Origin of the sequence: Salinicola rhizosphaerae, from assembly GCF_014652715.1 — a bacterium.
GTDB classification, from domain to species: Bacteria; Pseudomonadota; Gammaproteobacteria; order Pseudomonadales; family Halomonadaceae; genus Salinicola; species Salinicola rhizosphaerae.
The window spans coordinates 157265-214935 of sequence record NZ_BMZI01000004.1 but is presented as its reverse complement, the minus strand read 5'-3'; the positions used below and the strand labels follow the sequence as shown (position 1 = coordinate 214935).

At 63.7% G+C, this 57671-nt stretch carries 47 protein-coding genes and 3 tRNA genes (2 of these 50 running past the window's edge); 23 read left to right on the top strand and 27 right to left on the bottom strand.

The features are described from left to right. Both IE125_RS09720 and IE125_RS09715 read left to right on the top strand, forming a co-directional pair. Window positions 1–510, top strand: partial view of a tripartite tricarboxylate transporter permease gene (locus IE125_RS09720; protein ID WP_229809029.1) — the 3' end only. 996 nt of this gene lie to the left of the window's left edge; only the last 510 of its 1506 coding nucleotides appear in the window; its start codon lies off the left edge, out of view; its stop codon occupies window positions 508–510. A 219-nt stretch (window positions 511–729) separates the two neighbouring features. Next, on the top strand, window positions 730–1740 hold the full coding sequence (locus IE125_RS09715) for a tRNA dihydrouridine synthase (protein ID WP_189444785.1): 1011 nt from the start codon (window positions 730–732) through the stop codon (window positions 1738–1740). A gap of 154 nt (window positions 1741–1894) precedes the next feature. Here the strand turns inward: IE125_RS09715 and IE125_RS09710 are convergent. The 10 genes from IE125_RS09710 to IE125_RS09665 all read right to left on the bottom strand — a co-directional run bounded on the left by IE125_RS09710 (window position 1895) and on the right by IE125_RS09665 (window position 9975). After that, window positions 1895–1971: transfer RNA gene (locus IE125_RS09710), tRNA-Arg, on the bottom strand. Between the two features lie 41 nt (window positions 1972–2012). Further along, window positions 2013–2089, bottom strand: a tRNA-Arg gene (locus tag IE125_RS09705). Window positions 2090–2145: 56 nt separating this feature from the next. Further along, a tRNA-Ser gene (locus tag IE125_RS09700) sits at window positions 2146–2238 on the bottom strand. A gap of 220 nt (window positions 2239–2458) precedes the next feature. After that, window positions 2459–2656, bottom strand: a complete 198-nt coding sequence (gene csrA / locus IE125_RS09695; protein WP_189444469.1) for a carbon storage regulator CsrA — start codon at window positions 2654–2656, stop codon at window positions 2459–2461. A gap of 232 nt (window positions 2657–2888) precedes the next feature. Continuing rightward, the gene (locus IE125_RS09690) at window positions 2889–4133 is read right to left on the bottom strand and encodes an aspartate kinase (protein WP_189444468.1); all 1245 of its coding nucleotides are present in this window, start codon (window positions 4131–4133) and stop codon (window positions 2889–2891) included. Between the two features lie 63 nt (window positions 4134–4196). Then, a complete protein-coding gene (gene alaS, locus IE125_RS09685; RefSeq protein WP_189444467.1) occupies window positions 4197–6800 on the bottom strand; it encodes an alanine--tRNA ligase in 2604 nt (867 codons plus the stop codon). A gap of 424 nt (window positions 6801–7224) precedes the next feature. After that, window positions 7225–7677, bottom strand: a complete 453-nt coding sequence (locus tag IE125_RS09680; protein WP_189444466.1) for a regulatory protein RecX — start codon at window positions 7675–7677, stop codon at window positions 7225–7227. 162 nt (window positions 7678–7839) lie between these two features. Further along, window positions 7840–8910 carry a recombinase RecA gene (gene recA, locus IE125_RS09675; RefSeq protein ID WP_189444465.1) on the bottom strand — a complete coding sequence of 357 codons (1071 nt, stop codon included), beginning with the start codon at window positions 8908–8910 and terminating at the stop codon, window positions 7840–7842. A 181-nt stretch (window positions 8911–9091) separates the two neighbouring features. Beyond that, complete coding sequence (locus IE125_RS09670; RefSeq protein WP_189444464.1) at window positions 9092–9610, bottom strand: CinA family protein; 519 nt, start codon at window positions 9608–9610, stop codon at window positions 9092–9094. Between the two features lie 179 nt (window positions 9611–9789). Beyond that, a complete protein-coding gene (locus tag IE125_RS09665) occupies window positions 9790–9975 on the bottom strand; it encodes a hypothetical protein (RefSeq protein ID WP_189444463.1) in 186 nt (61 codons plus the stop codon). A gap of 259 nt (window positions 9976–10234) precedes the next feature. On the opposite strand from IE125_RS09665, the gene IE125_RS09660 reads away from it, so the two are divergent. From IE125_RS09660 to fdxA, 3 genes are all read left to right on the top strand, one after another. After that, window positions 10235–10429 carry a hypothetical protein gene (locus IE125_RS09660; protein WP_189444462.1) on the top strand — a complete coding sequence of 65 codons (195 nt, stop codon included), beginning with the start codon at window positions 10235–10237 and terminating at the stop codon, window positions 10427–10429. A 125-nt stretch (window positions 10430–10554) separates the two neighbouring features. After that, window positions 10555–13134 (top strand): DNA mismatch repair protein MutS, encoded by a 2580-nt coding sequence (gene mutS / locus IE125_RS09655; protein WP_189444461.1) that lies wholly within the window; start codon window positions 10555–10557, stop codon window positions 13132–13134. 206 nt (window positions 13135–13340) lie between these two features. Continuing rightward, complete coding sequence (gene fdxA / locus IE125_RS09650) at window positions 13341–13664, top strand: ferredoxin FdxA (protein WP_189444460.1); 324 nt, start codon at window positions 13341–13343, stop codon at window positions 13662–13664. 237 nt (window positions 13665–13901) lie between these two features. On the opposite strand, the gene eno is transcribed toward fdxA, so the two are convergent. The 4 genes from eno to IE125_RS09630 form a co-directional block, all read right to left on the bottom strand. After that, on the bottom strand, window positions 13902–15194 hold the full coding sequence (eno, locus tag IE125_RS09645) for a phosphopyruvate hydratase (RefSeq protein WP_189444459.1): 1293 nt from the start codon (window positions 15192–15194) through the stop codon (window positions 13902–13904). Between the two features lie 183 nt (window positions 15195–15377). Then, window positions 15378–17036, bottom strand: a complete 1659-nt coding sequence (gene pyrG, locus IE125_RS09640) for a CTP synthase (protein ID WP_189444458.1) — start codon at window positions 17034–17036, stop codon at window positions 15378–15380. A gap of 140 nt (window positions 17037–17176) precedes the next feature. Beyond that, the gene (locus IE125_RS09635) at window positions 17177–17908 is read right to left on the bottom strand and encodes a gamma-glutamylcyclotransferase (protein WP_189444457.1); all 732 of its coding nucleotides are present in this window, start codon (window positions 17906–17908) and stop codon (window positions 17177–17179) included. Window positions 17909–18059: 151 nt separating this feature from the next. Continuing rightward, a complete protein-coding gene (locus tag IE125_RS09630; RefSeq protein WP_189444456.1) occupies window positions 18060–19364 on the bottom strand; it encodes a solute carrier family 23 protein in 1305 nt (434 codons plus the stop codon). 299 nt (window positions 19365–19663) lie between these two features. Here IE125_RS09630 and IE125_RS09625 point away from each other — a divergent pair, with 299 nt between their 5' ends. Next, window positions 19664–20851 carry an NAD(P)/FAD-dependent oxidoreductase gene (locus IE125_RS09625; RefSeq protein ID WP_189444455.1) on the top strand — a complete coding sequence of 396 codons (1188 nt, stop codon included), beginning with the start codon at window positions 19664–19666 and terminating at the stop codon, window positions 20849–20851. A 136-nt stretch (window positions 20852–20987) separates the two neighbouring features. On the opposite strand, the gene IE125_RS09620 is transcribed toward IE125_RS09625, so the two are convergent. The 10 genes from IE125_RS09620 to pilM all read right to left on the bottom strand — a co-directional run bounded on the left by IE125_RS09620 (window position 20988) and on the right by pilM (window position 34919). Continuing rightward, complete coding sequence (locus tag IE125_RS09620; protein ID WP_189444454.1) at window positions 20988–21230, bottom strand: hypothetical protein; 243 nt, start codon at window positions 21228–21230, stop codon at window positions 20988–20990. A 214-nt stretch (window positions 21231–21444) separates the two neighbouring features. Then, window positions 21445–22875: a glutamate synthase small subunit GltD family protein gene (locus IE125_RS09615; RefSeq protein WP_189444453.1), complete on the bottom strand. Its 1431-nt coding sequence runs from the start codon at window positions 22873–22875 to the stop codon at window positions 21445–21447. A gap of 28 nt (window positions 22876–22903) precedes the next feature. Next, window positions 22904–27355 carry a glutamate synthase large subunit gene (gltB, locus tag IE125_RS09610; protein ID WP_189444452.1) on the bottom strand — a complete coding sequence of 1484 codons (4452 nt, stop codon included), beginning with the start codon at window positions 27353–27355 and terminating at the stop codon, window positions 22904–22906. A gap of 741 nt (window positions 27356–28096) precedes the next feature. Continuing rightward, entirely contained in the window at window positions 28097–29209 is a 1113-nt protein-coding gene (gene aroB / locus IE125_RS09605; protein ID WP_189444451.1) for a 3-dehydroquinate synthase, read from the bottom strand. Between the two features lie 79 nt (window positions 29210–29288). Further along, window positions 29289–29849 (bottom strand): shikimate kinase AroK, encoded by a 561-nt coding sequence (aroK, locus tag IE125_RS09600; RefSeq protein WP_189444450.1) that lies wholly within the window; start codon window positions 29847–29849, stop codon window positions 29289–29291. Continuing rightward, window positions 29849–31987 carry a type IV pilus secretin PilQ gene (locus tag IE125_RS09595; protein ID WP_308430133.1) on the bottom strand — a complete coding sequence of 713 codons (2139 nt, stop codon included), beginning with the start codon at window positions 31985–31987 and terminating at the stop codon, window positions 29849–29851. The genes aroK and IE125_RS09595 overlap by 1 nt, the downstream gene beginning before the upstream one ends. An 85-nt stretch (window positions 31988–32072) precedes the next feature. Beyond that, complete coding sequence (locus tag IE125_RS09590; protein ID WP_189444449.1) at window positions 32073–32606, bottom strand: pilus assembly protein PilP; 534 nt, start codon at window positions 32604–32606, stop codon at window positions 32073–32075. A gap of 2 nt (window positions 32607–32608) precedes the next feature. Next, window positions 32609–33295 carry a type IV pilus inner membrane component PilO gene (locus IE125_RS09585; RefSeq protein WP_189444448.1) on the bottom strand — a complete coding sequence of 229 codons (687 nt, stop codon included), beginning with the start codon at window positions 33293–33295 and terminating at the stop codon, window positions 32609–32611. Further along, window positions 33292–33867 (bottom strand): PilN domain-containing protein, encoded by a 576-nt coding sequence (locus tag IE125_RS09580; protein WP_189444447.1) that lies wholly within the window; start codon window positions 33865–33867, stop codon window positions 33292–33294. Before IE125_RS09580 ends, IE125_RS09585 begins: the two co-directional genes overlap by 4 nt. Continuing rightward, complete coding sequence (pilM, locus tag IE125_RS09575; RefSeq protein ID WP_373297406.1) at window positions 33864–34919, bottom strand: type IV pilus assembly protein PilM; 1056 nt, start codon at window positions 34917–34919, stop codon at window positions 33864–33866. The genes IE125_RS09580 and pilM overlap by 4 nt, the downstream gene beginning before the upstream one ends. A gap of 400 nt (window positions 34920–35319) precedes the next feature. On the opposite strand from pilM, the gene IE125_RS09570 reads away from it, so the two are divergent. Both IE125_RS09570 and IE125_RS09565 read left to right on the top strand, forming a co-directional pair. After that, entirely contained in the window at window positions 35320–37842 is a 2523-nt protein-coding gene (locus IE125_RS09570; protein WP_189444445.1) for a penicillin-binding protein 1A, read from the top strand. Window positions 37843–37954: 112 nt separating this feature from the next. Beyond that, on the top strand, window positions 37955–38701 hold the full coding sequence (locus IE125_RS09565) for a DUF481 domain-containing protein (RefSeq protein ID WP_189444444.1): 747 nt from the start codon (window positions 37955–37957) through the stop codon (window positions 38699–38701). 109 nt (window positions 38702–38810) lie between these two features. Here IE125_RS09565 and IE125_RS09560 read toward each other — a convergent pair whose 3' ends face one another. Together IE125_RS09560 and rpmE are read right to left on the bottom strand one after the other, a co-directional pair. Next, on the bottom strand, window positions 38811–40079 hold the full coding sequence (locus IE125_RS09560) for a malic enzyme-like NAD(P)-binding protein (protein WP_189444443.1): 1269 nt from the start codon (window positions 40077–40079) through the stop codon (window positions 38811–38813). A gap of 602 nt (window positions 40080–40681) precedes the next feature. Next, window positions 40682–40897, bottom strand: coding sequence for a 50S ribosomal protein L31 (gene rpmE, locus IE125_RS09555; RefSeq protein WP_189444442.1), 216 nt, complete (start codon window positions 40895–40897; stop codon window positions 40682–40684). Between the two features lie 125 nt (window positions 40898–41022). On the opposite strand from rpmE, the gene IE125_RS09550 reads away from it, so the two are divergent. The 15 genes from IE125_RS09550 (at window position 41023) to ppk1 (ending at window position 57522) form a co-directional block, all read left to right on the top strand. Next, on the top strand, window positions 41023–43359 hold the full coding sequence (locus IE125_RS09550; RefSeq protein ID WP_189444441.1) for a primosomal protein N': 2337 nt from the start codon (window positions 41023–41025) through the stop codon (window positions 43357–43359). A 362-nt stretch (window positions 43360–43721) separates the two neighbouring features. Continuing rightward, window positions 43722–45407, top strand: coding sequence for an arginine--tRNA ligase (argS, locus tag IE125_RS09545; RefSeq protein WP_189444440.1), 1686 nt, complete (start codon window positions 43722–43724; stop codon window positions 45405–45407). Window positions 45408–45410: 3 nt separating this feature from the next. After that, window positions 45411–46112, top strand: coding sequence for an SPOR domain-containing protein (locus IE125_RS09540; protein ID WP_189444439.1), 702 nt, complete (start codon window positions 45411–45413; stop codon window positions 46110–46112). 285 nt (window positions 46113–46397) lie between these two features. Continuing rightward, the gene (hslV, locus tag IE125_RS09535) at window positions 46398–46916 is read left to right on the top strand and encodes an ATP-dependent protease subunit HslV (RefSeq protein ID WP_189444438.1); all 519 of its coding nucleotides are present in this window, start codon (window positions 46398–46400) and stop codon (window positions 46914–46916) included. 14 nt (window positions 46917–46930) lie between these two features. Continuing rightward, window positions 46931–48307, top strand: a complete 1377-nt coding sequence (hslU, locus tag IE125_RS09530; RefSeq protein WP_308430132.1) for an ATP-dependent protease ATPase subunit HslU — start codon at window positions 46931–46933, stop codon at window positions 48305–48307. Window positions 48308–48462: 155 nt separating this feature from the next. Beyond that, on the top strand, window positions 48463–48846 hold the full coding sequence (locus tag IE125_RS09525) for a gamma-butyrobetaine hydroxylase family protein (RefSeq protein WP_189444437.1): 384 nt from the start codon (window positions 48463–48465) through the stop codon (window positions 48844–48846). Between the two features lie 230 nt (window positions 48847–49076). Next, the gene (ubiE, locus tag IE125_RS09520) at window positions 49077–49823 is read left to right on the top strand and encodes a bifunctional demethylmenaquinone methyltransferase/2-methoxy-6-polyprenyl-1,4-benzoquinol methylase UbiE (protein ID WP_189444436.1); all 747 of its coding nucleotides are present in this window, start codon (window positions 49077–49079) and stop codon (window positions 49821–49823) included. Between the two features lie 13 nt (window positions 49824–49836). Next, window positions 49837–50469 (top strand): ubiquinone biosynthesis accessory factor UbiJ, encoded by a 633-nt coding sequence (locus tag IE125_RS09515; protein WP_189444435.1) that lies wholly within the window; start codon window positions 49837–49839, stop codon window positions 50467–50469. Beyond that, the gene (gene ubiB / locus IE125_RS09510; protein ID WP_189444434.1) at window positions 50466–52088 is read left to right on the top strand and encodes a ubiquinone biosynthesis regulatory protein kinase UbiB; all 1623 of its coding nucleotides are present in this window, start codon (window positions 50466–50468) and stop codon (window positions 52086–52088) included. Before IE125_RS09515 ends, ubiB begins: the two co-directional genes overlap by 4 nt. Window positions 52089–52172: 84 nt before the next feature. After that, complete coding sequence (locus IE125_RS09505; protein WP_189444433.1) at window positions 52173–52514, top strand: phosphoribosyl-ATP diphosphatase; 342 nt, start codon at window positions 52173–52175, stop codon at window positions 52512–52514. Between the two features lie 105 nt (window positions 52515–52619). Beyond that, complete coding sequence (tatA, locus tag IE125_RS09500) at window positions 52620–52889, top strand: Sec-independent protein translocase subunit TatA (protein WP_189444432.1); 270 nt, start codon at window positions 52620–52622, stop codon at window positions 52887–52889. Between the two features lie 6 nt (window positions 52890–52895). Beyond that, window positions 52896–53312, top strand: a complete 417-nt coding sequence (gene tatB / locus IE125_RS09495) for a Sec-independent protein translocase protein TatB (RefSeq protein WP_189444431.1) — start codon at window positions 52896–52898, stop codon at window positions 53310–53312. After that, entirely contained in the window at window positions 53309–54082 is a 774-nt protein-coding gene (tatC, locus tag IE125_RS09490) for a twin-arginine translocase subunit TatC (protein WP_189444430.1), read from the top strand. The genes tatB and tatC overlap by 4 nt, the downstream gene beginning before the upstream one ends. 144 nt (window positions 54083–54226) lie before the next feature. Further along, the gene (hemB, locus tag IE125_RS09485; RefSeq protein WP_189444429.1) at window positions 54227–55237 is read left to right on the top strand and encodes a porphobilinogen synthase; all 1011 of its coding nucleotides are present in this window, start codon (window positions 54227–54229) and stop codon (window positions 55235–55237) included. A 71-nt stretch (window positions 55238–55308) separates the two neighbouring features. Next, on the top strand, window positions 55309–57522 hold the full coding sequence (ppk1, locus tag IE125_RS09480) for a polyphosphate kinase 1 (protein ID WP_189444428.1): 2214 nt from the start codon (window positions 55309–55311) through the stop codon (window positions 57520–57522). 121 nt (window positions 57523–57643) lie between these two features. On the opposite strand, the gene IE125_RS09475 is transcribed toward ppk1, so the two are convergent. Then, a protein-coding gene (locus tag IE125_RS09475; RefSeq protein WP_189444427.1) for a PhoX family protein crosses the window boundary here: on the bottom strand, window positions 57644–57671 show its 3' end. Its footprint extends 2099 nt past the window's final position; only the last 28 of its 2127 coding nucleotides appear in the window; its start codon lies off the right edge, out of view — the gene reads right to left on this strand; the stop codon is at window positions 57644–57646.

Sequence of the window (57671 nt, the reverse complement as noted above, 5' to 3'; positions counted from 1 at the left end):
GTGGATGCGGTGCTGATGGCGGCGCTGATGGTGCAGGGCATCAGCGTCGGCCCGCGTCTGATCATGGACAACGCCGACCTCGCCTACGGCATGTTTCTGGCGATGTTCCTGGCGGCCGGCATGGTGCTGGTGTTCTGCCTGTTCAGCATGCGCTGGTTTCTCAAGATCACGGCGATTCCCAAATCGATTATCGTACCGGTGGTCCTGGTCTGCTGCGCGGTCGGGGCGCTGGCGCTCAACAACCGCATCACCGACCTTTATCTGCTGGTCGGCATCGGTCTGGTCGGTTACGTATTGGCGAAGCTCGACTACCCGCTGGCGCCACTGGTGCTCGGGGTGATTCTCGGTCCGATCGCCGAGACCAACCTGCGCCGAGCGCTGATGGCGGATGAACACTGGACGCTGTTCTTCACGCGGCCGATCTCGGCGGGCCTGCTGATTCTGGCCGTACTCTCGGTGGCCTTCACCGTACGCCGGGTCATCAAGCAGCGGGCCGCCGCCAGGTCCTGACGCTCCGCCATTCGGGCAGCGTCTCTTGCGACGCGGCCTCTCTTTTCGTTCCCGCCCCCTGTCGAATGTGCTAGCGTGGCCGCCGTTCGTCCGGAGGCACCCGTGTCCAATTCCGCACCCCTTTCTTCCCCTCTCGTCCACGGACGCCAGGATGGCGTCCGTTTCGCCGGCACGCCGGCTACGGTTCACTCGGCGCTCGGCCGTATCGGACTGGCGCCGATGGAGGGCGTAGTCGACGCCGAGACGCGCGCACTGCTCAGCGCCGACGGGGCGCTCGACTGGTGCGTGACCGAGTTCGTGCGCGTCGTCGACGCCCGTCTACCGCCTCGTGTCTTTCTGCGCCATTGTCCGGAGCTTGCCTCGACCGAAGCAGGTTCGGCTCACGGACCACGGACACCCAGCGGCGTACCCGTGACGCTCCAGCTGCTGGGCTCAGATCCGGTGGCGCTGGCAGCCAACGCCGAGCAGGCGATCTCGATGGGCGTGAGGCGACTCGATCTCAACTTCGGCTGCCCGGCCAAGACGGTCAATCGTCACGACGGTGGTGCCTCGCTCCTGCGAACCCCCGAGCGCGTCTATCGGGTCGTGTCCGCCGTGGCGGAGGCGGGAAAACGCCATGGGGTCAGCGTCAACGCCAAGCTGCGCCTCGGATTCGACGACAAGCAGCTGGCGCTTGCCTGCGCGCTGGCGGCGGAGTCAGGAGGCGCCGAGGAACTGGTGGTGCACGCGCGTACACGCCGCGAGGGCTATCGGCCACCGGCGCACTGGGAGTGGATCGCGCGAATCCGCACCGCCGTCGGCGTGCCTGTCGTCGCCAACGGTGATATCTGGACACTGGAGGATTACTGGAAGGCGCGCTCGCTGTCCGGCTGCCGGGACGTGATGCTGGGTCGCGGAATGCTGGCGGACCCCTGGCTGGCTCGCCGCATTCGCCACTGGCAGCAGACCGGCGAGCGGCTGGCACCGACGCCCTGGTCGACGCGGCGAGACGTACTATGCCGCTACGCCGAACAGAAGCACGCAGACGGCATGGCGGACAAGTTCATCGTGTCGCTACTCAAGCAGTGGCTCAACATCATGCGCGGGCGCGATGCCGAGTCCGCCGCCTGTTTCACGGCGGTTCGTCGTGAAACGGATCTAGCCATCTTTCTCCAGCGCCTCGACGCCTGGGCCACGACTCTCCCGGCCTGCAACGCTTCGCGCGCCGCGCTTTCTTGGCGTCCAGCTTGAGGCTCGAGTGAAGTCGGGCTCGGCGCCAAAACACCCCTCGCAGACGATGCGGCCGAACCAGCGAATCACGGCACAACCTCCGAGGTGTCAGGCTGGACTTCCATGAGCCACAAACGAAAACACCCGCACGCGATGCGTGCGGGTGTCGTCAATATGGCGCGCCCGGGAGGATTCGAACCTCCGACCACCTGATTCGTAGTCAGGTACTCTATCCAGCTGAGCTACGGGCGCTGATAACAGGGCAAGTCAGAGATCGATTCAATCATGCTTTGTGGCGCGCCCGGGAGGATTCGAACCTCCGACCACCTGATTCGTAGTCAGGTACTCTATCCAGCTGAGCTACGGGCGCTTATCACATCAATCTGCAAACCTTGCTGCGCTGATCGCGGTTTCCAATCTCGGAAATGGCGGAGAGGGAGGGATTCGAACCCTCGATAGGGCTATAAACCCTATACTCCCTTAGCAGGGGAGCGCCTTCAGCCACTCGGCCACCTCTCCCCGATCAACACGGCGCGTAGGTTACCGATTTAGCTGGGCTTTGTCCAGCCGAAAACCCAAACTTTTTTGCAGAAAAACCTTAGAGGAATAAAGAGTTACCGGAGGGCGGACACAAGAGGAGCGGAACCGAAGAAAAGCGGGCAGGAACGATCGAGGAGCCCGAGCCGATAAAGGGGACGACTTCACCAGCTCAGACGGTACCAAGGCGCCCATCGAACGTTTACGCGCCGGGACCGCCGTCTTCGTCTTCAGTCTTCTCGCGCTGAATGCGCTGATAGATCTCTTCACGATGGACGGCCACATCCCTTGGTGCATTGACGCCGATGCGCACCTGATTCCCTTTCACTCCCAACACGGTGACGGTGATTTCGTCGCCGATCATGAGAGTCTCTCCCACGCGACGGGTCAGGATGAGCATTTTCTGATCTCCTTCTCAGGGCCTTCTTCCATTCTCGGGTCTCGCTCTCGGGCCGCTGGTACCGCAGCCTGTTTGCCCGAGTAGCGATTATGCGTCATACAAGCCGGCAGGCCAATGACGCCGTCCTAGACAACCCGTGGCTACGTTGAAAAAAGCGCTCGATTCCTTTCACTTCGTTCCAACTCACCCTAAGCGTAGAACGCCTGAGACAATCTTGAAGGTGTTATTCGGATTATTCGCTTTGAATGCTGTCTTTATCGAGGCCAAAAGCGGTGTGCAACGCGCGCACGGCCAGCTCCATCGCCTTCTCGTCGATCACCACGGAGATCTTGATCTCGGATGTCGACACCATGCGGATGTTGATGTTCTCTTCGGCGAGCACCCGGAACATCTTGGACGCGACGCCAGCGTGCGAACGCATGCCCACACCCACGAGAGACACCTTGGCGATGTTGTCGTCACCGCGCAGATCGCCGCCGCCGAGCGCCGGAATCACGTCGTTCTGCAGAATCCGCATGGTCTGCTTGTAGTCGCCCTTGGCGACGGTGAACGTGAAATCGGTGTAGTCGCCTGCCGGCGCCACGTTCTGAACGATCATGTCGACTTCGATATTGGCGTCGGCGATCGGGCCGAGAATCCGCGACGCCACACCCGGCACGTCGGGCGTATTCAGCAGTGTCAGCTTGGCTTCACTCGCCGTGAAAGCGATACCGGAGATGAGCGGTTCTTCCATCGATTCGATTTCCTCGTCTGCCACGATCAGCGTGCCCGGTCCCTCCTCGAAGCTTGAGAGCACGCGTAGCGGTACATTGTATTTTCCGGCGAACTCCACCGAGCGAATCTGCAACACCTTCGAGCCCAGACTTGCCAGCTCGAGCATCTCCTCGACGGTGATCTTCTCCAGCCGCTGCGCCTTCGAGCAGACACGCGGGTCGGTGGTGTAAACGCCATCGACATCCGTGTAGATCTGACACTCGTCGGCATCGAGCGCCGCCGCCAGTGCGACACCGGTCGTATCGGAGCCGCCCCGACCCAGCGTGGTGATGTTGCCTTCGTCATCCACACCCTGGAAACCGGCGACGACGACGACCTGCCCTTCGGCCAGATCGTCCTTGAGCTCATCGGTCTCGATGCGCTGGATGCGTGCCTTGGTGTGCGCGCTATCGGTGCGGATGCCGACCTGAGCACCGGTGTATGAGGTCGCCGGCACGCCCAACTGATGCAATGCCATTGCCAGCAGCGAAATGGTGACCTGTTCACCGGTCGAGACCAGCATATCCATTTCGCGCGGCGTCGGATCTTCGTTGATCTGACTGGCCAGGTCGATGAGGCGATTGGTCTCACCACTCATCGCAGAGACCACCACGACGACCTGATGACCAGCGTCGCGGTCGCGCTTGACCTTCTCGGCAACCGCCTTGATCCGCTCGACCGTGCCGACGGAGGTGCCACCGAACTTCTGTACGTATAGCGCCATGAGTCTGTCTGTCGCTCCCTTGCGTTATCGACCGGAGCGCCTTACGCGCCAGTCGGAATGCATTTAGCCGAGCCGCTGCGCGACCCAGTCCGGGACGCTCTCCAGCGCCGCCGGTACCGCCGCGGGATCACTGCCTCCCGCCTGCGCCATGTCGGCGCGGCCGCCGCCCTTGCCGCCGACCTGGGCGGCAACGTGATTCACCAGCTCACCGGCTTTCAGTCTAGCCGTTAGATCATCGGTCACGCCGGCAATCAGACTGACCTTGCCTTCCTGGACGGCAGCCAGCACTAGAGCGCCGGATTTGAGCTTCTGCTTGAGCTGGTCGTGAAGGCCGCGCAGCTCCTTGCCGGAAATCCCCTCGACCCGCGTCGCCAGCACGCGAATACCGGCCACGTCCTGAGCCTGGGACAGCAGGTCGTCACCGGCAGCGCTGGCCAGCTTCGACTTGAGACGCTCGAGTTCCTTCTCCAGGCCGCGCTGACGCTCGAGCAGGCCATCCAGGCGCTCGACAATCTGGTCCGGCTTGGCTTTCAGGCGTTCGCCGACCGCATTGAGCTCCTGCTCCTGGGCATGGAACCAAGCCAGCGCGCCCTCGCCGGTGACCGCCTCGATCCGCCGAATACCCGCGGCCGTGCCGGATTCACCGACAATGTGGAACGGACCGATATCGCCACTGCGAGCCACATGCGTGCCGCCGCAGAGCTCGATCGAGAAGTCGTCGCTGCCGATCGTCAACACGCGGACGCTATCGGCATACTTCGCCTCGAACAGGGCGCGGGCGCCTCGTGCCTTGGCCTGCTCCAGCGTCATCTCCTCGACCTGGGTCGGCGCATTGGCCAGGACCTGAGCATTGACGATGCACTCGATCTTCGCCAGTTGATCAGGCGTCACCGCCTCGTAATGGCTGAAATCGAAACGCAGTCGCTCCGCGCTGACCAGGGATCCTTTCTGCTGGACGTGATCGCCCAGCGTCTGACGCAGCGCCTCGTGCAGCAGGTGCGTTGCGGAGTGGTTGCGCATGGTCGCCAGGCGCAGCGCCGGGTCGACCTGCGGCGTCACCGAATCACCGACCGAAAGAGCCCCCTCGAGCATCACGCCTTCGTGGAGATGGTGGCCAGCCTGCTTGCGCGTATCGGTCACCTGAAAACGACCACCCGCCACGAGCAGATAGCCGGAGTCGCCGACCTGGCCGCCGGATTCACCGTAAAACGGCGTCCGGTCGAGCACGACCACGCCTTTTCTGTCGGCTTCCAACGAAGCCAGCGGATTGCCTTCACTGTCGACGATCGCCGTGACGGTCGCGCTGTCCTCGAGACGATCGTAGCCGGTAAACGTGGTCGCCCCTTCGAGCTCGAGCGCCGCGCCGTAGTCACCGCCGAACTGACTGGCGGCCCGAGCCCGCTCACGCTGCGCCTGTAGTTCGCGCTCGAAGCCAGCCTCGTCCAGCGTCACGCCGCGTTCACGGCAGACATCGGCCGTCAGATCATAAGGAAACCCGTAGGTATCGTAGAGCTTGAAGATCGTTTCGCCGGCCAGCACGTCGCCCTTAAGCGACGAGAGCGCCTCCTCGAGCAGGCCCATGCCATGATCCAGCGTCCGCGCGAACTGCTGTTCCTCTTTCAGCAGCACCCGCTCGATCTGCTCGCGCATCTGGCGCAGTTCCGGATAGGCCTCGCCCATTTCGGCATCCAGCGCGGCGACCAGCTTGTGGAAGAAAGGCTCGGTCGCGCCGAACTTGTGGCCATGACGAATCGCACGGCGAATGATGCGTCGTAGCACATAGCCCCGCCCTTCGTTGGACGGCAGAACACCATCCACGATCAGAAACGCGCAGGAACGAATATGGTCGGCGATGACGCGCAGCGACGGCGTCGAGATGTCGGCGTGGCCGGTCAGCTCGGCCGCTGCCTTCAAGAGGTTCTGGAACAGATCGATCTCGTAGTTGGAGTGCACCCCCTGCATGACGGCGGCCATGCGCTCCAGCCCCATGCCGGTGTCGATCGACGGCTTGGGCAGCGGATTCATCTTGCCGGAAGCATCGCGATCGAACTGCATGAAGACGAGGTTCCACACCTCGATATAGCGATCGCCGTCCTCTTCCGGGCTTCCCGGCGGGCCGCCCCAGACTTCGGGCCCGTGGTCGTAGAAGATCTCGGAGCACGGACCGCAAGGGCCGGTATCGCCCATCTGCCAGAAGTTGTCCTCGTCCAGACGTGACATCCGCGCCGGGTCGACACCGATATCGTCGGTCCAGATCTTCGCGGCCTCGTCGTCGCTGATGTGCACCGTGACCCAGAGACGGTCTTTCGGCAGGCCGAGCACTTCGGTGATGAACGTCCAGGCAAAGCGAATCGCATCGGTCTTGAAGTAGTCACCGAAGCTGAAATTGCCCATCATCTCGAAGAAGGTGTGATGACGCGCGGTGTAGCCGACATTGTCCAGATCATTGTGCTTGCCACCGGCTCGCACGCAGCGCTGGGCCGATGTCGCCCGAACGTAGGGCCTTGGGTCACGCCCGAGGAACACATCCTTGAACGGCACCATGCCGGCGTTGGTGAACAGGAGGGTCGGGTCGTTCTCCGGTACCAGAGAGGCGGAAGGCACGATGGTGTGTCCGCGCTCCTCGAAGTAACTCAGGAAAGCCTGTCTGATATCTGCACTTTTCATGACAAATCCGTGGCAGTAGGCGTGCCCACGGCGGCGAACGGACCTCGTGGCGACGCAAAAACCGGGCAACGAAGCCGCATTGACTGCGGCTCCGGGCCATCGCAAAGCGCGTTAGTATAACGTAGGCGGCGGCCAGTCTGTCGAGTGCGACACCCAGTGTCGCCAGGATTCGCCGTGAATGCGATGGCGACTGCTCGTCTCGGTTAAAGGCGGGCCGGCTGCCGACGGCTTGAGTGGCAGGCGCCGCTGCAGGACGTCATGGCGGCAGGATCGAGAGAGAGCTCGGCGGAAAGAGGGAGTTCAGCGGAGAGAAAGTCTGGTCGAGAGAAAGCTTGGTCTAGAAAAAACCTGATCGAGAAAAGGCTCGGTGGAGAGAGCCAGCGGGTAAGCCGACTGGAAAATAGCGCCTCGCGGCGGCAGACGTTCACCCCCAGGCGTATTTCATGGCGTGACGAACGTGATCGAATTCAAAGCCCCGCCCGGCGAGGAAACGCTCCCGCCTGGCTCGCTCACGCGGCGTCGCCCCGGGCCCATCGAAGCGCTTGGCCAGCGCATGACACGCCAGCTCTTGCCAGTCGGGCGCTTCGGCCTCCAGCGCCAGGCCGACCAGCGCATCGTCGATGCCACGGGTGCGTATGTCGGCGCGCACCTTGACCGGCCCCTGCCCACGCGCGATGCGTGAGCGCACGAAAACTTCGGCAAAGCGTTCATCCGACTGCAGCCCATCGGCGGACAGCGCATCGAGCGCTGGCGCGACCGCTTCTGCGGCTACGCCCTTGTCGCTCAGTCGCTGCGCGAGTTCGGCTCGAGAGTACTCTCGCCGTGCCAGAAATTGAATGGCGATCTCGCGCGGGTCGGGTTCGGCGTTCTGCGTCATCAGTTTTCCATCATGGCCAGCGGCGCGCCCACTGACGGTTCGCCGCGTGTCAGCTCGTTCTATGGTTCACGTTCTGTGGCTCACATCCTCTGGCTCAGGCTTTCAGGTTCGGGCTTCCAGGTTCGGGCTTCCAGGTTCTTGCTCTCGAAGTCATGCTTCTGACTACAGCAGCGAGTCACCGGCATCGTCGCCCTCGGCGACGGCCGCGTCGGCAGCCTTCTCTTTCTCCTTCGGCGCCGGTACGGCAAGCAGCTGCGCGCGAATCTGATCCTCGATCTCTTTCATGATCTCCGGATGCTCTTCCAGATACTGTGCGGCGTTGGCCTTGCCCTGGCCGATCTTGCTGCCCTGGTAGCTGTACCAGGCACCGGCCTTATCGACCAGATTGCACTGCACGCCGAGATCGATCACCTCACCGGCATGGTAGATCCCCTTGCCATAGAGAATCTGAAACTCGGATTGGCGGAACGGCGGCGCGACCTTGTTCTTGACCACCTTGACGCGCGTTTCGTTGCCGGTCACTTCATCGCCCTGCTTGACCGAGCCGATACGGCGAATGTCGAGACGAACACTGGAGTAGAACTTGAGCGCGTTACCGCCGGTGGTCGTTTCGGGACTGCCGAACATCACGCCGATCTTCATGCGGATCTGGTTGATGAAGACCACCATGCAGTTGGCGTTCTTGATGTTGCCGGTGATCTTGCGCAGTGCCTGCGACATCAGACGCGCCTGCAGGCCGACGTGGGAGTCGCCCATCTCGCCTTCGATCTCGGCGCGCGGCGTCAGCGCCGCCACGGAGTCGATGATGATCACGTCGACGCCGCCGGAGCGAACCAGCATGTCGCAGATCTCGAGCGCCTGCTCGCCGGTATCCGGCTGCGAAACCAGCAACTCGTCGAGATCGACGCCTAGTTTCTCGGCATAGCTCGGGTCGAGCGCGTGCTCGGCATCGACGAAGGCGCAGGTCTTGCCATCCTTCTGCGCCTGCGCGATCACGGAGAGCGTCAGCGTGGTTTTACCGGAAGATTCCGGCCCGAAGATTTCGACGACGCGCCCATAAGGCAGACCGCCCACGCCAAGCGCAATATCCAGCCCCAGCGACCCCGTCGACACGACCGGTACCGCGGTTCGCGGCGTATCTCCCAGACGCATCACGGTGCCTTTGCCGAATTGGCGGTCGATCTGTGACAAAGCCGCATTGAGTGCCTTGCTGCGGTTTTCGTCCTGTGCCATGAAGGTCTCCTATGAGTGCGCAGGGATGAGAAGAAACGCTCGCCCTGCCGATATCGGCTCATGGGCGCACGCTCCGCATACTGTATGGCTAGCCAGTAGTATGGCGAATAATTGCCTGCCCGACTATCCCCGTACCGCGATTTTCTATCTCCGAGCTCACCGTCCTCACCGCACGCGGGAATCAGCCAGCATCGAGTTGTTCCAATAGACCGTGGAGCGCCAGCGCAACGGCGACCTCTCTGACCTGCTGCCGATTACCGGACAGTCGATAGCAGCGAGTCGTCTGCGATCGCTCGTCACCCCAGGCGAACCAGACCGTGCCGACCGGTTTTTCCGCGCTGCCGCCGCCCGGGCCGGCGACACCACTGATCGCGACCCCCAGCCCAGCACCGCTATCCCGGCAAGCACCGGCGACCATTTCGCGGACCGTCTCGGCGCTGACCGCACCGCAAAGACTCAGCGTTTCATCGCCGACGCCGAGCAGGCGCTGTTTGGCCGCGTTGGAATAAGTCACGTAGCCCGTCTCGAAATAGGCAGAGCTACCGGCGACATCAGTGATCGCACTGGCAACCCCGCCTCCGGTGCAGGACTCCGCGGTGGTGAGCTGGACGCCCCGAGCTCGACACGCCTCACCGAGCCGAACCGAGAGGATGTCGCTGCCCACCGAGATGGCATCGGGCAAAGTCGTTATAGCGCTCATGGGATGCACCCTGGATATCTGCCATTCGGTTACGGGGCGATGACGTCCCCGTGTCGGAGCCACCGCGGAAAACGGGCAACGATGGCTATTCATTGGATCCGCGGAACAGATTACCAGCGGGTTCTGGATCGGCAAGGATCACCGAAGCAGGCAGTGCGAATCGAGAAAGACGCGGTCAGTCAATTCGACTCGTCAGGGCCAGTGCCGAACGAAGACGGCTCGGCATGACGCGCAGCCAGATCAGCCACGGCAATCTCCAGCAGCACGACAGCCAGTTCGCTCACATTGACGTTGCGCTTGTTGGCTTCGATAGCGAGCAGGCGAAAGGTCGAATCGCTTAAGTGGTTAAGCACCAAACGAGCCATGAACCAGGTCTCCAGATGCTGATTTAGCACACTGTAACCCGCCGGTAGCCAAAGCCCAGGCTGAAATCCCTGCGACTTTAGGCATGAGACCTGGAGCCGAAGCGCCCTCGGGAGATCGAAGCCGGAAATTCACCGAAACGAATAAATGCAATAACAAAACAAATATTCACACGGAATATTCTTGTTTTCTTATTTAATTGCGCCGTTAGTGCCAGTATCTATCTTGAAACATCGTTTACATTGGCCAGGAGATCGACCCATGCCTTGCTGTACTCGCTGTGGCAGCTATGCCTCTCAGCGTCTCAAGCGCCCCCTGCACGCCCGCATCCTTCGACTCAGGCGCCGCTATTTCTGTTTCGACTGTGAAACCGTCTTCGTCCCCGGAGCGCCGGAAGCCAATCGCCGAGCGCCCTTTCGGGACGCCAGCGCGGCGGGGGCGGTCAGCGATAGCTGAGCCACGCCGACCCGCGCTCGAGCGGTCGTGTCGGCCGGCGGAGCCCATGATAACCTACGCAGCGCCGCCGTCTTCCGGCGCGCCGATCATGACCTCCTCACCGTAACGGAGCAACACTTTCAGCCATGCAGGACGCGGCCGCCAGCAAGAAGTCTCAGCATACCCCGATGATGGCTCAGTACCTGAAGATCAAGCGCGAACATCCGGACGTGCTGCTCTTCTATCGCATGGGCGATTTCTACGAGCTGTTCTTTGACGATGCCAGACGCGCATCGCAGCTGCTCGACATCACGCTGACCGCCCGCGGGCAGTCTGCCGGCTCTCCGATTCCGATGGCCGGCGTTCCCTACCATAGTGCCGAGTCCTATCTGGCGCGCTTGGTCAAGTCCGGCGAGTCGGTGGCGATCTGCGAGCAGATCGGTGATCCGGCCACGAGCAAAGGTCCCGTGGAGCGGCGGGTGGTGCGTATCGTCACGCCCGGCACGTTGCATGACGAAGCACTGCTCGATGCCAGTCGCGACAATCTGCTGGTCGCACTGGCCAACGGCGGCGAACGCTGGGGACTGGCGTGGCTCGAACTTTCGAGCGGGCGTTTCAACGTTCTCGAGGTCGATGGCGAAGCTGACATGCTCGCCGAGGTCCATCGGCTGCAACCCGCGGAGCTACTGGCAGCAGAAAGCCTCGATCTGCCACCGATTCTCGCCGAGCGCACGGGGCTGCGCCGTCAGAATGACTGGCACTTCGATTTGGAGACCGCTCACCGCCTGCTCTGCGATCAATTTCAGGTGGCCGATCTGCGTGGTTTCGGCTGTACCCATCTCGAGACCGCGCTGGTCGCCGCCGGCGTGCTGATCGACTACGCCCGCGACACGCAGCGCTCACGCCTGCCTCACGTCACCGCGCTCGGCGTGGAGAGTCGCGACGAGGCCGTGGTCATCGACGCCGCCAGTCGACGCAACCTCGAGATCGACATCAACCTCGGCGGCAGCGGCGACAACACGCTGGCCAGCGTGCTGGACACGACCGTCACACCGATGGGCTCGCGCCTGCTCAAGCGCTGGCTCAACCGTCCGCTGCGAGATCGCGACCAGGTCGGTGCTCGCCAGGCCGCCATCCAGCTCCTGCTGGACGGCGATCAGCACGTGCCGATTCGCGACTCCCTCAATGAGGTGGGCGATGTCGAGCGCATTCTCGCCCGTGTGGCGCTGAGAAGCGCGCGACCGCGCGATCTGGCGCGTCTGCGCGATGCGCTCAACGTGCTGCCGGCACTTCAGGAGGCGCTGGCGCGAATCGAGGGCGAAAGCGCGCTCGATGATCTCTTGCGCCACATTCGGCCCTACCCGGCGCTGTCCGATACGCTGACGCGGGCGCTGCTCGACAATCCCCCGGTCGTGCTGAGAGATGGCGGCGTGATTCGCGAAGGTTTCGATGAAGAACTCGACGAGTATCGCGGCCTCGCCGAGCATGCCGGCGACTATCTGGTCCAGCTCGAGACGCGCGAGCGCGAGCGCACCGGACTGGCCGGACTCAAGGTCGGTTACAACCGCGTCCACGGCTACTTTATCGAGATTCCCCGCGCTCAGGCTCGGGAGGTGCCCGCCGACTATATTCGCCGACAGACGCTAAAGAATGCCGAACGCTTCATCATCCCCGAACTCAAGAAGTTCGAGGACAAGGCGCTGTCGGCCAAGTCCCGCGCACTGGCCCGGGAGAAACTGCTCTACGAGAGCCTGATCGACACGCTCAATGCCGAGCTGGATGCGCTGCAGGCCACGGGGCGCTCGCTGGCGGCGCTGGACGTACTCTGTGCCCTGGCCGAGCGCGCGCAGAGCCTGGACTTCGTGCGACCGCAGCTGCTCGAGACACCGGGCTTCAACATCGTCGGTGGTCGCCATCCGGTCGTCGAACAGGTCAGTCAGCATCCGTTCGTGCCCAACGACCTCGTGCTCGACGACAGTCGTCGCATGCTGGTCATCACCGGGCCCAACATGGGCGGCAAGTCGACCTACATGCGCCAGGCGGCGCTGATCGCCCTGCTCGCCCACACCGGCTCGTTCGTCCCGGCGGATAGCGCCGAAATCGGCCCGGTCGATCGCATCTTCACGCGCATCGGTTCGAGCGACGATCTCGCCGGCGGCCGCTCCACCTTCATGGTCGAGATGACCGAAACCGCCAGCATTCTGCATAACGCCACCGCCGAGAGCCTGGTGCTGATGGACGAGATCGGTCGCGGCACGAGCACGTTCGATGGCCTGTCGCTGGCCTGGGCCAGCGCCGAGCACCTGGCCGGCCAGCGCGCCTTTACGCTATTCGCGACCCACTACTTCGAGATGACGGCGCTGGCCGAACAGCAGGAGACGGTCGCCAACGTCCACCTGACGGCGGCCGAGCACAAGGATGGCATTGTCTTCATGCACCGGGTCGAGGAGGGACCGGCCAGTCAAAGCTACGGCCTGCAGGTCGCCCAGCTCGCCGGCGTGCCGCAAGGCGTCATCGCCCGCGCGCGCGAAAAACTCGCCACGCTCGAACAGCCGCCGGAACTGCCGTCGCCGGCCAGCGCGGACGCGAAAAACCAGCCTCAGCAGGCGGATCTCTTCGCGGCTGCGCCCCACCCGGTCATCGAAGCGCTGGGCTCGCTCGACATCGATTCGCTCACGCCGCGCGCGGCACTGGCGCTTCTTTACGAGTGGCGCGACAAGCGCTGACTCGGCAACACGCGCTGTGAGGCTATAACACCATTCCCAGACGTTCCCAGTCCCGGCTTGCCGGGGCTGGCGAGCGCCGCCTAGAATATGGCGCCAAAGAAGACCGCAAGGCGGCGCCGTCGCACACGGCGATTCCTATCGAGCGTTACCATTATCCGCCGCGACCGTGACCCGAGGGGCCAGCCCCGCAACAGGAGAGATCACCCATGACGTTCGTCGTCACCGAGAACTGCATCAAGTGCAAATACACCGACTGCGTCGAAGTCTGCCCGGTGGACTGCTTCTACGAAGGGCCCAACTTCCTCGTCATTCACCCGGACGAGTGTATCGACTGTGCGCTCTGCGAGCCGGAGTGCCCCGCCGAAGCGATCTTCTCGGAAGACGAGCTGCCGGAAAGCCAGCAGCAGTTCATCGAACTGAACGCCGAACTCGCCGAAGTGTGGCCTAACATCGCCGAGCAGAAAGATCCGCCGGAAGATGCCAAGGAGTGGGACGGCAAGCCGAACAAGATCGAGCTGCTCGAACGCTGATTGGCTACTGCCCTCATGGCGCCAATGGGACGCTCGCAGCCGAAGAACGCAAGAAGGCCGCTCATCGAGCGGCCTTCTTGCGTTTCAATACCATTGCGTGGCGCTTAATGACCTCTAGCGTTCTCGCGAGCTAGGATCAGACGAGGCAAAAGCAGCCTAAGAAGCGCAGTTTACGTGGTTGTAAATGAGCATTCTAAGGCTGCTTTTAACGCGGTCTGGCCGACGCGCAGCGGAACGCTACTGTCCCTTGATGGCCTTCAGGCCCGGATAAGCGACCTTACCCTCCAGCTCCTGCTCGATGACCAGCAGACGATTGTACTTCGCGACGCGGTCGGAGCGGCAGAGCGAACCGGTCTTGATCTGGCCGGCCGCGGTACCCACGGCGAGATCGGCAATGGTGGTGTCCTCGGTTTCACCGGAGCGGTGCGAAATGACGGCGGTGAAGCCGGCATCCTGCGCCATCTTGATCGCATCCAAGGTTTCGGAGAGCGAGCCGATCTGGTTGAACTTGATCAGGATGGAGTTGCCGATCTTCTCGTCGATGCCGCGCTTCAAGATCTTGGTATTGGTCACGAACAGATCGTCGCCGACCAGCTGCACCTTGTCGCCGATCTTGTCGGTCAGCGCCTTCCAGCCGTCCCAGTCCGACTCGTCCATCCCGTCCTCGACCGAGACGATGGGATACTGCTGGCAAAGATCGGCCAGATAGTCGGCAAAACCGGCAGCATCGTACTGCTTGCCTTCCCCGGAAAGATCGTAGGTGCCATCCTGGTAGAACTCGGACGAGGCGCAGTCGAGCGCGAGCGTGACATCCTTGCCCAGTGCATAGCCAGCGCTCTCGACCGCCTGCTGGATCACGGCCAGCGCTTCGGCGTTGGACGACAGGTTGGGCGCGAAGCCACCCTCGTCGCCAACCGACGTCGAGAGCCCCTTGGCGGAGAGGACTTTCTTCAGCGCGTGAAAAATTTCAGCCCCCATGCGCAGCGCCTCGCGGAAATTCGGCGCGCCCACCGGCTGGATCATGAACTCCTGAATATCGACGTTATTATCGGCGTGCTCACCGCCATTGAGGATATTCATCATCGGCACGGGCATCAGGTAGTTGCCCGGCTGACCATAAAGCGTGGCGATGTGCGCGTAGAGCGGCACGCCCTGCTCGATCGACGCGGCCTTCGCCGCCGCCAGAGACACCGCGAGGATGGCATTGGCGCCAAGATTGGCCTTGTTGTCGGTACCATCGAGTTCGAGCATGGCGTTGTCCAGCGCACGCTGGTCGCTGGCGTCCATGCCGACCAGGCGCTCGCGGATCTTGCCGTTGACGGCCTCGACCGCTTTTAACACGCCTTTGCCGAGATAGCGGCTCTTGTCGCCATCGCGCAGCTCGAGCGCTTCGCGCGAGCCGGTGGAGGCGCCGCTCGGGGCGCAGGCACTGCCGACGATGCCGCCGACCAGCGTCACCTGCGCCTGAACGGTCGGGTTGCCACGGGAATCCAGCACTTCGAGGGCGCGAATATCTACGATCTCAGCCATGTCATATCGTCCTGTCGAGGGATCACCGGAGTGATCCGAGCGTGAAACACCCGGTCCTTGGCGCGCTCGAGCCGGGCGGTAAAATTCGGTGATAGCGGATGTCGAGCTTAGTCAATCGAGGGCCTTGCGGTCTAGCTCCGCCACAACGACGCGGGGGATGACTTTCGCCATCCCCCGCTGCCTTCACTCCTGGTGCGCCAGGCCCTGTTGGCGTTGTCGCTGCGCCTTGTGTTCGAGCGCGGCGTTGACGAATCCGGTAAAGAGCGGATGTCCGTCACGCGGAGTCGAGGTGAATTCGGGGTGGAACTGACACGCCACGAACCAGGGGTGATCGGGCAGCTCGATCATCTCGACCAGCGATTGATCGCCGCTCTTGCCGGAGACGATAAGCCCAGCCGCTTCCAGATCGGCAACGAACTGGTCGTTGACCTCGAAGCGATGACGATGCCTTTCGGTGATGGTATCGAGCCCGTAAATCTCGCGCGCCCTGGAATCCGGCTTGAGCAGACACTCCTGACCGCCGAGGCGCATGGTGCCGCCGAGATCGGAAGCTTCGTCGCGCAGCTCGATCTGCCCCTCGGCGTTGATCCATTCGGTGATCAGACCGACCACCGGATGCTTGGTATCACGCGTGAACTCGGTGGAGTTGGCATCTTCCCAGCCTGCGACGTGGCGGGCGAACTCGATCACCGCCACCTGCATGCCGAGGCAGATGCCCAGGTAAGGAATACCGTTCTCGCGGGCGAAGCGCGCCGTCTGGATCTTGCCTTCGACACCGCGCTCACCGAAGCCGCCGGGTACCAGAATGGCATCCTTGCCGGCCAGACGTTCGATGCCGTGGCGCTCGATCAGCTCGGAATCGACATACTCGACATTGACCTTCACCCGAGTCTGGATGCCGGCGTGAATCAGCGCTTCGTTGAGCGACTTGTAGGCGTCGAGCAGCTCCATGTACTTGCCGACCATGGCGATATTGATCGTCTTGAGCGGGTTGAGCTTGGCATCGAGCACATGGATCCACTCGGCCAGATCGGCGGGCTCGGCTTCGAGGCGCAGCTTGTCGCAGACGATCTCGTCAAGGCCGTGCTCGTGGAGCATCAGCGGAATCCGGTAGATGGTATCGGCGTCCTGCAGCGGGATGACCGCGCGCTCCTCGACGTTGGTGAACAGCGCGATCTTGCGCCGCTCACTCTCCTCCAGCTCGACCTCGCTCCGACAGATCAGGATATCCGGCTGAATACCGATCGAGCGCAGCTCCTTGACGCTGTGCTGGGTCGGCTTGGTCTTGGTCTCGCCGGCAGTCTTGATGTAGGGCACCAGCGTCAGGTGCATGAACAGCGCCCGGCTGGCGCCAACCTCGCTGCGCAGCTGGCGGATCGATTCCAGGAACGGCAGCGATTCGATATCGCCGACAGTGCCGCCGATCTCGACCAGCGCCACGTCGTAACCCTCTCCCCCCTTGATCACGCGATGCTTGATCTCGTCGGTGATGTGCGGGATGACCTGCACCGTCCCGCCGAGATAGTCGCCGCGGCGCTCCTTGCGCAGCACGTGCTCGTAGACACGCCCGGTGGTGAAGTTGTTGCCCTGGGTCATCTTGGTGCGGATGAAACGCTCGTAATGGCCCAGATCGAGATCGGTCTCCGCGCCATCTTCGGTGACGAACACCTCGCCGTGCTGGAACGGACTCATGGTCCCCGGATCGACGTTGATGTACGGATCCAGCTTGAGGATGGTGACCTTGAGGCCACGCGCCTCGAGAATCGCCGCCAGCGAAGCCGACGCAATGCCCTTGCCGAGAGAGGACACAACGCCGCCGGTCACGAAGATATATCGTGTCATGGAAAACCTGTCGATATCGTGGTCGTAAAAGGCCTGGGGGAGAAAGTCAGGCCAGGATGGGACGCCAGATTACCAGAACCGGCTCGCCGGCTCAATTTGCGATACGCGCCGACCGGCAACGTCGCGACGCACTCGTGCCCTCAGTCGCCGACGGCGCGCTGCAGCCACTCCAGACGCCGGTCGCGAATGCCCAGCGAATGCAGGTCACCGACCGTATTGTCGAGATACTCGCGGCAGGAACCGAGCACCCCGCGACCGGTGCGCAGCAGATGGACGACGGTCTCGTTGGGCTGCCGGCCGATATAGCGTTCGTGATGCGGATTGATGACGAAGGCGATCCCCCACAGCGCGCCGACGTCGGTACGAAGCTTGACCCACTTCGGGCGGTAGGCCCCGGTCAGCATTTCGCGGCGCCACACCAGCATCAGTTCGCGCTCGAGATGCGCGGCCGGCACCCGAATCGCGACCCCGTGGCAGGACCCGCCCGGCGCCAGCGCCAGCATGAGTCCCGGCGTCTGCGGCGTGCCACGTCCGTGATCGAGCTTGAGGCAGAAATCGCGATGGAAACCATACAGGCGGCAAGTGTGGCGCTCGGCGACCTCCACGCAAGGGTTCCAGATCAGCGAGCCGTAGGCAAAGAGATAGACGCCGTCGATCTCGCTCGCCTCGGCGGGCGCCGTCTCCAGCATGTGGCGGATGGAGTCCTGAAGCTGCTGCTGGCTCTGCAGCGCTACCTCGGGATGTGCGCGCTCGAAATGCCGACGAATCAGATCCTGCTCCAGCACCTCGCGGGTCATCGTGATCGACTCCTCCTCGGGCACCAAGGCTTCGCTATCCTTATCACTGGCCTGATCGCTGGCTTGCTCGCTCATCTGCGCTCTCTATCGATATGGATGTTGGGAACGGGTCACCTCGTGGCGATTTGCCCTGACGATTAGACTAACGCGCTAACTTTCCAAAGCGAAGCGATTACCCGCCGCCTCGGGCAAAGCACTGAGCCCAAAGCGCTTGTCTCGAAGCAGATCACTCCCGTTCCAGGGCAGCGCGCCGCCCTCGACGCAGCAGCGCATGCAAAAGGATCGCACCGAAGGTCGCCGTGCCGATGCCGTCGAGCGTGAACTGACCCAACGACAGCGAGAAGTTGCCGGCGCCCAGCACCAGCGTCACCGCCACCACGATGAGATTGACGTTGTCGGAGAGGTCGACCTGGTTCTGAATCCAGATACGCGCGCCGGCCACGGCAATGAGACCGAAGACCACGATCGACGCGCCGGCCAGCACCGGTCCGGGAATGGTCTGAATCAGTGCACCAAATCGCGGCGAGAAACCGAGCAAGATGGCAAAACCGGCCGCCGCGACGAAGATCAGTGTCGAGTAGACCTTGGTCACCGCCATCACGCCGATGTTCTCGGCGTAAGTGGTCACGCCGGTTCCCCCGGCCGAGCCGGACAGCATCGTCGCCAGGCCATCACCTAGAAACGCCCGCCCGATGTAGGGGTCGAGATCACGCCCGGTCATCGCACCCACCGCCTTGATGTGACCCAGATTCTCGGCCACCAGGATCACCGCAACGGGCGCGATCAGCACGGCGGCGTGCGCCGTGAACGTCGGTGCGCTGAAACTCGGCATCCCGAACCAGGGCGCCGCGGCAATGATCGAGAAATCGATCGGTTTGCCCCATCCGAGGCCATTGGTGACCAGCGCATAGATCAGATAGGCGGCAATCAGCCCGACCAGGATCAGCAGCCGCTGCAGCATGCCCCGAGTCAGCACAGCAGCCAGTCCGATGCAAAGAATCGTCACCAGCGCCATGATGGCATCGAAATTGGCGCCGGACACGCTCGACACCGCCACCGGCGCCAGATTGAGCCCGATCGTCATGACGATCGCCCCCGTCACGACCGGCGGCAGAAGCGATTCGATCCAGCGCGTGCCCGCCGCCATCACCACCACGCCGATAGCCGCGTAGATCGCGCCGCACATGATGATCCCGCCCAGCGCGAGACCGATCGACGGGTTAGTACCGCTACCACCATACCCGGTCGCCGCGATGACTACGCCGATGAACGCGAAGCTCGAGCCCAGGTAGCTGGGAACGCGTCCACCAACGATCAGAAAGAAAAGCAGCGTGCCGACACCGGACATCAGGATCGCGAGATTGGGGTCGAAGCCCATCAGCAGCGGCGCCAGCACGGTCGAGCCGAACATCGCCACGGCGTGCTGTACGCCCATCGCCAGCGTCTGCAGCGGCGCCAATGCTTCGTCAGGCGCGACCACGCCCTGACTGTCGGGGGCGACGCGGCGCCAACGGGGAAACCAGGATGCCATTGCTTTGCTCTCCAGCTGTCGATCGGTGACGGTGGCCGGTCATTGGACCGGCCGCGGCGCATTCTACCGCCAGCGTTCCGACTCGCCCAATGCCCGTCGCGGCCGAGCTTGTGACGCCTTTCAAGCCGGCCCGCATCCGGCGGCGCCCGATACGGCATTCGCGGCTATCGCCGAGGCTGTCTATGGTGAAACGTGGCAGGCGGTTGCGCCCGCTATCGAGCGTCGACTTCAGGAAGAAGCCGCCGCTTTCGCTTTTCGTCAACCACGAGTAGAGCGCGTACGCACCCCAGGGAGAGAACATGCAACGCTACGACTATCTCATCGTCGGCGGCGGTATGGTTGCCGCCAATGCCGTACAAGGTATCCGCGACAGAGACACCGAGGGCACCATCGGCATTCTCGGCGCCGAAGCCAACGGCCCCGTCACTCGGCCGGCGCTATCCAAGAAGCTCTGGACCGATCCCGAGTTCGGCTACGACAAGATCTGGATGCAGCCGGAGAGCGACGCCGGCACGACACTGCACACCGGCACCCGCGTCACCGCGATCGACCGCAGCGCCAAAACGGTCACTACCGCAGCCGGCGAGACGTTCGGCTACGGCAAGCTGCTGCTCGCTACCGGCGGCAAGCCGATCCGACTGGATCTGCCCGAGAGCCCGCGCGTGCGTTACTTCCGCACCGTCGAGGATTACGACCGGCTGCGCGAGCTGTCCGGGAAGGATCTGCACATCGCCGTCGTTGGCGGCAGCTACATCGGCACCGAACTGGCGGCCGCACTGATCCAGAATGGCTGCCGCGTCACGCTCATCTACCCCGAAGAGGTCCTCGGCAGCACGCGGCTGCCGCCATCACTGGCCAACCGCTTCCACCAGACCTACGTCGACAACGGCGTCCAACTACTGGGCGGGCGCAAGGTCACCGCCGGTGAAGAGGCTGACGGCAAGGTGACGCTGACCCTCGACGATGAATCGAGCCTGATCGCCGACGCCGTCGTTTTCGGCATCGGCGTCAAACCGAGCGTTGAGCTGGCAGCGAAGGCCGGGCTCGAGGTGGACGGCGGTATCGTCGTCGACGAGCATCTCAAGACGGCGGATGACGCCATCTTCGCGGCCGGCGATGTCGCCACCTATCCGGATCGTCTTCTCGGCCGCTGGCACGCAGAGCACGTCGACAACGCCAACCAGATGGGCGCCACGGTGGGCCACAATCTGGCAGGGGCGATGGAAGTCTACGAGCACACGCCGTATTTTTACTCCAACGTCTTCGATATCGCTTGGAAAGCGATCGGCGTCACGGATAGCTCGCTGGAGATCATCGAAGACGTGGCCGACGGCAAAGGCGCTTACTTCTACCTCGAGGACGAGCGCGTCAAAGGCGTGTTGCTGCTCGACCTCGATGCCCAGCGACTCGACGACGCCCGCCAGGTCCTCGCGGAAACCGGTCCTCAGAATGCCGCCAGTCTGGTGGGCCGTATTCCCAAGACGTGATGGGTCCACGATTCACGCACCCGACGCACAAGCGCGTCAGCCTCGGGAGAGGCTGACGCGCTGTGGATATCTCTGCCGGCCATCCCCCCCCCGTCGACGTCATCGCGGGACGGCGCAGCAGGCACCGCGCGGCGGTTTACGCTTTTTCGAGACGCGCCGCCACGATCTTGGCACGGCGCTCGATCTCCTCGAGCATGCCGGCGCACTCGTCGGACATCCCGCTGTCCTTCAGCTTGGCCAGCGAAAACAGTGTCTCCAGACGGCCGTATACCGTCTTCGCTTCGGCACCTTCGACGTTCTCCGGCGCCAGCACGTGCTCTTCCAGCTCGCGAAGATTGACGTTCGCTTGATCCAGAATGTTGCGTTCCAGTCTGATCATGTCGTTTTCCCCTGAGATACCCGCCTGTCGAGCGAGCGTGGTCGGTCGATGAAGCGCGCCACTGTAACGACTCGCTCGCAGCGATACCACCGTGAATCCTGACCGCGACCGCGATGCGTGGCGAGCGCGCCAGCGCGATCCCATAAAAAGGGCGCCGGCGAGACCGCCGGCGCCCGATGACGTTGCCGTGTGACGCGTGGCGTCTGGAGGTGGGTCAAACCTTGAGATAGTCCAAAATTCCCTCGGCTGCCTGCCGACCTTCGTAGACCGCCGTCACGACGAGGTCCGATCCGCGCACCATATCGCCCCCGGCAAACACTTTTTCATTGCTGGTCTGGTAGGCGAAACGCTCCATCTGCGCCGGAATTTCCGGTGCCAGCACGCGACCCCGCTCGTCGATCTCGATCTGGTGCGTATTGAACCACTCGATCTCGCTGGGCTGGAATCCGAACGCGATGACCACGGCGTCGCAGGCGAGAATCTCCTCGGAGCCGGGCACCACTTCCGCACTGCGGCGGCCCTTCTCGTCGGGTTCGCCCATACGTGTACGCACCAGCTTGACGCCCTCTACCTTGTCTTCACCGACAATCGCCACCGGCTGTCGATTGAACAGGAACTCGACGCCCTCTTCCCGCGCGTTGGCCACCTCGCGCTTGGAGCCGGGCATGTTCTCCTCGTCCCGGCGATAGGCGCAGGTCACGCTGGCCGCGCCCTGGCGGATCGAGGTGCGGTTGCAGTCCATGGCGGTATCACCGCCGCCCAGCACGACGACGCGACGGCCCTGCATCGAGACGTAGTCCGCCGGATCCTTCTCGAAACCGAGATGGTGATTGGCATTGGCGATGAGGAAGTCGAGCGCCTTGTAGACACCCTCCATCTCTTCACCCGGGAACCCGCCGACCATGTACTTGTAGGTGCCCATGCCGAGAAAGACCGCATCGAACTCGTCATCGAGCTGCTCGAAAGTGATGTCACGACCGATTTCGGTATTGAGCCGGAATTCGACGCCCATCTCCTCGAACACCGCGCGACGCCGCTCCATCACGTGCTTCTCGAGCTTGAACTCGGGAATCCCGAAGGTGAGCAGACCACCAATCTCCGGGTAGCGGTCGAACACCACCGGCTTGACGCCGTTGCGCACCAGAATATCGGCACAGCCCAGCCCGGCCGGGCCGGCCCCGACGATCGCGACCCGCTTGTCGGTCATGGTCACGCCCGACATGTCCGGACGCCAGCCCATGGCGAAGGCGGTGTCGGTGATGTACTTCTCGACCGAGCCGATGGTGACGGCCCCAAAACCATCGTTCAGCGTGCAGTCACCTTCGCACAAGCGATCCTGCGGACAGACACGACCACAGACTTCCGGCAGCGAATTCGTACGGTGCGACATCTCCGCCGCTTCGAGGATGTTGCCCTCGCTGACCAGCTTGAGCCAGTTGGGGATGTAGTTGTGAACCGGGCATTTCCACTCGCAGTACGGATTGCCGCAGTGCAGGCAGCGGTGCGCCTGACTGGCCGCCTCGGCGGGCTTGAACGGTTCGTAGATCTCGGCAAATTCCTTCGCCCGACTGCGCGCATCCTTCTTCTGTGGATCGCGGCGACCGACGTCGATGAACTGGAAGTCGTTGCTCAAACGGTTTGCCATGTGTTCTCTCCTCACTCGATCCAAGCGCTTATTCGGGCTGACGGCGTGACTGGGCCAGCAAGCCGTTGAGGCTCGCGGCCTTGGGCTTCACCAGCCAGAAGTGGCGGATGAAGTCGGAGAAATCCTCCAGAATCGCGCGCCCGCGCTCCGAGCCTGTCTCCTCGACATATTCGGTGATCACCTCGCGAAGATGGCGACGATACGCCTCCATCGATTCGGTGTTGATGCGATGGATCTCGACCAGCTCATGGTTGTAACGATCGACGAAACCGCGATCCTCGTCGAGCACGTAGGCGAAACCGCCGGTCATGCCCGCACCGAAGTTGACGCCGGTCTGACCCAGCACGCAGACCAGGCCGCCGGTCATGTACTCGCAGCAGTGATCGCCCGAGCCTTCGATGACCGCATGGGTGCCGGAGTTACGTACGCCGAAGCGCTCGCCGGCCATGCCGGCGGCGAACAGCTTGCCGCCGGTCGCGCCGTAGAGGCAGGTGTTGCCGATGATCGCCGTCTCGTGGCTCGCGAAGCGACTGCCCTTCGGCGGTACGACGACCACCTTGCCGCCGTTCATGCCCTTGCCGACGTAGTCGTTGGCGTCCCCCTCGAGGTAGAGATTCAGCCCTCGGGCATTCCAGACACCAAAGCTCTGGCCGGCAACGCCGGTAAAACGTGCCGTGATCGGCGCATCCTCGAGGCCGGCCTCGCCGTAGCGCTTGGCGATCTCGCCGGAGGCGCGCGCCGCCACCGAGCGGTCGCAGTTGGTGATTTTGAAGCTGAACTCGCCGCCGGATTTCGACTCGATCGCCGCTTCCAGTGCCTCAAAAACCTCCTGATTCTTGGCGCCCGGATCATGCGGCACGTTGCGGCTCACCTGGCAGAACTGCGGCGCGTCAGCCGGCACGAAGTCGTTGGCCAGCAGCGGCGAGAGATCGAGCTTGCGCTGGGCCGGCGTCTGACCCTCGATCATCTCGAGCAGATCGGTGCGTCCGATCAGGTCGGTCAACTGACGCACGCCCAGCAGCGCCATCAGCTCACGCACTTCCTCGGCGATGAAGCGGAAGTAGTGCTTGACCATGTCGACGGTGCCGCGGAAATGCTCGTCGCGCAGCTCCTGATGCTGAGTCGCGACGCCGGTGGCGCAGTTGTTGAGGTGACAGATCTTCAGATACTTGCAGCCCAGCGCAACCATCGGCGCCGTGCCGAAACCGAAGCTCTCGGCGCCGAGGATCGCCGCCTTGACCACGTCCAGGCCGGTCTTCAGGCCGCCATCGGTCTGCAGTCGAATCTTGTCGCGCAAGCCATTGATGCGCAGCGCCTGATGCACCTCGGGCAGCCCCAGCTCCCACGGGCTGCCGGCATGGCGGATCGAGGTGATCGGGCTCGCCGCGGTCCCGCCATCGTAGCCGGAGACGGTAATCAGATCCGCGTACGCCTTGGCAACGCCAGTGGCGATGGTGCCGATACCCGGCTCGGAGACCAGCTTGACCGACACCTGCGCACTTGGATTGACCTGCTTCAGATCGAAGATCAGCTGGGCCAGATCCTCGATCGAATAGATGTCGTGGTGCGGCGGCGGCGAAATCAGCGTCACACCGGGAACCGCATAGCGCAGCCGTGCGATGGTCTCGTTGACCTTGCCGCCGGGGAGCTGGCCACCCTCGCCCGGCTTGGCGCCCTGTGCCACCTTGATCTGCAGCACCTCGGCGTTGACCAGATAGGCCGGCGTGACGCCAAAGCGACCGGAGGCGATCTGCTTGATCTTCGAGGAGCGAATGGTGCCGTAACGCGCCGGGTCCTCGCCCCCTTCCCCTGAGTTGGAGCGCCCGCCGGTCTCGTTCATCGCCTGCGCCAGCGCTTCGTGAGCCTCCGGTGACAGCGCCCCGAGCGACATGCCGGCGCTGTCGAAGCGCGGCAGCAGGTTTTCCACCGGTTCGATCTCGTCGAGCGGCAACGGCTCGGGCGCCGGCTTGAGCTTGAGCAGATCACGAACCGTGGCCACGGGACGCTCGTTGACCAGACGCGCAAACGCCTTCCACTTGCCGTAATCGCCCTGCTGGACCGCCTGCTGCAGCGTCATGACCACGTCGGGATTGTAGGCGTGGAACTCGTGACCGTGGACGAACTTGACCAGGCCACCCTGCTTGAGGGTCTTGCGCGGAATCCAGGCATCGCGGGCCGCTAGCTCCTGCTGCATCTGCAGCTCGCTGAAGCCGGTGCCCTCGATGCGCGACATCATGCCATCGAAGCACATCGACATCACCTCGCTGCCGAGACCGACCGCCTCGAATAGCTGCGAGCCGCGATAGGAGGAGATCTGCGAGATCCCCATCTTCGACAGGATCTTGAAAAGCCCCTTCTGCATGCCCTTGCGATAGTTCTCGCGCGCATCGGCCGGATTGCCCACCAGCTCGCCGGTGCGGTGCATATCCGCCATCACCTGGTAGGCGAGGTAGGGATAGATCGCCGTGGCGCCGACGCCGAAGAAGACCGCCATCTGATGGGCATCGCGCGCGTAGCCGGTCTCGACGACGAGGTTGACCCGCGGGCGCAGCGCCAGCTTGGACAGATGATGATGCACGGCCCCGGTCGCCAGCAGTGCCTGAATCGGCAGCTTGCCCTTCTCGAGCTCGGCATCCGACAGCACCAGAATTACCTTGCCATCCTTCGCCGCCTGCTCCGCCGACTGGCACAGCGACTGGAGCGCCTGCTTCAGCGAGGTGGTCTCGGGATCGTAGTGCAGCTTGAGCGTGTGCGACGCGAACGCCGGGTCCTCCTGGGTCACCAGCGCCGTGAACTTGCGCGGCGACAGGATCGGCGTGGTCAGGATCAGACGGTGCGCGTGTTCCGGCGTTGCCTCGAAGACGTTGAGCTCGGCACCGCAGCAGGTCTCGAGAGACATCACGATCGCCTCGCGCAGCGGGTCGATCGGCGGGTTGGTGACCTGCGCGAACTTCTGGCGGAAGAAATCGGTAAGTAACCGATTCTGGCGCGAGAGTACCGCCATCGGCGTGTCATCGCCCATCGAACCGACCGCTTCCTGCCCGCTTTCGGCGAGCGGGCGCAGCAGCTGATCGCGCTCCTCGAACGTCACCGAGTACATCTTCTGGTAGACGTTGAGCTCGTCGAGCGCCATCGGCTGGAAGCGAGCCAGTTCGGTGAGCGCCGACTCCAGGTAATGTGCGTGCTCCTTGAGCCAGCGCTTATACGGGTAGGCGGACTTGAGGCGCTTGTCGATGTCGTCGGTATGCAGCACCTCGCCGGTCTCGGTATCCACGGCGAGAATCTGCCCCGGACCGACGCGGCCCTTGGCGACGACCGATTCCGGCTTGTAGCCCCAGACGCCGATCTCGGAAGAGAGCGTGATATAGCCGTTGTCGGTAATCACCCAGCGCGCCGGACGCAGGCCGTTGCGGTCGAGCATGCAGACGGCGTGGCGACCTTCGGTCATGACGATACCGGCCGGGCCGTCCCACGCTTCCATGTGCATGGAGTTGTATTCGTAGAAGGCGCGCAGGTCGCCATCCATCGTCTCGATGTTCTGCCACGCCGGCGGCACCATCATGCGCACCGCGTTGTAGAGATCCATTTCGCCGGTCAGCAGCACCTCGAGCATGTTGTCCATGCTCGAGGAGTCAGAGCCGGTGGTGTTGACGATCTCGTCGAGACCGTCGATATCCGGCAAGAGCTCGTTGACGAAGTTCGCCTTGCGCGCGTTGGCCCAGCCGCGGTTGGCTTCGATGGTGTTGATCTCACCGTTGTGAGCCATGAAGCGGAACGGCTGCGCCAGCGGCCAGCGCGGTGCCGTGTTGGTCGAAAAGCGCTGGTGGAAGACACAGATCGCCGTCTCGAGCCGCTCGTCGCCCAGATCCCGGTAGAAGGTGGGCAGGTCGGCGGGCATCATCAGACCCTTGTAGGAAACGACCTTCGACGACAGCGAACAGACGTAGAACTCCTCGTCGCTGCGCAGCTTCTGCTCGGCCAGGCGCCGCGCCATAAAGAGCTGCACGTTGAAATCGGCATCGGACTGGTCGGCGCCGCCCTCGACGAACACCTGCCGAATGCGCGGCAGGCAGTCGAGCGCCATCGGCCCACAGACGCTCGGATCGGTCGGCACGTCGCGCCAGCCTTTCACCTGCAGGCCGCGCTCTGCCAGCTCACCCTCGAGCACGCTGCGGGCCTGCGCTTCGCGAGCGTCCTCATCGGCGAAGAAGACCACGCCCACGGCGAACCGCTCGCCAAGGTCGGCATCAAGTGACTCACGCGCCACTTCGCGCATGAAATCGGTCGGCATCTTGAGCAGCAGGCCGCAGCCATCGCCGGTCTTGCCGTCGGCAGCGATCCCGCCGCGGTGGGTCATGCAGGTCAGCGACTCGATCGCCGTCTTGAGCAGATCGTGACTCGCCTGCCCCTCCATGTGTGCAATCAGACCGAAGCCGCAGTTGTCGCGGAATTCGCCGGGCTGGTGAAGACCTCTCATCATGGGCGTGCCTCACAAAGCTAAATCGGAAAGCCCGGGTCGAAAGCCGACAGCGTCGGAGATCGGGCTCTTGTATCCGGTCACGGAAAGAGATATTTTGGAGGGTTTTTTATTCTTATAACCAAGCGTAACTGGCGTTTTACGGCGTCGCTCGACGCCGACACTTCACCTCACGCCATGCGCGCGAGGGCCGCTCAGAATATCCACTTAACCCGACCAGCGCAATCGCCGCGCAGTCTCGAAAGAAAACAAAACCATTAGAAATCGCGTACTTAGAAAAGTCTATTGTCAAAATACCGTGTCGGCTCAAGAGCTTAGACCAAGCCATTAGACTAAAGTCGAATTAGCCAAAAAGCCTGGCTTGATCAGGGTGGACATCATACAACCCCATGCCGATACGGCATGAAGCATGCCGAAAGCAGGCCGACGACCGATGTTAACGCGACCTTTTCGAGTCGAGACCCACATCAGAGTCGAGACACGCAACATAGTCGAGACTCACAACATCGATGTGACGACTTACGGACGGTAGCGACTTGACGAGCCATCGCCCGCAAGGGACGCGCTACCAGCGCGCTTACCAAGGCACCCACCAGAAAGCGGTGACAGCATCGAAGAGACAGCGTAAGGAAATGCTAGCGAGGGCCAGAGCGGCAGACGGGCGCAGGGGGAAACTATGCCGGATTGCCACCAGACGGTTTGAAAGTGCCTGGCGGCGACAACCCTCGCTCACCCGCAAGGGGTTCAGCGGCGGGAGAAATCTCGCAGCAGGCGGTCGAGCTGATCGGCGGGCGTATCGTCACGGATGCAGGCCTGCCCGAGTGACTCGAGCAGAATGAGACGCACGCGATCATCGAGGTTTTTCTTGTCCAGCCGCATGCGCTCGAGAAAGTCCGCCGCGCTCATGTTCGCCGGTGCCACCGTCGGCAATGCCGCCGCCTCGAGCACGCCGGCCACGCGTTCGACATCGGCCTCTGACAGCCACCCGCGGTCGGCCGACAAGCGTACCGCCATCATGGTGCCCGCACCGACGGCTTCTCCATGCAGCCAGTTGCCATACCCCTGATGCGCTTCGATCGCGTGACCGAACGTGTGGCCGAGATTGAGCGTGGCACGCACGCCCTGCTCGGTTTCATCCTCCGCGACCACCTCGGCCTTGATCTCGCAGCTGCGCAGAATGGCGTGTCGGATCGCGCCACCATCCAGCGCGCGCAGCGCCGTCATGTTGGCCTCGAGCCAGTCCAGAAACGCCGCATCGCGAATCAGACCGTACTTGATCACTTCCGCCAGCCCCGCGGAGAGCTCGCGTGCGGGGAGCGTGGCGAGCGTATCGGTATCGACGATCACCGCCTTCGGCTGCCAGAAGGCACCGATCATGTTCTTGCCACGCGGATGATTGACGCCGGTCTTGCCGCCGACGGAGGAGTCGACCTGCGCCAGCAGCGTGGTCGGCACCTGAACGAAGGCGACGCCGCGCTGATAGCTCGCTGCCGCAAAGCCGGCCATGTCGCCGATGACGCCACCCCCGAGCGCGATCAGCGTGCAGCGACGATTGAAACCGGCCGCCAGCAGCGCATCCCAGATACGCTCCACCGAGGCCAGCGTCTTGGTCGGCTCGCCGTCGGGCAGTATCACTTCGCGGACGTCGAAATCGCGCGCGTTCAGGGTCTCTTTCAAGGCCGGGAGATAGAGCGGCGCGACCACATCATTGGTCACGATCATGACCTGGCGTCCGGCCAGATGCGCCACGAGGTGCTCGGGACTCGACAGCAGGCCGGCACCGATGTGAATCGGATAGCTGCGTTCGCCGAGCGCGACATCGAGACGATCCATCGGTAGCGACGTGTTTGACGACATGGACGTTGACCCCTGTTGATGAACCGGCCGGATGCCCCCGGCGATAAAGCGACTCGAATCGAGGATGGCTACAGAAAGACTAGGGCGACTGCGACACCGAACTTCGCGACTTGAGCGGCTCCGTCAGCCGCGAGACGCGACGCAGGATCTCGTTGACCACGCTTCTGGGGCCTCGGCGATCGGTGCGCACCACGATGTCGGCCGTCGCGCGGTAGAGCGGGTCGCGGATGGCGAATAGATCGCGCAGCACCTGCTCAGGGTTCGCGTTCTGCAGCAGCGGCCGGTTGCGATCGCGAGAGGTACGCCGAACCTGCTGCTCGACCGTGGTGGCCAGATAGATCACCGTGCCCCGCTCACGCAGCAGCTGGCGATTGATCTCCCGCCCGACGGCGCCGCCCCCGGTCGCCATCACGACGTCATCGCGTCGAGAAAGTTCGTCGATCATCGCCGTTTCACGGTCGCGAAAACCCTGCTCACCTTCCACATCGAAAATCCACGGGATATTCGCCCCGCAGCGCGCCTCGATCTGATGGTCGCTATCCAGGAATTCGCGCTGCAATTCGGCCGCCAGAAGGCGGCCGATTGTGCTTTTGCCGGCCCCCATGGGGCCGATGAGAAACAGGTTGGGGAGCGAGCGCATCAGCGAATGGCCAGTCCGTCCTCGATGATCTTGGGCGTGATGAATACCAGCAATTCTACCTTTTCGTTGCTTTCCTGGGTATAGCGGAACAGATTGCCGAGAATCGGGATGTCTCCGAGTACGGGTGTTTTGAACAGCGTGCGCAGCTGTTCGGACGTCAGGATGCCGCCGAGTACCACGGTTTCTCCGTTATTGACCAGCACCTGCGTCTCGATCTCGTTGGTATCGATGGCGGGCGCGCCGTCGTAGCGCGTATCGGAGATATCGTCGTTGTTGACCTTGAGATCCATGATGATGCGGTCGTCCGGTGTAATCTGGGGTGTGACCTCGAGCGAGAGCACCGCCTCCTTGAACTCCGTCGTGGTCGCACCGCTCGAAGAGGCTTCCTGATACGGTACCTCCTGCCCCTGCTTGATGACCGCGGTGCGCTGATTGGCCGTGATCACCTTGGGCTGGGAGATGGTCTGGCTCTTGCCCTCGCTCTCCAGCGCCCGCAGCTCGAGATCGATCAGCACGTCGCCGGAGAGATAGCCGAAGCTGAATGCGCTGGACGGGTTGGTCGCGTTACCCAGATCGACCGCCAGGCCGCCGCCGTAGCTATCGGGGTCGTCCGAGGTCGTCGGCACGGTCGAGGCGTTGCCGTCGGCGGCACCGCTGAAGTCGAAGTGGCGACCACCGTTGCCGGAAAGCCCCCAGTTGACGCCCAGCTCGTGGGTCGCGCTGTCACGCGCGATGACGATGCGCGCTTCGATCTGCACCTGCCGCACCGGAATATCGAGATGCTCGATGGTGCGTTTTATCGCCTCGAGCTGATCGCGCGTATCCTGCAGTATCAGCGTGTTGGTGCGCGGATCGACGGTGACGCGCCCGCGATCCGACATCAGCCCGATGCCCTCGCCGCCGCGCAGCATCGATGCCAGCGTCTCTGCCTTGGCGTAGCGAATCTGGATGAACTCGGTCGTCACCGGCGCCAGCTGCGCCGACTGCTGACGGCTCTGCAGCGTCTGCTGCTGGAGGCTGGCGAGCTCGCCAGCCGGGGCGACCATCATCACGTCACCTTCGCGCCGCGACGCCAGCCCACGGCTCTGCAGCACCAGGGCCAGCGCCTGATCCCAGGGCACGTCTTTCAAATTGAGCGTCACGTTGCCCTGCACGCTATCGCTCGCGACCACGTTGAGCCCGGAGACATCGGCAATGATGGAGAGCACATCACGCACCGCAATATCCTGAAAATCGAGCGTGATCCGCTTTCCCGTATAGCTTGGCCCATCGTCGCGCTCCGGTCGCACCAGGGTGCCGGCGGGCGCCAGCGTCACGGTGAGCGTGCGACCACTTTGCGTGACGATCGGCTCGACGTCATCGGCGCTTGCGATGTCGAAACTCGCGCCCGCTGCCGAGCGTCGCGGCACGACCCGACGCACCGCGGTGCCGAAGTCGCCGACATCGAGCGTCTGATACTGGGCGTCAGGAAGCGTGACGCCGGGCAGCGTCACGCTGACCTCCCGCCCCTGACCGGAGACCTCGGCCGCGACGCCGCTGCGATCCAGCGTCAGCAGCAGTTGGCCGCTACCATCGCCGGCACGACGAAAGTCGATGGCAGCGACCCGCGGCTCGCCGGCCGCGACCGAAGGCACGGATTCGCGCGCCTGTGCGTCATTCCCCGCGGATTCCTGCGACGCCGAAGCGACACCACCTTGCGAGGCGGCCACCGCACGCGCACCGCCGGTCGCGCCGGCCTCGGCGCCCAGATGCAGGACGACCTGCGTCGCGCGCCGCTCGAGCCGGTAGTCCGTCGGCGCGTCGAGTTCGAACGCCAGGCGCGTTCTGCCCCCGGCACCAAGCACGCGTACCGACGATACACCGCCGCTATCGACCGCGAAGACGGGCTGAGACAGTCGACTTTGCGTATCGAGCAGATCGAGTGCCAGCCGCGGTGGCGATTCGGTCCGATAGCCGCGAATTTCGGGCACCCCGCCGACGAAGCTCAGCGTGACGTCGAGCCGCCCCGCGCCGCGTTCGGTGAAGTCCATCGCGGTCAGCGTCGGCGCCGCCCAGCTCGACATCGCCACGCCCCACAGCGCCAGCGCCGCGAGACATAAAACACTCTGCCTGCGCGAACGGATTATCGTTCTGCGCAATCTGATCATCGTTCTGCGCGCGCTCATCATCGTTCCCCTGCTGTGGACTGCCGGCCGATACGGAAGGCGGCGTCTCGTGTCGTTATCATGGTGTCTGCGCCGATGACGGCGTCGCCATGGCCAGGCGCTGCTGTCGCTCGACCCAGCCGCCCTGTTCGGTGCGTATCGTTTCGGTCAGGGCCAGCGCTCGCGGCTCGATCGTCTTGATCTGGCCGTAGTCCCGGCCCAGGTAGTCGCCAACGAAGACGCGGTGCACCTTGCCGTCAGGCGCTTCGATCAGTCCCGAGCGCTGGCTGCCGACACTCAGCGTGCCGACCAGCGACAGACTGTCGAGTTCGAAGGCCTCGAGCGGCTGTCGCGGCCGATCCGCGTCGGGCAGCGGCGTCGTGTCGACCGGCGCGACCGACTTGGCCTGCGCAGGTTCGAACGGACTGCGGCGGGCGGCCTGATCGTAGACGGCCACCGTGTAGGCCGGCATGTCGGGCAGCGCGGCGATCTTGCCCTGCGGCTTGCCGCGCAGGGCATCGAGATGTTCCTGCAGAGCGTCGAGATCGGCCTCGCCGCAGCCGGAGAGCCCGATCACAAGGGCGCACGTCAGCCACCGCCATCGTCGAGACATCATCATGATTTCCCCCGTTGAGCCGCACCGCGAGCGGCATCTTCGGTGTCTTCGCGATAGCGATAGGTCTTGGCGACCATGGCGAGACGCAGCCGGTCATCCACCGGCGTCAAGGTGAAGTCGTGCAGCGTGACGATTCGCGGCATGGCCGCCACGCGCGCCAGAAAGGCGGCGATCTGGTGGTAGTCACCGCGCACCTGAATATCGAACGGCTGCTCGAGGTAGAACTCCTGTTCCACCGTCGGACGCAGCTTGAGGCTGTCGATATCCAGCTGCTGCTCCCGCGCGGCATCGCTGATGGCATCGAGCAGCGCGGGCACCTCGGCGTCACTGGGCAGGCGCTCCAGCACGCGCTGCATGCGCGCTTGAAGCTCGTCCATCTGCGCCTGCATCGCCGGCAGGTTGACCGCCTGGTAGGAAAGGGTTTCGAATCGCGTGAGCGCTTCGGCCTCCTGCGCCGTCAGCCGGTGATGCATCTCGCGCGGCGAGGCGGCCAGCAGCCACTGCGCCAACCAGGCCGCGCCGACCAGTGCCGCCAGCGCGACGAGTCCCTGCAGGGCGAGCGGCCAACTGCCGGCCTCCTTGACGTCCAGCTCGCGCCACGGCAGCTCGCGCAACTGTCGCCACTGATCGCGACAGCCGTCCCCCACGCGGCGCAGGCGAGCGCCAACCACGCCACGACGACTCATGATCCCGTCTCCGGCGATCGCGCGTCCGGCAGGCGCTCGTCGACGCTCATGTGGAACCGTTTGGGTGCAGACGGCCCTTCACCCGTCTGCACGTCGGAGAGCAGCGGGGTGCCGAAGACAGCGCTATCCTCGAGGGCGCGCATCTGGCTCGAGACCTGCCGATTGGAGCTCGCGACCCCGCTGAGCTCCAGGCGATCTCCCTGGCGATCCATTTCGGTGTAATGGACGCCGTCGACCAGAGAGGCCGAGAGCTGGTCGAAGACCTCGACAGTCAGCGGGCGACTGGCCTGAAGGGTACCGATCAGCTCGATCTGGGCAAGCATGCGTTCGCGCAGCTTGCGATAGTCGCGCACGGCTTCGATATCGTGGGTCAACGCCTGCGTATTACGATCGATCATGGCCAATCGCGCCTGCTGGGCGCGAACTCGCGACTGCTCGAACTGCGCCATGCCCCAACCGATCAGCATCCCCAGCAGCAGCATGCCCAGAAGCGTCTGCTTCAGACGCCGGGTCCGCTGCTGACGCCGCTTCTCTCGCCACGGCAGCAGGTTGATCTCTATCGTTCGGCTCATATCGACCCCTGCCCCCGCATGGCGAGTCCGCAGGCGGTCAGCATCGCCGGCGCATCGGCGGCCAGCGAGGCGACATCGACGCGCTTACTGACGGCCATCCGTGCGAACGGGTTGGCGAGCATGGCCTCGAGCCCGCTCTGGGCCCGCAGGCGCTCCGCGAAGCCGGGCAAGGCGCTGGAGCCGCCACCCAGAACGATGTGTCGAATTTCCTGCTGTCCGGCGGCGGTGTAGTAGAGCTGCAGGGAGCGACCGATATGCTGGATGAGCGTGTCGATGAACGGAATCAGCACGTCCTGGCGATACGACTCGGGCAGCCCACCTCGGCGCTTGGCGCGCCCGGCTTCCTCGAAGCTCATGTCGTAGCGCTTGCTGATGGCATCGGTGAGCTGGCGGCCGCCGCACAGGTTGTCACGGCTATAGACGATGCGCCCACCCTTGAGCACATGGAACGCGCAGAGATTGGCGCCGATGTCGACCAGCGCGGTCACGGCTCCATCGTCGTCAGCAGGTTGCAGAGCACCGCAGACCCGCTCCAGCGCCAGCCCCTCGACATCCACCGCCACCGCCTTGAGCCCGGCAGATTCGAGCGTCGCGGTGAGCATCTCGATATCACTGACGCGGCACGCCACCAGCAGGATCTCCTGCTGATCGTCGTGGCGCGAATGGCGCCCGAGGCGCTGGAAATCGAACGCGACCTCGTTCAGCGGGAAGGGAACGTATTTTTCGGACTCCATCTGGATGCGCGCTTCGATCTCGTCCTCGTTCAGCGAGGCCGGCAGCGTGAGGGTCCGCGTGATGGCGGCGGCGCTGGGCACGGCGACGACGGCCTGTCGCGATCGCAGTTCGGCGCGCTCGACGGCACGACGCAGCGTATCGACCACCTCGCCCTGATCGCGGATACGCCGCTCGACGACAGCGCCCTCCTGCAGCGGACGCACGGCGTAGCTGAGCACCTTCACCCGATTGGCGTGGCGTTCGAGCTCCAGCAGCTTGACGGTGGCCGACGTGATATCGACGCCCACCAGCCCGCGTGCGGACCTTTTCATGCGCAGCACTGTCTCACCTCGCCAGAGTCGGAATCCTAACCGGAATTAACGGCGGCCCCGAGGCAGACTTGAGACATTTTGTTACACTTATTCCGCCGTGCTTGCAGGAAGAGACCGAGGCGAAACTGGTCCACGCGCCATCGCGTCAATATAATGCGGCGAGTCACTTACGACAGCCGGCGACCTGCGCCGGACAACGTAAGGCGAACGACCCTATTGCGGGATCGCTCGGCCGACCGACCGCGGCGCCGGGCCTCCCTTGCAGAGAAACAGCTATCATCTGGGCCCGCATCACTCGCGACAACGAGCCAGCCCGTCGCTCGCCCGGATATCGCGGCAGCGGTCCCCACGGAACGCGGACTCGCCTGCGGTTGCTCCGCCATCAGTCAAGGACCACGCCTTTATCATGAAGCTTTTTATACGCCTGCTGACTACCGCCTTCTGGCTGCTGCTGTCGCTCGGCAGCGGCATCGTTCTGGCGGTCGTCGGTGCCGCGCTCTACTTCGCGCCGGGCCTGCCAGACGTGCATCAGCTGCAGAACTACGAGCTGCAGACGCCGCTCCGGGTCTATACCGACGACGGCAAGCTGATCGGCGAGTACGGCGAGGAACGGCGCATGCCGATCAGCTTCGACGAGATTCCCAAGCCGCTGGTCAACGCCCTGCTCGCCGCCGAGGATGCCAATTTCTACAACCACCCCGGAGTCGACCCGAAGGGGCTGCTGCGCGCGGCGGTGGAACTCGCCTCGTCGGGTGACATCCAGTCCGGCGGCAGCACCATCACCATGCAGGTAGCGCGCAACTACCTGCTGACGCTCGACCAGACCTTCACGCGCAAGATTCGCGAAATCCTGCTCGCGCTCCAGATGGAGCAGATCATGAGCAAGCAGGATATCCTCGAGCTCTACGTCAACAAGATCTATCTCGGCCACCGCTCCTACGGCGTAGCCGCGGCGGCGAACACCTACTACGGCAAGCCGCTGGTCGATCTCACTCTGCCGCAGTACGCGATGATCGCCGGCCTGCCGAAGGCACCTTCCACCTTCAACCCGCTCACCAATCCCGAGCGCGCGCTGATTCGCCGCAACTGGATTCTCTATCGCATGCGCCAGCTCGGCTCGATCGATCAGACGGCTTACGAAGCGGCGGTCAAGGCTCCCATCACGGCCAGCCGACACGTGGCTCAAGCGGAGGTCGACGCGCCCTACGTGGCCGAAATGGCGCGCAGCTACGCCGTCGAGCGCTTCGGCGACAAGGCCTATACGGACAACATCCGCATTACCACGACCCTCGACAGCCGCTATCAGACCGAGGCTCGCGACGCCCTGGTCCAGGGTCTGATCGACTACGACACGCGCCATGGCTGGCGCGGTCCGGAGCAGAAGGACGTGCCGCCGAGCCTGGTCGAGGCTCAGGATCGCACCGAACGCCAAGGCCTCGAAGAGGAGCTGTCGGAGTCGCCGGAAGTCATGCAGACGGCGCGTCAGGCGGCCCAGAGTAGCCAGGCGTCGATTGAAGGGATCGACGGCGACGTCAGCAACTGGCTGAAGGTACTGGAACGGACGCCGGACTACGGACCGCTCAAGCCGGCCATCGTGGTCTCGACAGATGGCCAGCAGATGCGCGTTCTCGACGCCGACGGCAAGGTCGTGACCCTCGACTGGGATGGTCTGAAGTGGGCGCGCGTCTATCACAGTGCCAAGTGGCGCGGCGACGTGCCGGCGAACGCGGCCGCGATCGCCAGCCGCGGCGACCTGGTTCGCATTCTCAAGTCCGGCGATCACTGGCGACTGTCGCAGCGCCCCGGCGCGGAAGGCGCCATCGTGGTTCTCGATCCGAACACCGGGGCCATCGAGGCGCTGCAAGGCGGGTTCAGCTTCGCCGCGAGCAAGTTCAACCGTGCCATCCAGGCCCAGCGTCAGGTCGGCTCCAACTTCAAGCCGTTCGTCTACCTGGCCGCGCTGCAGGAAGGCGGCATGACCGCCGCAACCATCATCAACGACGCACCCGTCGTGATGTCCCAGGTCTCCGGCGACGACTGGCGCCCGGAAAACGCCGAGCGCCGCTTCCAGGGACCGACGCGCCTGCGCGTTGGCCTTTATACGTCACGCAACCTGGTCACCATCCGCGTACTGCAGTCGCTGGGGCTCGATAATGCACTCAACTTCCTCGAGCGCTTCGGCTTCTCACGCGATCGTCTGCCCCACGGTCTGTCGCTGGCGCTGGGCAGCGCCTCGCTGACGCCGCTGGAGATCGCCAACGCCTACGCAGTCCTCGCCAACGGTGGCTTCCAGGTCGCCCCCTGGTACATCGAGAAGGTTACCCAGGGCAGCGAGAATACCGTCGTCGAGGAAGCCAACCCGCTGGTGGCGTGTCGCGACTGCGCCCCGGACGCCACGCAGACCGAGGTCGACGGCGAGCCTCGCCGCATCGCGCCTCGCGTCGTCGATCCGGACGCACTCTATATCCTGCGCAGCATTCTGCGCGACGTGATCGAGCACGGTACCGGCCGCGCAGCCCTGTCGCTCAATCGTAGCGATATCGTCGGCAAGACCGGCACCACCAACGACCAGCGTGATGCCTGGTTCTCCGGCTTCAACAATTCGCTGGTCACGACGGTGTGGGTCGGCAAGGATGACAACTCGACGACTGCCGAGTACGGCGCCCAGGCGGCGTTACCGATCTGGAAAGCGTTCATGGGCCCCGCGCTGAAAGGCACGCCGGAAGTGATCCCCGAGGCACCTGAAAACATCGTGCAGGTTCGGATCGACCCTGATACCGGTAAACGCTTGCATGACGATCAGCCCGGCGGCATCAGCGAAATATTCCGCAAGCAGAACGTGCCGGACTATCAGCCGCGCGGCGTTCAGCCCGAAGTCGAGGATGAAAGCGGCTCGCAGGGAACCGGTACCTACGAGGCTATCTTCTGATCGTCAAAGTTCTGGTAAGTTGTTCGGGGCCTCAGGGCCCCGATATTTTATCGTCGACTTCCATTCCCGCGCGCCAGCATCAGGACGTCGTAGCAACGCTGAGAGAGATGTGATGCCCCTGCTCCGTTACCGTTGGTGGCTGCTCGCCACCTGCCTACTGACGACGCCGACGTTTGCCGACCTGTTCTACGCGCCGCCCGCGCCAGAGGAGAATGCGCCCAACTTCAGCGGCAGCGCGGAACTCGGCTACACACGCCTGACCGGCAACACCAACACGCAGACGCTGCTGGCCAAGGGGCGCCTGACCTGGCTGACCGGGCGTTTCACGCACACCTTCCGTGCCGAAACGCGCAGCGTGCAGGACAACGATTCGACCACCTCGGAGCAGTATCTGGCCGCCGCCCGCGAGCGCTACGAGCTGGCGGACGACAACTACCTGTTCGGCTTCGGCCGCTGGGAGCGGGACCGCTTCAGCGGCTACGACTGGCAGTTCACCACCATCGGCGGCTACGGCCGCCAGCTGCTCACCGGCCCGACTCACGTTCTTTCCGCCGAGGTCGGCCCGGGCTACCGCCACGACGAGTACGCCGCCGGCGGCAGCGACGACCTGCCGCTGGGCTACACTGCGCTGGACTATACGTTCAACATCAGCGATGACATCTCGTTCGACCAGGAGCTCTCCGCGGAAGCGACGCATATCAACGTCACGACACGCTCGCTCTCCTCGATCACGTCACAGTTCAATTCGCACCTCGCCATGCGGGTCTCCTACGACATCAAGAGCAACACCCATCCACCGCCCGAGACCGATGCCCGCACCGACACCACGACATCGGTGTCTCTGCTCTACAGCTGGTGACGACGGCCACGAGCCACGAGCGGCAACGATGCGGAGAGGCCGCCTGCAGGTGGAAAAACGAAGAAGCCGCCCGAATTGGGCGGCTTCTTCGCACAGGCGGTGAGGCGGCTCAGCCGTAGATGTCTTTCACACTCTTCAGCGGATAGTGCGCCGGATAGGGGCGAGTGGCGACGCCGGAATCGACGGCAGCCTGCGCCACGGCTGCGGGAATCTTCTCCAGCAGACGGGAGTCGACCGGCGTCGGAATGATGTAGCCACGTCCGAATTCGAGAGAGTCGAGTTCGTAGGCCTCGAGCACCTCCTGCGTCACCGGCTCGCGGGCGATATCCTTGAGCGCATGCACGGCCGCGATCTTCATCGCTTCGTTGATCGCCGAAGCGCGAACGTCCAGCGCGCCGCGGAAGATGAACGGAAAGCCGAGCACGTTGTTGACCTGATTGGGGTAGTCGGAGCGACCGGTACCCATGATCACGTCGCTGCGCGTCTCGCGCGCGAGATCCGGATGAATCTCCGGATCCGGATTGGAGCAGGCGAAGACCACCGGATCGCTCGCCATCTTCTTGAGCTGTTCCGGCTTGAGCAGATCCGGCCCGGAGAGGCCCACGAACACGTCGGCACCATCGATGGCGTCGTCCAGCGTGCGCAGCTCGGTCTCGGTGGCGAACTGTGCCTTGTATTCGTTGAGATCGTCGCGACCGCTATGAATCACGCCTTTACGGTCGAGCATGAAGATGTTTTCCGCCTTGGCACCGCACTCGATCAGGAGCTTCATGCAAGCGATCGCCGCCGAGCCGGCTCCGAGACAAACGATGCGCGCGGCGTCCAGCGTCTTGCCCGCAATATCGAGGGCATTAAGCAGGCCGGCCGCGGTCACGATTGCCGTGCCGTGCTGATCGTCATGGAAGACGGGAATACTGCAGCGAGACTTTAGCGCCGCCTCGATCTCGAAACACTCCGGCGCCTTGATATCCTCGAGATTGATGCCGCCCCAGGTGTTGGCGATGTTAGCCACGGTATCGATGAATGCCTGCGGCGAGTCTGCCTCGACTTCCACGTCGACGGCATTGATACCGGCAAAGCGCTTGAACAGCACGCCCTTGCCCTCCATGACCGGCTTGCTCGCCAGCGGCCCGAGATTACCGAGTCCCAGAATCGCGCTACCGTCGGAGACCACGGCCACCAGATTGCCCTTGCCGGTGTAGCGATAGGCATTTTCCGGGTCCTTGGCAATTTCGCGACACGGCTCGGCAACGCCGGGGCTGTAGGCCATCGCCAGGTGCTTGGCCGTCTGCGTCGGCTTGGTCACTTCGACCGACAATTTCCCCGGAATCGGTTTGGCGTGATAATCCAGTGCCGCCTGGCGTTTTTCGTCACTCATGAGAGGTTATCCAGATTCATTTAGCGAAAGTCGAGCCAGACTATAGAAAAAACAACGCCCACACAATCATCACGCCAATGAACACTATTGGTGAATTTTAATCGCGCGTTTGAATCATTTAGCTACCATTTACCGAAACTTATACTTCGCTGAGCCAGCTATAACGCCAACCTTATCGCTGCAACGATGGCGGCGTTACACACGGCATTTCGGCATTTTTTTAAATTTTTAAATGTACCCTTTACCCTTTTTTCCCGCGCATCATTCGCCCCGACACAGGCCTGTGCCGTCACGACGACAGCCTTCATTCCCGGTAAAGACAGGCCCACTTCTGTCAGAAGCTGCCCCGTTCCAGGCAGCACGCGTCACGGCTCGACGCGGATTCGCCATCGATGAGACAGCGATCGGTCAGATGCCATCGATCCAGCGCAAGAGGACACGGGCGGCGATACCCGCAACGCCCTGCCCCATGAACCCAGTCCCATGCGCCCCGCCCCGTGCGCCCTGCAAGACAGGCCAACCCCCATGAGAGAGCCGGGGCCAGAAACGCACGCACAAAAAAGCCCGCCTGGCGGCGGGCTCTATCGATCGTCCAGCGACTGTCAGCCGCGGCGCACGGCGGCACCGAAACGCTTGTTGAAGCGCTCGACGCGGCCACCGGTGGAAGCCTGCTTCTGCTTGCCGGTGTAGAACGGATGGCACTGCGAGCAGACGTCGACATGGAAGTCTTCGCTGGCAGTGGTACCGACACTGTGCGTCGCGCCACAGGAGCAGGTCGCGGTGACGGTCTTGTATTCGGGATGGATAGCCTGTTTCATCGTGAAGCCTCGCTTTGGGTGCACCGCCACCTGATCGATTGCCAGGCACCGTACACGGTTAGGGAATAGCGTTAGACTCCCGCGGGACCGGGTACGCCTGGAATCCCGTAGCACCAGCGTCGACAATGTCGCTCGCTGCCACGGACAAAAGACGCACCTCACGTCGGAAGGCGCAACATTCTAGCAGATCGGATTACGGAGGCCAATTGGTCGATTCCCAGGGCGACGCCGCGCGCGACGGCGCGTCAGCGAACCCTCGCGTGCTCCACGTGGCCATCCCCACGCCTCTGCGGCGCCTGTTCGATTACCGCCCGGTCGGACCGGCCCCGGCGCAGGGCTGGCAGCCCGGGCTCAGGGTCAAGGTGCCGTTCGGTAGGCGTCAGCTCGTCGGTATCGTGGTCGGCGCGAGCGACGAAAGCGATTGGCCGCTCGATCAGCTCAAGCCGATCGCTGCCCACCTCGACGATGCGCCGCTGCCGGAAGACTGGCAATGGCTCTGCCGCTTTACTGCTCGCTACTATCAGCATTCGCTTGGCGACACTCTGCACCACGCGCTGCCCGGGCCGCTGCGCCAAGGGCGTCCACTGGAAGCCCGAACCCGCGAGCGCTGGGAGCTGGCCACCACACTCGACAGTGCACAGTCGAGGCTCGCGCGCGCACCGCGTCAACGCGAGCTGATCGCCCTGGTCGCTCAGCACCGTCAGGGCGTGGTCACCTCGGCCATTACCGCACAGGGGTTTACCCGCGCGCAGCTGCAGGCGCTGCTCGACAAACAGCTCGTCACCCGCACCGAAGAGCCGGTGACGGCCGGAGAACCGTGGCAGGCTCCGCTCACCGCCGAACCTTCGCTATCGCTCAACCGCGAACAGTCGACGGCCCTGGCTGCACTGCACGAAGGGCTGGATCGATTCCACCCCTGCCTGCTGCACGGAGTGACCGGCAGCGGCAAGACCGAGGTCTACCTGCAACTGATCGAGGGCGTGCTCGGTCATGGTCGACAGGCGCTGGTGCTAGTGCCGGAGATCGGGCTGACGCCGCAGACGCTGGCCCGGTTTCGCAAGCGCTTCCGCGTGCCGGTCGTGGCGCTGCACTCCGGGCTCACCGATCTCGAGCGCCTCGATGCCTGGGAGGCGGCACGCAGCGGCCGCGCGCCGATCGTCATCGGCACGCGCTCGGCGATCTTCACGCCGCTGGCACGCCCGGGCGTGATCATCGTCGACGAGGAGCACGACGGCTCGTTCAAGCAGCAGGATGGATTGCGCTATCACGCCCGCGACCTCGCGATCGCCCGCGCGCATCACGAATCGATCCCTATCCTGCTCGGCAGTGCCACGCCCTCGCTCGAGAGCCTCGCCCAGGCTCGCAGCGGCCGCTATCGCCATCTGCGGCTGACCCAGCGGGCCAGCCGACACGCCCCCGCCAAACTGGAACTGGTCGATCTCCGAGGGCGGTTGCGCCAAGGCGGGCTGATCCCACCGGTCATCGACGCGATTCGCCAGGCGCTGGCGGCCGAGGGACAGGTGCTGGTCTTCATCAACCGGCGAGGCTTCGCGCCGACGCTCGGCTGTCACGAGTGCGGCTGGATCGCCGAATGCCGCCACTGCGATTCGCGCATGACACTGCATCGGCACCCGCCGCGCCTGGTCTGTCACCACTGCGAACACCAGGCGCCGCAGCCGGATGCCTGCCCGGCCTGCGGCAGTGCCGATCTGCGCCCGCTCGGTGCCGGCACCGAACGCACCGAGGAGACGCTCTCCACGCTATTCCCGGACACGCCGGTCTACCGTATCGACCGCGACAGCACCCGCCGCAAGGAGGCGTTCGATGCCCTGCTGACCGACATCCGCCGTGGCACGCCAAGTCTCCTGGTCGGCACCCAGATGCTGGCCAAGGGCCACCATCTGCCGCATGTCACGCTGGTCGTCGTGGTCAATGCCGATGCCGGTCTCTACGCCAGCGATTTCCGCGCGCTCGAGCAGAGCGCCCAGCTGCTCATTCAGGTCGCCGGTCGTGCCGGGCGCGCCGAACGTCCGGGCCGGGTGCTGGTGCAGACACTGCACCCGGATGACCCGAACCTGCGCCTGCTCGCCGACAGCGGCTACGACGCGCTCGCCTACCAGCTGCTGGAAGAGCGTCGGCTGGCGGCGTTACCGCCCTTTCGCCACCTGGCGCTGGCGCGCTTCGAGGCGGCCAGTGAAAGTGATGCCAACGACGCCGCGGGAGCCGCCGGAGAGGTCATGCGCGCCTGGCTCGTCGAGCGCGAGCTTCCGGTTCACTGCCTCGGACCGGTGCCCGCACCGATGGAGCGTCGGCAGAATCGTTACCACATTCAGCTGATGCTCTCCGGCGAGCGCCGCAGCGCCTTACATGAAGCGAGCGCCTGGCTGGCCGGCTGGCTGGAGAGCAACGCGACCCGCAAAGTGCGCTGGTCGCTGGATATCGATCCGATGACCCTGAGCTGAAGCCGCGAGCCGTAAGCCGTAAGCCGTAAGCCGTAAGCCGTAAGCCGTAAGCCGTAAGCCGTAAGCCGTAAGCCGTAAGCCGTAAGCCGTAAGCCGTAAGCCGTAAGCCAGTATGCAACGTCCGGTCTCCATCGAAACAAACGGTATTGACCTGGCTTTTCGTTTTTGACCTTTCTTAAAGCTTATGGCTTACAGCTCCCCGAAGGGGCAGGGTTTAAAGCCTCGCCGCAATCATCGATAATGATCGCCCTTTTTTGCGCCGGGGCACGCCATGCCACGGCGGCATCAGACACTTCCGACGCGACACGCTCGCCACCGGCTATCGAACCCAGGCTCAACGGCCCTCGAACACGAATCAGGCAATGAAAGAGACGATCACACAACTGCTCGACGCCGCGGTCGCCACGCTCAAGAGCGAGGGCGTGATCCCGGCGGACGTCGCCCCGTCGATCAAGGTCGACCCGACGCGTGACAAGGCCCACGGCGATTACGCCAGCAACCTGGCGCTGATGCTGGCCAAGCCGGCCGGATGCAAGCCCCGCGAACTGGCCGACAGGCTCATCGCCGCTCTGCCCGCCAACGAGGCCATCCGACGCACCGAGATCGCAGGCCCCGGCTTCATCAACTTCTTTGCCGCCACCGATGCCATTGCCGGCATCGTCAGCCGAATCCTCGACGAAGGCGATACCTTCGGGCGCAGCCTGATCGGCGCGGGCGAGAAGGTTCAGGTCGAGTTCGTCTCCGCCAACCCGACCGGGCCGCTGCACGTGGGTCACGGCCGCGGCGCCGCCATCGGTGACTGCCTCTGTCGCCTGCTCGAGGCGACCGGCTTCGACGTCACGCGCGAGTTCTACTACAACGACGCCGGCGCCCAGATCAACAACCTGATGCGCTCGGTCAAAGCCCGCGCCGACGGCCTGACCCCGGATGACGAGAGCTGGCCGGAGGATGGCTACCGCGGCGACTACATCATCGATGTGGCGCAATCCTATCTCGCCGGCGACACCGTCATTGCCGACGACCGCAAGGTGACCGCGAAAGCCGATCCCGAGGATGTCGACGCGATTCGCGACTTTGCCGTCGCCTATCTGCGTCGTGAACAGGATCTCGACCTCAAGGCCTTCGGCGTCGAATTCGACGTCTATTTTCTCGAATCCTCGCTCTATGCGCAGGGCCGCGTCGAGGAGACCGTCAAACAGCTGATCGCCAACGGCCACACTTACGAGGCCGATGGCGCACTATGGCTGCGCACGACCGATTTCGGTGACGACAAGGACCGCGTCATGCGCAAGTCGGATGGCGACTACACCTACTTCGTCCCCGACGTCGCCTATCATCGCGACAAGTGGCAGCGCGGCTTCACCACCGTCATCGACGAGCAGGGCGCGGATCATCACTCGACGGTCACCCGCGTGCGCGCCGGACTGCAGGCACTCGGCGTGGGCATCCCCGAAGGCTGGCCGGACTACGTGCTTCACCAGATGGTGCTGGTGACCCGTTCGGGCGTCGAGGTCAAGCTCTCCAAGCGTGCCGGCAGCTATGTCACGCTGCGCGACCTGATCGACGAAGTCGGCCGCGATGCCACGCGCTATTTCCTCGCCGCACGGCGCGCCGACTCGCAACTGACCTTCGACATCGACCTGGCGCGCTCGCAGACGAACGAGAATCCCGTCTACTACATCCAGTACGCCCACGCGCGGGTTTGCAGCGTCCTGCGCAAGGCGGAAAGCGAGGCTCGGGCGTTCGATCATGCGATCGCCATGGCCAACCTCGAACGTCTCGATACCGACCAGGAAAAGGCGCTGATGAACCGATTGGCCCGCTATCCGGACACGGTCGAGCGCGCTGCCCGCTCGCGCGAGCCGCATCAGATCGCACAGTTTCTGACCGATCTCGCCAGCGACTTCCACACCTGTTACAACGCCCAGAAAGTCATGGTCGACGACGCCGAGCTGCGCAATGCGCGGCTGGCACTGGGTCTGGCGACACGCCAGGTCATTGGCAATGGATTGACGCTGCTTGGCGTCAGTGCCCCGGAGGAGATGTAAACGATGGCTCGCCGTCCCGCTCAGAACACTCGCTCATCGTCCGGGCGTGGCTCGCCCAAGGGCGCCACGTCGAAATCCCGCCAGCGCAGCGCCAGTCGCGGCGGCAGTGCCGGGGGCATCCCCGGCTGGCTTTGGGCCATCGCGGGGTTGATCGGGGGCTTTGCGCTGTCGCAGTACCTCGACAGCAGCGCACCGGAGCCGGTGGCGGCGGTCGTTCCCAAGCCCGCGCCGGGTCAGACGGCGAGCGGCGGGACCAGCGAGAGCGAGCCCTCACCTGACAGCGGCGCCGGCGCCGCTGCGCCCGCGCAGCCGGCGACGCCGACGTTCGAGTTCTACACCCTGTTGCCCGAGACCGAGGTGATCGCGCCCAACAGCGACAGCAAGTCCCCCGAGCCCACCGCCAAGGCGACTCAGGAAGCCGCTGCCGACGACGCCGCCAATCAGACCCAACAGCCGGAGCCGGACGGCGGCCGCTACATGCTGCAGGCAGCCTCCTTCCGCGATCTCGACGACGCGGAGAAACTGGCCAACCGACTCAAGGATTTCGGCTTGCTGGCCAAGATCACCGACGTGAGAGCGAACGGCGATCAGATCTGGCACCGCGTTCAGGTCGGCCCGTACGAGGACAAGCGTGAGCTCTCCAGAGCCCAGGACCTGATGGTGACCCAGGGCATCGAGCCCCTGCTGCTGCGCCTGCAGAACTAGCGTCCTTTTCGATCGGCCACTGCCGCTCGGCCTCGACTCGCTCACTCTTCACTCACTGCACTCATGCTTGCCTCATCACGGTCGGTCTCTTCGATCGACCGCGTTGCGCCCTCCTGCCTACGGCTCAGGCGCGCATCGCCTGGCGCCGGCTTGATTTCATCGCCGACTGCCCGCACCTCCCAACACATGCTGCATCACGTCGCGCGCTATCGCTCGCGCCGGTGATGACAACGATTTCTTGCGTCAGCGTCTTCAGGCGATGGCGCGCCATAGGGAGTTTTCTGCATGACCACTATCGTGTCCGTGCGTCGCGGCGATCAGGTGGCACTGGCCGGCGACGGTCAGGTTTCGCTCGGCAATACGGTGATGAAAGGCAACGCTAGCAAGGTGCGCCGTCTCTATCGCGGCCAGGTTCTCGCCGGTTTTGCGGGTGGCACCGCCGATGCCTTCACCCTGTTCGAGCGGTTCGAGGCGCAGCTCGAGAAGTATCAGGGCCATCTGACCAAGGCCGCCGTGGAGCTCGCCAAGGAGTGGCGTACCGACCGCGCTTTGCGCCGCCTCGAGGCGATGCTGGCGGTCGCCGACAAGACGGCCTCGCTGATCATCACCGGCAACGGTGACGTGGTCGAACCCGAGCGCGGCATCATCGCCATCGGTTCCGGTGGCCACTACGCCCAGGCATCGGCTCGCGCGTTGCTCGAGAACACCGAGCTCAGCGCTCGCGAGATCACCGAGAAGTCACTCGATATTGCCGCCGACATCTGCGTCTTCACCAACCATCAGATCACGCTCGAAGAGCTGTAACGGGAGCCCCTATCATGTCTCAGAGTGAATCCCAGCAGAGCGTGTCCTCGCAGCCCGCGCTGACCCAGTCGGCGATGACACCGCGCGAGATCGTGCACTCGCTCGATCAGTACATCATCGGTCAGCACGACGCCAAGCGTGCCGTCGCCATCGCTCTGCGCAATCGCTGGCGCCGCATGCGTCTCGATGACGACATGCGCGGCGAAATCGTGCCCAAGAACATCTTGATGATCGGCCCGACCGGCGTCGGCAAGACCGAGATCGCGCGCCGTCTGGCCAAGCTGGCCGGAGCGCCGTTCCTCAAGGTCGAGGCGACCAAGTTCACCGAGGTGGGCTATGTCGGGCGTGATGTCGAATCGATCGTCCGCGATCTAATGGAAATGGCCATCAAGATGGTGCGCGAACAGGCCAAGACAGAAGTCCGCCACAAGGCGCAGGACGCCGCCGAGGATCGTATTCTCGACGCGCTGCTGCCGCGTCCTCGGGGCAGCGAGTACGACAGCGGCCGTGACGACTCCGCGACGCGGCAGACCTTCCGCAAGAAACTGCGCGAAGGCCAGCTCGATGACAAGGAGATCGATATCGAGGTCACCCCGGCCAGTCAGGGGGTGGACATCATGACGCCACCCGGCATGGAGGAGATGACCAACCAGCTGCAGAGCCTGTTCGCCAACATGGGCAAGCAGAAGACCGAGAACCGTAGAGTCACGGTCAAGGAAGCCTGGAAGCTGCTGCAGGACGAGGAAGCCGCCAAGCTGGTCAACGAGGAGGAGATCAAGCAGCGCGCGCTGGAATCGGTCGAGCAGAACGGCATCGTTTTCCTCGATGAGATCGACAAGGTCGCCAAGCGCGGCGAGTCCGGTAGCGGTGGCGATGTCTCGCGTGAAGGCGTGCAGCGCGATCTGCTGCCGCTGATCGAGGGCTCCACCATCTCGACCAAGCACGGGATGGTGCGTACCGATCACATCCTGTTCATCGCCTCAGGCGCCTTCCATCTGTCCAAGCCGTCGGATCTGATTCCGGAGCTGCAGGGCCGCCTGCCGATTCGTGTCGAGCTGCAGGCGCTGACGCCGGAGGATTTCAAGCGCATCCTGACGGAGCCGTCCGCGGCGCTGACCAAGCAGTATCAAGCCCTGCTTGGCACGGAAGGCCTCGACGTCCAGTTCACCGAAGACGGCATCTCGCGTATTGCCGAGATCGCCTGGCAGGTCAACGACGGTACCGAAAACATCGGCGCCCGCCGCCTGCATACGGTCATGGAGCGTCTGCTCGAGGAAGCTTCCTATCAGGGCGGCGATTTCGAGAGTCCGCTGGTCATCGATGGCGCCTACGTCGATGCCCACCTGGGCGAGCTTGCGGTCGACGAAGACCTGTCGCGGTATATTCTTTGACAAGAAGCGATAAGCTTTAAGCGGGAAGACCGCCGCTTCGCGGCTGGAAGAGAAGAACGCCAACATGGCGTTCTTCTCTTTCGCTTGCATCGACTCATGACTGGCCAAACTTACGGCTTACAGCTCAAGGCTTACAGCTCACCGAAGGTGCCTTCATGCCTGCCCCCATTCCCAACCGCGTGCACTACCACAAGAGCGCTCGCGAGCTCGAGCTGGGCTATCCCGACGGCTCGATCTATCGATTGCCGATCGAGCTTTTGCGTGTCTACTCTCCTTCCGCCGAGGTTCAGGGTCATCACCCTGACGAGGCGGTGCTGCAGACCGGCAAGCGCCACGTCGGCCTGCTGAACATCTCGCAAGCCGGCCGCTACGCATTGAAGCTGCACTTCGACGATGGCCACGACACCGGCCTCTTCACCTGGGAATATCTGCTCGACCTGGCGACTCACCAGCACGAACGCTGGGACGACTACCTGCGTCGGCTCGAACGCGCTGGCGCGTCACGCGACCCCGGCACGATCCAGATTCATCAGGTCTGAAACGACTCCCGAGCCAGCCCGCGAGCCTGTTTCTACCTGTCGGCGTGCAAAGACAACCCTGCCACCAGACGCTACAATGCCTTCCAAATCGAGGCGTTCGCCTCTGGATGAGTTCGATCTGTCTTCCCGGTATCAGTCAGGTTCCGCCGACAATCGCGGCGGACTGCCCACCGGCGCTCATTTGCCATCAGGGGCAGCGAGAATCTGTCCGCCAGCTCAGGGAGAAGCACATGGACAAGCGCACGACCGACTTCGGTTACGAGGAAGTCGCAGTCGAAGAGAAAGCCGCGCGCGTGGCGGACGTCTTTCACTCGGTGGCCGCGCGCTATGACGTGATGAACGATCTGATGTCGTTCGGCATCCATCGCGTGTGGAAGCATCTCACGCTCGAGCGCAGTGGCGTCCGCACCGGGCATCGCGTCCTCGACATCGCTGGCGGCACCGGCGATCTGACGCGCCAGTTTGCCAAACGGGTCGGCCCGGAAGGCCGCGTGGTACTGGCCGATATCAACGAATCGATGCTGCGCGTGGGCCGGGACAAGCTGATCGACCACGGCGTCGGCGACAACGTCAAGTATGTGCAGGCCAACGCCGAGAGCCTGCCGTTCCCCGACAACAGCTTTCACTGCATCACCATCGCCTTCGGCCTGCGCAACGTCACCGACAAGGATGCGGCGCTGCGCTCGATGACGCGGGTACTCAAGCCTGGCGGTCGTCTGCTGGTGCTGGAGTTCTCCAAACCGGTCAACCGCCTGCTCTCGAAAGCCTATGACGAGTATTCATTCCGCGTGCTGCCGCAGGTCGGGCGCTTCGTCGCCAACGATGCGGACAGCTATCGCTATCTCGCCGAGTCGATCCGCATGCATCCGGACCAGGAAACGCTCAAGGGCATGATGCGCAATGCGGGGCTCGAGCGCGTCGAATACACCAACATGACCGGTGGTATCGTCGCGCTGCACCGCGGCATCAAGCTCTAGGGTGCCGGTCGACATGCAGCAGACCCATACCCTGCCGACCATTGCACTGGTGGCGCTGGAGAAGACCCTCAATCGGCTGCTCCGGCGCGATCCGGCAACGCCTGCCCGCCTTGCGACACTCGATGGCAAGACGCTCTGCACACGCCTGGAGTCGCCCGCCATCACGCTGCGCATCGGCTTTCACGCCGACGGCGTGACGCTGTCGCGGGCGCAGCCGTGGCAGGCGCCGGACGATCTCGACATCACTGTGACCCGACGTGCCATCGAGCGCCTGGTCGCCGGCGACTCGCTGGAGCGACTACTGTTCTCGGGCCAACTTCCCGTCACCGGTGACAGCGCGCTACTGCCGGCGATTCAGGCCCTGTTCGCCGACATCGACCTCGACTGGGAAGGCGCCCTGGCCAGCGGACTCGGTAGCGGCACGGCGCACGGCCTCGCCCGCGGTATCGAGCAGTTGGGCCGTCAGACCCGTTTTACCGCTCGCGAGTGGCATCAGGATCTGCGCGAGTACCTGTTCGAGGAGCGTCGCTGGATCGTCGGGCGCGACCAGATCGGCGTCGCGCGTGACGCGACGAGCGAGCTCCAGCAGCGCGTCGACCGTCTCGGTGCGCGCATCGCCCGCCTGCAGCGGGAGAGCGTTCGATGAGCTTTCGTCTGTTCCGCATCGCCTGGACCATTTCCCGCTACCGCCTCGATACGCTGGTACCGCTCGATCGGCTGCCGGGACCGATCCGCTGGCTGTGGCGTTTCGCGCCGGTACGCCTGATCCCGACCCGAGGCTACTCCCGCGGCGAACGGCTACGCCTGGCGCTCGAGTCGCTGGGCCCGATATTCGTCAAGTTCGGCCAGATGCTGTCGACCCGTCGCGACCTGCTGCCGCCGGACATCGCCGACGAGCTGAAGCGCCTGCAGGACCAGGTCCCCCCATTCCCTGGCGAGACCGCTCGTGCCATGGTCGAGAAGGAGCTTGGCAAGACGGTCGAGGAAGCGTTTGCCAGCTTCGAGACCGAGCCGATGGCCTCGGCTTCCATCGCTCAGGTACATGCCGCCGAGCTGCACAGCGGCGAGCAGGTGGTGGTCAAGATCATTCGCCCCGGCATCGAGCGCACCATGCGCGAGGATATCGGCCTGCTCTACACCTTCGCCCGGATGATGCGTCGCGTGCCGGAAGCACGCCGGCTGCGGCCGGTGGAGGTCGTGCAGGATTACGAAGCGACGCTGTTCGACGAGCTCGATCTCAACAAGGAAGCGGCCAATACCTCGCAGCTCAAGCGCAACTTCCAGAATTCGCCGCTGCTCTATGTGCCGAGCATCACCTGGTCGCTCACCTATCGCCAGGTGATGGTGCAGGAGCGCATCAACGGCATCCCCGTCGCCGATATCGAGGCGCTGCGAGCGCAGGGAACCGATCTGAAGCAGCTTGCCGAGCGCGGCGTGGAGATTTTCTTCACGCAGGTCTTCCGCGATAACTTCTTCCACGCCGACATGCACCCCGGCAACATCTTCGTCTCCCGCGAGAACCCGACCCAGCCCCGCTACATCGCCATCGACTGCGGCATCGTCGGCAGCCTGACGCGGGAAGACCAGGACTATCTGGCACGCAACCTGCTCGCGTTCTTCCGCCAGGATTACTATGAAGTCGCGGTATTGCATATCGAATCTGGCTGGGTTGGCGAGGGCACGCGCGCCAACGAATTCGCCGCTGCCATCCGCGCCGTCTGCGAACCGATCCTGGAGAAGCCGCTGAAGGACATCTCTTTCGGTCAGGTCCTGCTCGGGCTTTTCCAGACCGCACGGCGCTTCAACATGGAGGTGCAGCCACAGCTGGTGCTCCTGCAGAAGACGCTGCTCAATATCGAAGGGCTCGGTCGCCAGCTCTATCCGGAGCTGGATCTCTGGAGCACCGCCAAGCCCTATCTGGAGCGCTGGATGCGCGAACGGGCTGGCCCGCAGGGCTTCTGGAACACCTTGAAGAAGCACGCCCCAGAGCTTGCCCATCAGTTGCCCGAGCTGCCGGTGCTGGCCCACCAGGCGCTGGCCGATCGCGAAGAGCAGAGGCGTCTCGCGCGACAGCAGACGGACGCGCTGGCCAACCTGCAGCAGCGCTTTCAACGCGCCGCGCCGCGGGCACGGCGCTATCGTCTCGGCGCGATTCTGCTGGCCTTGGCACTGGCGTGGCAGCCGATGCTCGGCTGGGCCGAACAGCAGCCCTGGCCCGTGCTGGCAGCCGCCGGGCTCGGCTTGCTGCTGCTGGCATGGCGCTGAGTGTATGATGGATGACCGCGGGTCGATCGCCACCTTCGACTCGCACGGGTAAAGAAAGCGTTACAATCGCAGGAATGTCATGTCATGAGTGATACTCTCGAGCAGCTGGCGGACGTGCTGGAAGCTCGCCGCTCCGCGGACCCCAAGAGTTCTTACGTTGCCCAGCTCCATCATCGCGGGCTCAACAAGATTCTCGAGAAGGTCGGCGAAGAGGCCACGGAAACGATACTTGCCGCCAAGGACCTCAAGGCGGATGATGCATCCAGCCGTCAGGCACTGATCGGCGAAGTGGCCGATCTCTGGTTTCACAGCCTGGTGATGCTGTCGCATCTCGATGTGGATCATCGCGACATCCTGGACGAGCTGGGACGCCGCGCCGGCGTATCCGGACTCGAGGAAAAGGCATCGCGACGACCCTCCGAGTAAAGGACGCCGCGTCATGCAGGACACGTCGAACTCGCGCCTAGGCGCTTTCCTCTGGCCCGAGCCTCGGTAAATCCAGGTCTCGACCACATTTAACAGGAGTCTTTTATGCTGGGTGGTATCAGTATCTGGCAGTTGTTGATCGTACTGGGCATCATCATTCTGATCTTCGGTACCAAGAAGCTGCGCAACGTCGGGACCGATCTCGGTGGCGCCATCAAAGGATTCAAGAAGGCCGTCAACGAGGACGACGACAAGAAAGAGAGCGCGACGCAGAGCCGTATCGATCACTCCGACTCGTCATCGCAGGACAGCAACTTCGACAGCCACACCGGAGAGAACCGGCAGACCGCCGACGACAAGGCCGAGCGCAAGTAACCGGCCATGTTCGATATCGGTTTCTTCGAACTCCTGTTGATCGGCATCGTCGGTCTGCTGGTGCTCGGGCCCGAGCGCCTGCCGAAAGCGGCGCGCACGGCGGGTCTTTGGGTCGGACGCATCAAGCGCACCGTCTCGACCATGCAGCGGGAGATCACCTCACAGCTCGAGGCGGAAGAGCTGCGTCAGAAGCTGGCCGAGCAGCAGAAGAAGCTGGACGAAGGCGTCGATCGCGCCAAGCGTGACGTCGAGGAGACCGTGGGCGGCATTCGCGGTGACACTTCGTCTCGCTCGACGAGCGCCAGCGCGCAGCGCGACGCCAACGGCAAGCCACCGGCGGAGGCGTCGAGCGCATCCACCGACGGCACCGATTCTTCGGCTGACACCTCTTCCACCGCGGACAAGGATTCGGCTTCCCGATGAGTGATGCGTCCTCTCCCCCGCCGGACGACGAGCAGCCCCAGGCCCCATTGATCGAACACCTGATCGAGTTACGTTCGCGGCTGATGAAGGCCGTGATCGTGGTCGTGGTGATCTTCGCCGGGCTCTACGCGTTCTCCAACGATATCTATCGCTTCGTCGCGGACCCCTTGGTCGCGCTGCTGCCGCCGGGTTCGCGGATGATCGCGACCGAGGTCACCTCGCCGTTTTTGGCACCGTTCAAGCTGACCATGGTGGTGGCGATCTTCGCCGCCATCCCGTTCATTCTCTATCAGGCCTGGGCCTTCATTGCGCCGGGCCTTTACAAGCACGAGAAGGCTCTTGCCTTCCCGCTGCTCGCCTCGAGCATCCTGCTGTTCTACTGCGGCGCCGCGTTCGCCTATTACGTGGTGTTTCCGCTGCTGTTCAGCTTCTTCGTGCATACCGGGCCGCAGGACGTCACGGTGATGACGGACATCAACGCCTATCTCAACTTCGTGCTGAAGATGTTCTTTGCCTTCGGCGTCGCGTTCGAGATCCCCATCGCCACCTTCCTGCTGATCTGGACCGGCATCACCGACGTCAAGAGCCTCACCAAGAAGCGTCCTTACGTGATTCTGGTCTGTTTCATCATCGGCATGCTGCTGACACCGCCCGATATCATCTCGCAGAGTCTGCTGGCCGTGCCGATGTGGCTATTGTTCGAGGTGGGCATCATCTTCGGGCGTATCGTCCATCGCCGCCGCGCCGAGGACCAGCCGGCGTCGGAGTGATCCGGCGACGCCTTACGCCACGGCTATACTGGTGGCGTGGGCGGCTCGGGCCCACTGTCATCCTATTGTCATCTGGCGCTGATAGTTTATGGATCGGCGCCGCGAGACCCTCGCCAGAGACTCGCCGCTTCCGTGGAGAGATTCATGCGTTATTCCCTGCCTCGTCAGTATCCCGCCACTCGCCTTCGCCGCCTGCGCAAGAGCGAGTTTTCTCGCCGCCTGGCGCGGGAATCCCGGCTGACGACCGACGATCTGATTCTGCCGGTGTTCGTGCTTGACGGTGAAAAACGCCGCGAACCCGTTCCCTCGATGCCGGGAGTCGAACGGCTCTCCATCGACGAACTGCTGCGTGAAACGGAGGAGCTGGTCGAACTCGGCATTCCCGCCATCGATCTGTTCCCGTTCACGCCGCCCGAGAAGAAGACCCTCGACGGCGCCGAGGCCTGGAACCCGGATGGTGTCATTCAGCGCGCCATCCGCGCGCTGCGCGAGCGCTTCCCCGAGCTTGGCATCATCACCGATGTCGCGCTCGACCCCTACACCTCCCACGGGCAGGACGGCATTCCCGACGAGAACGGTTATCTGCAGAACGATCGCACCATCGAGGCTCTGATCAAGCAGGCACTCTCTCATGCCGAGGCGGGCGCCGACGTGATTTCACCGTCGGACATGATGGATGGCCGCATCGGCGAGATTCGCGCCACCTTCGAACGCGAAGGGCTGCACGAGACGCAGATCATGGCCTACTCGGCCAAGTACGCCTCCAAATACTACGGCCCGTTTCGCGACGCCATCGGCTCGAGCGGCAATCTGGGCCGCGCCGACAAGTTCAGCTATCAAATGGACCCGGCGAACACCAACGAGGCGATGCACGAGACGGCCCTGGATATCCAGGAAGGGGCCGACATGGTGATGGTCAAGCCCGGCATGCCGTATCTGGACGTGGTCCAGCGCGTCAAGGAGTCGTTCGGCGTGCCGACCTTCGTCTATCAGGTGAGCGGCGAATACGCGATGCACATGGCCGCCTTCGAGAAGGGCTGGCTCGAGGCCGATAGCGTCATCCTCGAGTCGTTGACCTGCTTCAAGCGGGCTGGCGCCGACGGCATTCTGACCTACTTCGCCAAACGCGCCGCCCAGTTGCTCAACCAACAGTGATGGCCGCGGGCGTGCCTGCCCCGGTCATGACAAGGTCTCTCGCACGGGAGGTCTCATGATGGGGACGTTTCATGACGGACAGCACCGGCACGCCCGAGAACTACGAAACGCGCGCGGACAGTGGCCCGACCGGCGTCGGCGATGAAGCCGCCGCCCCGCCGCTTCGGGTCAACCGCACACGCAAGGGCATTCATGCCAAGGAGACGCCGTCTCCCCAGGCAGATCTCGCCGACCCGGCGCTCTACTTCAATCGCGAACTCTCGCACCTGCAGTTCAACATCCGGGTGCTCGAGCAATCACTGGACCCCTCCCACCCGCTGCTCGACCGGCTGATGTTCCTGCTCATCTTCTCGTCGAACCTGGACGAGTTCTTCGAGATTCGCGTGGCTGGCCTCAAGCATCAGCTCGCGCTGGCACACGATGAAACCGGTGCCGACGGCATGCCGCCGATGCGCGTTCTGAGCGAGATCTCGCGCATCGCCCACGAGCAGGTCGAACGTCAGTATCGCATTCTCAATGATGTACTGGCGCCGGCGCTCGAGGAGCAGATGATCCGTTTTCGCCGCCGCTCCCAGTGGACGCCGACACAGGCGGCATGGGTGGCAGACTACTTCGAGGAGGAGATCGCACCGGTCATCAGCCCGATCGGCCTCGATCCTTCCCACCCCTTCCCGCGACTGGTCAACAAGAGCCTCAACTTCATCGTCGAGCTCGATGGCACCGATGCCTTCGGCCGCGAGGGCGGCATGGCGATCCTCCCGGCGCCGCGCTCTCTGCCTCGCCTGATTCGCCTGCCCGAAGCGCTGTGTGAAGACGGCTTCACCGACTACGTCTTTCTCTCGTCGATGATCCACGCCCACGCCCATGAGGTGTTTCCGGGGATGGAAGTCGAAGGCTGCTATCAGTTTCGTCTCACCCGCAACGCGGATCTTTCGGTCGACCCCGAGGAAGTATCGGATCTCGCCTCGGCGCTGCGCGGTGAGCTGCTGGCCCGGCGCTACGGCAGCGGCGTGCGCCTGGAAGTCGCCGACAACTGTCCGGATAGCCTGATCGATTTCCTGCTCAAGCAGTTCGAGCTGGGCGAAACCGATCTCTACCGCGTCAACGGGCCGGTCAACCTGACCCGGATGATGGCGGTGCTCGGCGACGTGCAGCGCCCCGATTTACGCTATCGGCCCTTTACGCCCGGCCTGCCCAAGCCGGTCCGCGGCGAGGTCAACCTGTTCTCGGCCATTGCCCAGGGGGATGTTCTGCTGCACCACCCCTTCCAGTCTTTCACACCGGTGGAAGATTTGCTGCGCCAGGCGGCTCGCGACCCCGACGTAATGGCGATCAAGCAGACGCTCTATCGCACCGGTGCCGACTCCGCGATCGTCAGTGCTCTGGTCGACGCGGCCCGCGGCGGCAAGGAGGTCACGGTCGTCATCGAGCTGCGCGCGCGCTTCGACGAGGCCGACAATCTCGCCCTCGCCTCGCGCCTGCAGGAGGCCGGCGCCATCGTCATCTACGGCGTGATGGCCTACAAGACACATGCCAAGATGATGCATATCGTACGGCGTGAGCGCGGGGAGCTGCGTCATTACGCCCATCTCGGCACCGGCAACTACCACGCCAAGACGGCCAAACTGTATACGGATTACAGCCTGCTGACGGCCAACGATGCGCTCTGCGAGGACGTGCATCGCGTGTTCCAGCAGCTCTCCGGCATGGGCAAGCCGCGCAAGATCCAGACACTGCTGCACGCCCCGTTCACGCTGCACGACACCCTGGTCTCGATGATCGACCGCGAGGCGAAGAATGCCCAGGCGGGCCGGAAGGCGCGCATCGTGATCAAGTGCAATGCGATCACCGAACCCAAGCTGATTCGCGCCCTCTATCGTGCGTCCCAGGCCGGCGTGACCTGCGAGCTGATCATCCGGGGCATGTGCTGCCTGCGTCCCGGCGTGCCGGGAATCTCGGATAATATCCGGGTGCGCTCGATCATCGGCCGATTTCTCGAACACACTCGCGTCTACTATTTCCACAACGACGGCAAGCATGAGGTCTGGTGCTCGAGCGCGGATGCCATGGAGCGCAACATGTTCCACCGCGTCGAGACCGGCTTCCCGCTGCTCGACAAGAAAGCGGCGCAGCAGGTACGCAAGGACCTCGACACCTATCTGGTCGACAATTGCCAGAGTTGGCGACTCGACAGCGACGGCCAGTATCACCTGCAGCAGAGTGGTGACGCCGAGCCGGTCAGCGCCCAGGAAACCCTGCTCTACGCCTACGCCGCTCAGGCATGATATCGGCTGCGCGAATCACGCCCGCCAACGCAGCGTTCTGACCCGCTGCGCAGCGTTTCGAACAGACACGAAAAAGCCGGGCGTCACGCGTGACGTCCGGCTTCCGTACGAACCCGGCGTGTCAGACGCCTACCGGCCCACCATCCTCT

Excerpts from the sequence above, each read along its gene's own strand:
- ppk1 (WP_189444428.1), top strand. The coding sequence starts at position 55,309 with ATGACGGACAGCACCGGCACGCCCGAGAACTACGAAACGCGCGCGGAC.
- hslV (WP_189444438.1), top strand. The coding sequence starts at position 46,398 with ATGACCACTATCGTGTCCGTGCGTCGCGGCGATCAGGTGGCACTGGCC.
- IE125_RS09630 (WP_189444456.1), bottom strand. The coding sequence starts at position 19,364 with ATGGCATCCTGGTTTCCCCGTTGGCGCCGCGTCGCCCCCGACAGTCAG.
- IE125_RS09615 (WP_189444453.1), bottom strand. The coding sequence starts at position 22,875 with ATGGCAAACCGTTTGAGCAACGACTTCCAGTTCATCGACGTCGGTCGC.
- IE125_RS09635 (WP_189444457.1), bottom strand. The coding sequence starts at position 17,908 with ATGAGCGAGCAAGCCAGCGATCAGGCCAGTGATAAGGATAGCGAAGCC.
- ubiE (WP_189444436.1), top strand. The coding sequence starts at position 49,077 with ATGGACAAGCGCACGACCGACTTCGGTTACGAGGAAGTCGCAGTCGAA.
- fdxA (WP_189444460.1), top strand. The coding sequence starts at position 13,341 with ATGACGTTCGTCGTCACCGAGAACTGCATCAAGTGCAAATACACCGAC.
- aroB (WP_189444451.1), bottom strand. The coding sequence starts at position 29,209 with ATGTCGTCAAACACGTCGCTACCGATGGATCGTCTCGATGTCGCGCTC.
- IE125_RS09540 (WP_189444439.1), top strand. The coding sequence starts at position 45,411 with ATGGCTCGCCGTCCCGCTCAGAACACTCGCTCATCGTCCGGGCGTGGC.
- IE125_RS09660 (WP_189444462.1), top strand. The coding sequence starts at position 10,235 with ATGCCTTGCTGTACTCGCTGTGGCAGCTATGCCTCTCAGCGTCTCAAG.
- IE125_RS09585 (WP_189444448.1), bottom strand. The coding sequence starts at position 33,295 with ATGAGTCGTCGTGGCGTGGTTGGCGCTCGCCTGCGCCGCGTGGGGGAC.
- tatC (WP_189444430.1), top strand. The coding sequence starts at position 53,309 with ATGAGTGATGCGTCCTCTCCCCCGCCGGACGACGAGCAGCCCCAGGCC.
- IE125_RS09525 (WP_189444437.1), top strand. The coding sequence starts at position 48,463 with ATGCCTGCCCCCATTCCCAACCGCGTGCACTACCACAAGAGCGCTCGC.
- eno (WP_189444459.1), bottom strand. The coding sequence starts at position 15,194 with ATGGCTGAGATCGTAGATATTCGCGCCCTCGAAGTGCTGGATTCCCGT.
- tatB (WP_189444431.1), top strand. The coding sequence starts at position 52,896 with ATGTTCGATATCGGTTTCTTCGAACTCCTGTTGATCGGCATCGTCGGT.
- ubiB (WP_189444434.1), top strand. The coding sequence starts at position 50,466 with ATGAGCTTTCGTCTGTTCCGCATCGCCTGGACCATTTCCCGCTACCGC.
- argS (WP_189444440.1), top strand. The coding sequence starts at position 43,722 with ATGAAAGAGACGATCACACAACTGCTCGACGCCGCGGTCGCCACGCTC.
- gltB (WP_189444452.1), bottom strand. The coding sequence starts at position 27,355 with ATGATGAGAGGTCTTCACCAGCCCGGCGAATTCCGCGACAACTGCGGC.
- IE125_RS09570 (WP_189444445.1), top strand. The coding sequence starts at position 35,320 with ATGAAGCTTTTTATACGCCTGCTGACTACCGCCTTCTGGCTGCTGCTG.
- alaS (WP_189444467.1), bottom strand. The coding sequence starts at position 6,800 with ATGAAAAGTGCAGATATCAGACAGGCTTTCCTGAGTTACTTCGAGGAG.
- IE125_RS09620 (WP_189444454.1), bottom strand. The coding sequence starts at position 21,230 with ATGATCAGACTGGAACGCAACATTCTGGATCAAGCGAACGTCAATCTT.
- IE125_RS09590 (WP_189444449.1), bottom strand. The coding sequence starts at position 32,606 with ATGTCTCGACGATGGCGGTGGCTGACGTGCGCCCTTGTGATCGGGCTC.
- IE125_RS09565 (WP_189444444.1), top strand. The coding sequence starts at position 37,955 with ATGCCCCTGCTCCGTTACCGTTGGTGGCTGCTCGCCACCTGCCTACTG.
- IE125_RS09670 (WP_189444464.1), bottom strand. The coding sequence starts at position 9,610 with ATGAGCGCTATAACGACTTTGCCCGATGCCATCTCGGTGGGCAGCGAC.
- IE125_RS09515 (WP_189444435.1), top strand. The coding sequence starts at position 49,837 with ATGCAGCAGACCCATACCCTGCCGACCATTGCACTGGTGGCGCTGGAG.
- IE125_RS09560 (WP_189444443.1), bottom strand. The coding sequence starts at position 40,079 with ATGAGTGACGAAAAACGCCAGGCGGCACTGGATTATCACGCCAAACCG.
- recA (WP_189444465.1), bottom strand. The coding sequence starts at position 8,910 with ATGGCACAGGACGAAAACCGCAGCAAGGCACTCAATGCGGCTTTGTCA.
- IE125_RS09690 (WP_189444468.1), bottom strand. The coding sequence starts at position 4,133 with ATGGCGCTATACGTACAGAAGTTCGGTGGCACCTCCGTCGGCACGGTC.
- IE125_RS09665 (WP_189444463.1), bottom strand. The coding sequence starts at position 9,975 with ATGGCTCGTTTGGTGCTTAACCACTTAAGCGATTCGACCTTTCGCCTG.
- hemB (WP_189444429.1), top strand. The coding sequence starts at position 54,227 with ATGCGTTATTCCCTGCCTCGTCAGTATCCCGCCACTCGCCTTCGCCGC.
- rpmE (WP_189444442.1), bottom strand. The coding sequence starts at position 40,897 with ATGAAACAGGCTATCCATCCCGAATACAAGACCGTCACCGCGACCTGC.
- csrA (WP_189444469.1), bottom strand. The coding sequence starts at position 2,656 with ATGCTCATCCTGACCCGTCGCGTGGGAGAGACTCTCATGATCGGCGAC.
- IE125_RS09505 (WP_189444433.1), top strand. The coding sequence starts at position 52,173 with ATGAGTGATACTCTCGAGCAGCTGGCGGACGTGCTGGAAGCTCGCCGC.
- mutS (WP_189444461.1), top strand. The coding sequence starts at position 10,555 with ATGCAGGACGCGGCCGCCAGCAAGAAGTCTCAGCATACCCCGATGATG.
- IE125_RS09680 (WP_189444466.1), bottom strand. The coding sequence starts at position 7,677 with ATGACGCAGAACGCCGAACCCGACCCGCGCGAGATCGCCATTCAATTT.
- IE125_RS09550 (WP_189444441.1), top strand. The coding sequence starts at position 41,023 with ATGTCGCTCGCTGCCACGGACAAAAGACGCACCTCACGTCGGAAGGCG.
- tatA (WP_189444432.1), top strand. The coding sequence starts at position 52,620 with ATGCTGGGTGGTATCAGTATCTGGCAGTTGTTGATCGTACTGGGCATC.
- IE125_RS09625 (WP_189444455.1), top strand. The coding sequence starts at position 19,664 with ATGCAACGCTACGACTATCTCATCGTCGGCGGCGGTATGGTTGCCGCC.
- IE125_RS09715 (WP_189444785.1), top strand. The coding sequence starts at position 730 with ATGGAGGGCGTAGTCGACGCCGAGACGCGCGCACTGCTCAGCGCCGAC.
- IE125_RS09580 (WP_189444447.1), bottom strand. The coding sequence starts at position 33,867 with ATGAGCCGAACGATAGAGATCAACCTGCTGCCGTGGCGAGAGAAGCGG.
- pyrG (WP_189444458.1), bottom strand. The coding sequence starts at position 17,036 with ATGACACGATATATCTTCGTGACCGGCGGCGTTGTGTCCTCTCTCGGC.
- hslU (WP_308430132.1), top strand. The coding sequence starts at position 46,931 with ATGTCTCAGAGTGAATCCCAGCAGAGCGTGTCCTCGCAGCCCGCGCTG.
- aroK (WP_189444450.1), bottom strand. The coding sequence starts at position 29,849 with ATGCGCTCGCTCCCCAACCTGTTTCTCATCGGCCCCATGGGGGCCGGC.